At 74.6% G+C, this 56,397-nt stretch carries 48 protein-coding genes and 2 tRNA genes (2 of these 50 cut by a window edge); 21 read left to right on the top strand and 29 right to left on the bottom strand.

Annotation, left to right across the window (positions count from 1 at the left end; translation table 11 throughout):
* A protein-coding gene (locus ACFY0D_RS15175; protein WP_390798754.1) for an amidohydrolase family protein crosses the window boundary here: on the top strand, positions 1-78 show its end. Its footprint begins 1,113 nt before the window's first position; the window shows 78 of its 1,191 coding nt (coding positions 1,114-1,191); the start codon falls outside the window, past its left edge; its stop codon occupies positions 76-78.
* A gap of 50 nt (positions 79-128) precedes the next feature.
* Here ACFY0D_RS15175 and ACFY0D_RS15180 read toward each other — a convergent pair whose 3' ends face one another.
* Together ACFY0D_RS15180 and zapE are read right to left on the bottom strand one after the other, a co-directional pair.
* Positions 129-554 carry an OsmC family protein gene (locus ACFY0D_RS15180; RefSeq protein ID WP_328788243.1) on the bottom strand — a complete coding sequence of 142 codons (426 nt, stop codon included), beginning with the start codon at positions 552-554 and terminating at the stop codon, positions 129-131.
* Between the two features lie 62 nt (positions 555-616).
* Positions 617-1,672 (bottom strand): cell division protein ZapE, encoded by a 1,056-nt coding sequence (zapE, locus tag ACFY0D_RS15185; protein WP_390798824.1) that lies wholly within the window; start codon positions 1,670-1,672, stop codon positions 617-619.
* A gap of 84 nt (positions 1,673-1,756) precedes the next feature.
* On the opposite strand from zapE, the gene ACFY0D_RS15190 reads away from it, so the two are divergent.
* The 4 genes from ACFY0D_RS15190 (at position 1,757) to msrB (ending at position 5,051) form a co-directional block, all read left to right on the top strand.
* Positions 1,757-2,539, top strand: a complete 783-nt coding sequence (locus ACFY0D_RS15190; RefSeq protein ID WP_390798755.1) for a pyrimidine reductase family protein — start codon at positions 1,757-1,759, stop codon at positions 2,537-2,539.
* Positions 2,540-2,687: 148 nt separating this feature from the next.
* Positions 2,688-3,155 carry an indole-3-glycerol phosphate synthase gene (locus tag ACFY0D_RS15195; protein WP_390798756.1) on the top strand — a complete coding sequence of 156 codons (468 nt, stop codon included), beginning with the start codon at positions 2,688-2,690 and terminating at the stop codon, positions 3,153-3,155.
* A 61-nt stretch (positions 3,156-3,216) separates the two neighbouring features.
* The gene (murC, locus tag ACFY0D_RS15200) at positions 3,217-4,614 is read left to right on the top strand and encodes a UDP-N-acetylmuramate--L-alanine ligase (protein WP_390798757.1); all 1,398 of its coding nucleotides are present in this window, start codon (positions 3,217-3,219) and stop codon (positions 4,612-4,614) included.
* A 23-nt stretch (positions 4,615-4,637) separates the two neighbouring features.
* Positions 4,638-5,051, top strand: a complete 414-nt coding sequence (msrB, locus tag ACFY0D_RS15205; RefSeq protein WP_373038704.1) for a peptide-methionine (R)-S-oxide reductase MsrB — start codon at positions 4,638-4,640, stop codon at positions 5,049-5,051.
* A 113-nt stretch (positions 5,052-5,164) separates the two neighbouring features.
* On the opposite strand, the gene ACFY0D_RS15210 is transcribed toward msrB, so the two are convergent.
* The 4 genes from ACFY0D_RS15210 to ACFY0D_RS15225 all read right to left on the bottom strand — a co-directional run bounded on the left by ACFY0D_RS15210 (position 5,165) and on the right by ACFY0D_RS15225 (position 9,091).
* Positions 5,165-6,454 carry an MFS transporter gene (locus ACFY0D_RS15210; RefSeq protein ID WP_390798758.1) on the bottom strand — a complete coding sequence of 430 codons (1,290 nt, stop codon included), beginning with the start codon at positions 6,452-6,454 and terminating at the stop codon, positions 5,165-5,167.
* A gap of 3 nt (positions 6,455-6,457) precedes the next feature.
* Complete coding sequence (locus ACFY0D_RS15215) at positions 6,458-6,985, bottom strand: DUF5825 family protein (RefSeq protein WP_390798759.1); 528 nt, start codon at positions 6,983-6,985, stop codon at positions 6,458-6,460.
* The gene (locus tag ACFY0D_RS15220; RefSeq protein ID WP_390798760.1) at positions 6,982-8,883 is read right to left on the bottom strand and encodes a RiPP maturation radical SAM C-methyltransferase; all 1,902 of its coding nucleotides are present in this window, start codon (positions 8,881-8,883) and stop codon (positions 6,982-6,984) included. Before ACFY0D_RS15220 ends, ACFY0D_RS15215 begins: the two co-directional genes overlap by 4 nt.
* Before the next feature lie 85 nt (positions 8,884-8,968).
* Positions 8,969-9,091 carry a hypothetical protein gene (locus tag ACFY0D_RS15225; protein WP_390798761.1) on the bottom strand — a complete coding sequence of 41 codons (123 nt, stop codon included), beginning with the start codon at positions 9,089-9,091 and terminating at the stop codon, positions 8,969-8,971.
* Positions 9,092-9,341: 250 nt separating this feature from the next.
* Between ACFY0D_RS15225 and ACFY0D_RS15230 the strand changes: the two genes are divergently transcribed.
* Together ACFY0D_RS15230 and ACFY0D_RS15235 are read left to right on the top strand one after the other, a co-directional pair.
* On the top strand, positions 9,342-13,841 hold the full coding sequence (locus tag ACFY0D_RS15230; RefSeq protein WP_390798762.1) for an Hsp70 family protein: 4,500 nt from the start codon (positions 9,342-9,344) through the stop codon (positions 13,839-13,841).
* Positions 13,838-15,211 (top strand): serine/threonine-protein kinase, encoded by a 1,374-nt coding sequence (locus ACFY0D_RS15235; protein ID WP_390798763.1) that lies wholly within the window; start codon positions 13,838-13,840, stop codon positions 15,209-15,211. Before ACFY0D_RS15230 ends, ACFY0D_RS15235 begins: the two co-directional genes overlap by 4 nt.
* Here the strand turns inward: ACFY0D_RS15235 and ACFY0D_RS15240 are convergent.
* The 4 genes from ACFY0D_RS15240 to ACFY0D_RS15255 all read right to left on the bottom strand — a co-directional run bounded on the left by ACFY0D_RS15240 (position 15,169) and on the right by ACFY0D_RS15255 (position 18,226).
* A complete protein-coding gene (locus ACFY0D_RS15240) occupies positions 15,169-15,951 on the bottom strand; it encodes a hypothetical protein (RefSeq protein ID WP_390798764.1) in 783 nt (260 codons plus the stop codon). The genes ACFY0D_RS15235 and ACFY0D_RS15240 overlap by 43 nt on opposite strands.
* A gap of 56 nt (positions 15,952-16,007) precedes the next feature.
* Positions 16,008-16,475, bottom strand: coding sequence for a hypothetical protein (locus ACFY0D_RS15245; RefSeq protein ID WP_390798765.1), 468 nt, complete (start codon positions 16,473-16,475; stop codon positions 16,008-16,010).
* A gap of 244 nt (positions 16,476-16,719) precedes the next feature.
* A tRNA-Ser gene (locus tag ACFY0D_RS15250) sits at positions 16,720-16,792 on the bottom strand.
* Positions 16,793-16,852: 60 nt separating this feature from the next.
* Positions 16,853-18,226, bottom strand: coding sequence for a hypothetical protein (locus ACFY0D_RS15255; protein WP_390798766.1), 1,374 nt, complete (start codon positions 18,224-18,226; stop codon positions 16,853-16,855).
* Between the two features lie 228 nt (positions 18,227-18,454).
* On the opposite strand from ACFY0D_RS15255, the gene ACFY0D_RS15260 reads away from it, so the two are divergent.
* Genes ACFY0D_RS15260 through ACFY0D_RS15275 form a run of 4 tightly spaced genes read left to right on the top strand, consistent with a single transcriptional unit; the run spans position 18,455 to position 22,176 of the window.
* Positions 18,455-20,797: a nitrate- and nitrite sensing domain-containing protein gene (locus tag ACFY0D_RS15260; protein ID WP_390798767.1), complete on the top strand. Its 2,343-nt coding sequence runs from the start codon at positions 18,455-18,457 to the stop codon at positions 20,795-20,797.
* A complete protein-coding gene (locus ACFY0D_RS15265; RefSeq protein WP_030012808.1) occupies positions 20,794-21,210 on the top strand; it encodes a roadblock/LC7 domain-containing protein in 417 nt (138 codons plus the stop codon). The genes ACFY0D_RS15260 and ACFY0D_RS15265 overlap by 4 nt, the downstream gene beginning before the upstream one ends.
* Positions 21,210-21,584, top strand: coding sequence for a DUF742 domain-containing protein (locus tag ACFY0D_RS15270; RefSeq protein WP_301365456.1), 375 nt, complete (start codon positions 21,210-21,212; stop codon positions 21,582-21,584). Before ACFY0D_RS15265 ends, ACFY0D_RS15270 begins: the two co-directional genes overlap by 1 nt.
* Positions 21,571-22,176: an ATP/GTP-binding protein gene (locus tag ACFY0D_RS15275; RefSeq protein ID WP_390798768.1), complete on the top strand. Its 606-nt coding sequence runs from the start codon at positions 21,571-21,573 to the stop codon at positions 22,174-22,176. Before ACFY0D_RS15270 ends, ACFY0D_RS15275 begins: the two co-directional genes overlap by 14 nt.
* Here the strand turns inward: ACFY0D_RS15275 and ACFY0D_RS15280 are convergent.
* From ACFY0D_RS15280 to ACFY0D_RS15300, 5 genes are all read right to left on the bottom strand, one after another.
* Positions 22,166-23,086 carry an NAD-dependent epimerase/dehydratase family protein gene (locus ACFY0D_RS15280; protein ID WP_390798769.1) on the bottom strand — a complete coding sequence of 307 codons (921 nt, stop codon included), beginning with the start codon at positions 23,084-23,086 and terminating at the stop codon, positions 22,166-22,168. The genes ACFY0D_RS15275 and ACFY0D_RS15280 overlap by 11 nt on opposite strands.
* Positions 23,083-24,204 (bottom strand): cytochrome P450, encoded by a 1,122-nt coding sequence (locus ACFY0D_RS15285; protein ID WP_390798770.1) that lies wholly within the window; start codon positions 24,202-24,204, stop codon positions 23,083-23,085. Before ACFY0D_RS15285 ends, ACFY0D_RS15280 begins: the two co-directional genes overlap by 4 nt.
* Before the next feature lie 154 nt (positions 24,205-24,358).
* On the bottom strand, positions 24,359-25,852 hold the full coding sequence (locus ACFY0D_RS15290; RefSeq protein ID WP_390798771.1) for an AMP-binding protein: 1,494 nt from the start codon (positions 25,850-25,852) through the stop codon (positions 24,359-24,361).
* Positions 25,852-26,607, bottom strand: a complete 756-nt coding sequence (locus tag ACFY0D_RS15295; protein ID WP_390798772.1) for a glycosyltransferase family A protein — start codon at positions 26,605-26,607, stop codon at positions 25,852-25,854. The genes ACFY0D_RS15290 and ACFY0D_RS15295 overlap by 1 nt, the downstream gene beginning before the upstream one ends.
* Positions 26,604-27,626 carry a 3-oxoacyl-ACP synthase III family protein gene (locus ACFY0D_RS15300; RefSeq protein WP_390798773.1) on the bottom strand — a complete coding sequence of 341 codons (1,023 nt, stop codon included), beginning with the start codon at positions 27,624-27,626 and terminating at the stop codon, positions 26,604-26,606. The genes ACFY0D_RS15295 and ACFY0D_RS15300 overlap by 4 nt, the downstream gene beginning before the upstream one ends.
* A 180-nt stretch (positions 27,627-27,806) precedes the next feature.
* Here ACFY0D_RS15300 and ACFY0D_RS15305 point away from each other — a divergent pair, with 180 nt between their 5' ends.
* Together ACFY0D_RS15305 and ACFY0D_RS15310 are read left to right on the top strand one after the other, a co-directional pair.
* A complete protein-coding gene (locus tag ACFY0D_RS15305; protein ID WP_390798774.1) occupies positions 27,807-29,288 on the top strand; it encodes a hypothetical protein in 1,482 nt (493 codons plus the stop codon).
* A gap of 19 nt (positions 29,289-29,307) precedes the next feature.
* Positions 29,308-29,634, top strand: coding sequence for a hypothetical protein (locus ACFY0D_RS15310; RefSeq protein WP_390798775.1), 327 nt, complete (start codon positions 29,308-29,310; stop codon positions 29,632-29,634).
* 9 nt (positions 29,635-29,643) lie between these two features.
* On the opposite strand, the gene ACFY0D_RS15315 is transcribed toward ACFY0D_RS15310, so the two are convergent.
* Genes ACFY0D_RS15315 through ACFY0D_RS15350 form a run of 8 tightly spaced genes read right to left on the bottom strand, consistent with a single transcriptional unit; the run spans position 29,644 to position 40,477 of the window.
* Positions 29,644-30,975, bottom strand: coding sequence for a protein kinase (locus tag ACFY0D_RS15315; RefSeq protein ID WP_390798776.1), 1,332 nt, complete (start codon positions 30,973-30,975; stop codon positions 29,644-29,646).
* The gene (locus ACFY0D_RS15320) at positions 30,972-31,913 is read right to left on the bottom strand and encodes a PP2C family serine/threonine-protein phosphatase (protein ID WP_390798777.1); all 942 of its coding nucleotides are present in this window, start codon (positions 31,911-31,913) and stop codon (positions 30,972-30,974) included. The genes ACFY0D_RS15315 and ACFY0D_RS15320 overlap by 4 nt, the downstream gene beginning before the upstream one ends.
* Positions 31,910-32,572 (bottom strand): VWA domain-containing protein, encoded by a 663-nt coding sequence (locus ACFY0D_RS15325; RefSeq protein ID WP_351155411.1) that lies wholly within the window; start codon positions 32,570-32,572, stop codon positions 31,910-31,912. Before ACFY0D_RS15325 ends, ACFY0D_RS15320 begins: the two co-directional genes overlap by 4 nt.
* A gap of 36 nt (positions 32,573-32,608) precedes the next feature.
* Complete coding sequence (locus tag ACFY0D_RS15330) at positions 32,609-32,737, bottom strand: hypothetical protein (RefSeq protein ID WP_390798778.1); 129 nt, start codon at positions 32,735-32,737, stop codon at positions 32,609-32,611.
* On the bottom strand, positions 32,734-34,410 hold the full coding sequence (locus ACFY0D_RS15335; RefSeq protein ID WP_390798779.1) for a hypothetical protein: 1,677 nt from the start codon (positions 34,408-34,410) through the stop codon (positions 32,734-32,736). Before ACFY0D_RS15335 ends, ACFY0D_RS15330 begins: the two co-directional genes overlap by 4 nt.
* A 1-nt stretch (position 34,411) precedes the next feature.
* Positions 34,412-36,835 carry a GTPase-associated protein 1-related protein gene (locus ACFY0D_RS15340; protein WP_390798780.1) on the bottom strand — a complete coding sequence of 808 codons (2,424 nt, stop codon included), beginning with the start codon at positions 36,833-36,835 and terminating at the stop codon, positions 34,412-34,414.
* Positions 36,832-38,106 (bottom strand): hypothetical protein, encoded by a 1,275-nt coding sequence (locus ACFY0D_RS15345; RefSeq protein ID WP_390798781.1) that lies wholly within the window; start codon positions 38,104-38,106, stop codon positions 36,832-36,834. The genes ACFY0D_RS15340 and ACFY0D_RS15345 overlap by 4 nt, the downstream gene beginning before the upstream one ends.
* A gap of 1 nt (position 38,107) precedes the next feature.
* Positions 38,108-40,477, bottom strand: coding sequence for a hypothetical protein (locus ACFY0D_RS15350; RefSeq protein ID WP_390798782.1), 2,370 nt, complete (start codon positions 40,475-40,477; stop codon positions 38,108-38,110).
* A gap of 185 nt (positions 40,478-40,662) precedes the next feature.
* Here ACFY0D_RS15350 and ACFY0D_RS15355 point away from each other — a divergent pair, with 185 nt between their 5' ends.
* Positions 40,663-42,723, top strand: a complete 2,061-nt coding sequence (locus ACFY0D_RS15355; protein ID WP_390798783.1) for a phosphocholine-specific phospholipase C — start codon at positions 40,663-40,665, stop codon at positions 42,721-42,723.
* A 158-nt stretch (positions 42,724-42,881) separates the two neighbouring features.
* Positions 42,882-43,637, top strand: coding sequence for an alpha/beta fold hydrolase (locus ACFY0D_RS15360; RefSeq protein WP_390798784.1), 756 nt, complete (start codon positions 42,882-42,884; stop codon positions 43,635-43,637).
* Positions 43,638-43,771: 134 nt separating this feature from the next.
* On the opposite strand, the gene ACFY0D_RS15365 is transcribed toward ACFY0D_RS15360, so the two are convergent.
* Together ACFY0D_RS15365 and ACFY0D_RS15370 are read right to left on the bottom strand one after the other, a co-directional pair.
* A tRNA-His gene (locus ACFY0D_RS15365) sits at positions 43,772-43,844 on the bottom strand.
* Positions 43,845-43,918: 74 nt separating this feature from the next.
* On the bottom strand, positions 43,919-44,692 hold the full coding sequence (locus tag ACFY0D_RS15370; RefSeq protein WP_390798785.1) for a hypothetical protein: 774 nt from the start codon (positions 44,690-44,692) through the stop codon (positions 43,919-43,921).
* An 88-nt stretch (positions 44,693-44,780) separates the two neighbouring features.
* On the opposite strand from ACFY0D_RS15370, the gene ACFY0D_RS15375 reads away from it, so the two are divergent.
* Both ACFY0D_RS15375 and ACFY0D_RS15380 read left to right on the top strand, forming a co-directional pair.
* On the top strand, positions 44,781-45,626 hold the full coding sequence (locus ACFY0D_RS15375; protein ID WP_390798786.1) for a LysR family transcriptional regulator: 846 nt from the start codon (positions 44,781-44,783) through the stop codon (positions 45,624-45,626).
* The gene (locus ACFY0D_RS15380) at positions 45,623-46,747 is read left to right on the top strand and encodes a M24 family metallopeptidase (protein ID WP_390798787.1); all 1,125 of its coding nucleotides are present in this window, start codon (positions 45,623-45,625) and stop codon (positions 46,745-46,747) included. Before ACFY0D_RS15375 ends, ACFY0D_RS15380 begins: the two co-directional genes overlap by 4 nt.
* Positions 46,748-46,750: 3 nt before the next feature.
* Here the strand turns inward: ACFY0D_RS15380 and treZ are convergent, their stop codons facing one another.
* Positions 46,751-48,496 carry a malto-oligosyltrehalose trehalohydrolase gene (gene treZ, locus ACFY0D_RS15385; protein ID WP_390798825.1) on the bottom strand — a complete coding sequence of 582 codons (1,746 nt, stop codon included), beginning with the start codon at positions 48,494-48,496 and terminating at the stop codon, positions 46,751-46,753.
* 109 nt (positions 48,497-48,605) lie between these two features.
* Between treZ and ACFY0D_RS15390 the strand changes: the two genes are divergently transcribed.
* The 3 genes from ACFY0D_RS15390 (at position 48,606) to ACFY0D_RS15400 (ending at position 50,738) form a co-directional block, all read left to right on the top strand.
* Positions 48,606-49,169, top strand: a complete 564-nt coding sequence (locus ACFY0D_RS15390; protein ID WP_390798788.1) for an FHA domain-containing protein — start codon at positions 48,606-48,608, stop codon at positions 49,167-49,169.
* 89 nt (positions 49,170-49,258) lie between these two features.
* The gene (locus ACFY0D_RS15395) at positions 49,259-49,789 is read left to right on the top strand and encodes a GNAT family N-acetyltransferase (RefSeq protein WP_390798789.1); all 531 of its coding nucleotides are present in this window, start codon (positions 49,259-49,261) and stop codon (positions 49,787-49,789) included.
* Positions 49,790-49,892: 103 nt separating this feature from the next.
* Positions 49,893-50,738, top strand: coding sequence for a 2OG-Fe(II) oxygenase (locus ACFY0D_RS15400; protein ID WP_390798790.1), 846 nt, complete (start codon positions 49,893-49,895; stop codon positions 50,736-50,738).
* Between the two features lie 33 nt (positions 50,739-50,771).
* Here the strand turns inward: ACFY0D_RS15400 and ACFY0D_RS15405 are convergent, their stop codons facing one another.
* Together ACFY0D_RS15405 and lpdA are read right to left on the bottom strand one after the other, a co-directional pair.
* Positions 50,772-52,091 carry a M14 family zinc carboxypeptidase gene (locus ACFY0D_RS15405; RefSeq protein WP_390798826.1) on the bottom strand — a complete coding sequence of 440 codons (1,320 nt, stop codon included), beginning with the start codon at positions 52,089-52,091 and terminating at the stop codon, positions 50,772-50,774.
* 144 nt (positions 52,092-52,235) lie between these two features.
* Entirely contained in the window at positions 52,236-53,648 is a 1,413-nt protein-coding gene (gene lpdA, locus ACFY0D_RS15410; RefSeq protein ID WP_390798791.1) for a dihydrolipoyl dehydrogenase, read from the bottom strand.
* Positions 53,649-53,731: 83 nt separating this feature from the next.
* Here lpdA and ACFY0D_RS15415 point away from each other — a divergent pair, with 83 nt between their 5' ends.
* Complete coding sequence (locus ACFY0D_RS15415) at positions 53,732-54,661, top strand: LysR family transcriptional regulator (RefSeq protein ID WP_390798792.1); 930 nt, start codon at positions 53,732-53,734, stop codon at positions 54,659-54,661.
* Positions 54,662-54,689: 28 nt separating this feature from the next.
* Here ACFY0D_RS15415 and treY read toward each other — a convergent pair whose 3' ends face one another.
* A protein-coding gene (gene treY, locus ACFY0D_RS15420; protein ID WP_390798793.1) for a malto-oligosyltrehalose synthase crosses the window boundary here: on the bottom strand, positions 54,690-56,397 show its 3' portion. Its footprint extends 563 nt past the window's final position; the window shows 1,708 of its 2,271 coding nt (coding positions 564-2,271); the start codon falls outside the window, past its right edge — the gene reads right to left on this strand; it ends in the stop codon at positions 54,690-54,692.

Below are 56,397 nucleotides of genomic sequence, written 5' to 3' on the forward strand. Positions count from 1 at the left end.
GCCTTCACCCCGGAGCAGCTGCGGGGGATCTACCACGACAACGCGATGCGCCTGATCCCGCAACTGGCGACCGCCTGACGGGGTGCGGGCCGCGATGTGCGGTCCGCACCCCGCCAGAGCGGGAGCGATCAGAGGAGCTCGGCGCTCAGGGTGATCGTCGTACCGGTCAGGGCCTGGCTGACCGGGCAGTTCTTCTTGGCGTCCTCGGCCGCGGCGGCGAAGCCCTCCGCGTCCAGGCCGGGGACCTCCGCGCGGACCGTCAGGTGGATGCCCGTGATGCCCTCGCCCGGCTGGAAGGTCACATCGGCCTTGGTCTCCAGGCGGGTGGGCGGGGTGCCGGCGCCGTCCAGGCCGTGCGAGAGGGCCATCGAGTAGCAGCTGGAGTGCGCGGCGGCGATCAGCTCTTCCGGGCTGGTCTTGCCGTTCGCGGCCTCGGCGCGCGAGGGCCAGGAGACCTCGAACGAGCCCCGGCCCGAGGAGTCGAGGCTGACCGTGCCGGCGCCCTTGAGCAGGTTGCCTTCCCAGACGGTGTGCGCGGTACGCGTGGTGGCCATGGTGATCCCTTCGAAGATGTGGGAAACGGCCGGGCTCCCGAAGGACCCCGGCGTCCCCAAACCTACTGGGAGACCAGGGGCTTCGCGTCGCGCGCCAGCGCGGTGAGCCGCGATATGGCGCGGAAGTACTTCTTCCGATAGCCGCCGTTCAGCATGTCCTCACTGAACAGCCGGTCGAAGGGGACCCCGGAGGCCAGCACCGGGATCTCGCGGTCGTACAGCCGGTCGGCCAGTACCACCAGGCGCAGCGCCGTCGACTGGTCCGGCACCGGGCCGACGTCGGTCAGGCAGACCGCCGTGAGGCCGTCGGTCAGCGCGCCGTAGCGGCTGGGGTGCACCCGGGCCAGGTGTTCGAGCAGGCCCGGGAAGTCGTCCAGGCTCGCGCCCCCGGTCGCGTACGCGGCCTTGGTGACCTGCTCCTCCGAGAACGGCGCCGGGGCCTCCGGGAGACCGCGGTGGCGGTAGTCCTGGCCGTCGATCCGCAGCGGCCGGAAGTGCGCCGACAGCCCCTGGATCTCGCGCAGGAAGTCGGCGGCGGCGAAGCGGCCCTCGCCGAGCTTGCCGGGAAGCGTGTTGGAGGTGGCGGCCAGTGCCACACCCTGCTCGACGAGGCGGCTGAGCAGCGAGGACACCAGGACGGTGTCGCCCGGGTCGTCCAGCTCGAACTCGTCGATGCACAGCAGCCGGTGTCCGCCGAGGGTCTGCACCGTCTGCTGGAAGCCGAGCGCGCCGACCAGGTTGGTCAGCTCCACGAAGGTGCCGAAGGCCTTGAGCGCGGGTTCGGCCGGGGTGGCGTGCCACAGGGAGGCCAGCAGGTGGGTCTTGCCGACGCCGTAGCCGCCGTCGAGGTAGACCCCGCGCGGGGCGGCGGGAGCGGCCGGCTTCTTCGAGAACCAGCGCTTCCTGCCGGCGCCGCTGGCGTGCGCGCCGCCCAGGCCGGCGGCGAAGCCGCTCAGCACGGTGACGGCCTCGGACTGGCTGGGCTGGGTCGGGTCCGGGTCGTACGTGTCGAAGCGCACCGAGTCGAACCGCGGCGGCGGCACCATCTCGGCCACCAGCCGTTCGGCGGGCACCCGCGGCTCGCGCGCGCAGAGGGCCTGGGGGCCCGCGTCGGCTATGGGGGGCCGGCCGGAGGTGTAACCGGAGGTGGAGAGAGATGTCGACACAGCTCTCAACTCTACGGGGCGTGGCACACTGCACCGATGCGACGCCTGTTCCCTGTGACCGATCAGACATCAGCCTCGCCCCAGGACCGGGCCGACCGGGAGTGGTCGCTCGACGAACTGGCGGAGGCCTACGCGTACCCCGCGCTGAAGGCGGACGGCCACTGGCTCCGGGCCAACATGGTCTCCACCCTGGACGGGGGCGCCCAGCACGAAGGCCGCTCGCAGCCCATCTCCGGCGAGACGGACATGCGGATCTTCGGCACCCTGCGGGCACTGGCCGATGTGGTGGTCGTCGGCGCGGAAACGGTTCGCCAGGAGGGCTACCGCCCGGCCCGTGCCCGGGAGGCCTTCGCCGCCCGCCGGGCCGCCTCCGGGCAGGGCCCGGCGCCGGCCATCGCCGTGGTCACCGCCAGCATGGACCTGGACTTCTCGCTGCCCCTGTTCACCTCCCCGCTGGTGCCGACCCTGGTGGTCACCGGGGCGGCCGCGCCCGCCGCCCGGGTGGCCGCGGCCGTGGCGGCCGGGGCCGAGGTGGTGGTGGCCGGTGACGGCGCGGGCGCGGACGCCGCCCGGGCGGTACGGGAGCTCGCCGCGCGCGGGCTGCGCCGCCAGCTCACCGAGGGCGGGCCCCGGCTCCTGGGCCAGTTCGTGGCCGCCGACGCCCTGGACGAGCTGTGCCTGACGATCTCCCCGATGCTCGTGGCGGGAGGCGCCCAGCGGATCGCCGGCGGCCCCTCCGTCACGGTTCCGCACCGGCTCGCGCCCGCCTGCGTACTGGAAGAGGCCGGGTTCCTCTTCACGAGCTACCGTCGGATCTGACAAGGTGCGGAATTTGTCGTTCCGCTTTGCTTCCGCTGGGCACATAACTGGGCAGGTATGTCTGCGCAGGGCCCCGTGCGACAGCGGGGCAGGATGGTTTCCGCAGGGGTCGGCCGGCCGGCCTCGGCCCATGAAGGAGAGGGCGTCCGTGTTCACGAGCGTATTGATGATCGAGCAGCCCCTGACCGCGGTGGACGTGGACTTCGTCACCAACCTCCACGGGGACGACGCGGTCTCCTTCATCGTGCTCATGCAACCCCGGGGCGACCAGGACCGGCTGCTGCGCGCCATCGACGACGTCGCGCTCGGTGAGCTCCCCGAGGCCATCCGCGAGGGTGACGAACCCGAGGGCGAGGACGCCCTCGGCCCCGCCGCGCACGCCCTCGCGCACTCCCTGAACGCGCTGCGCGCCAAGGGCGCCAAGGCCGTCGGGCAGATCATCGAGGACCACCCGCTCGACAAGCTGAAGTCCGTCGTGGACGAGCACGGCGCCGACGAGGTGATCGTCCTGACCGCCCCGCACTTCGTGGAGGAGTTCTTCCACCGGGACTGGGCCTCGCGCGCCCGCCACAAGGTCGGCGTTCCCGTGCTCAAGCTCTTCGCCCACAACGAATAGGCTTGGGGCCAGTCAGAGCCTCACGCGCACCCGCAAGAAACACGATCCTGGAGCGACCTGAATGAAGCCCGGCCTGCCGACCGCCATGGAACGGCCCCACTTCATCGGCATCGGCGGCGCCGGCATGTCCGGCATCGCGAAGATCCTGGCCCAGCGCGGCGCGCAGGTGGCCGGCAGCGACAGCCGCGGTGACTCCGAGACCGCCGAGGCGCTGCGCGCCCACGGCGCCACGGTCCACGGCGGACACGCGGCCGGGAACCTCGCCGCCGACTCCACCTGCGTGGTCGTCTCCAGCGCGATCCGCGCCGACAACCCCGAGCTGGCCCGCGCCGCCGAGCTCGGCATCCCCGTCGTGCACCGCTCCGACGCGCTGGCCGCCCTGATGGACGGGCTGCGGCCGATCGCCGTCGCCGGCACGCACGGCAAGACCACCACCACCTCGATGCTGGCGGTGTCCCTCTCGGCCCTGGGCCTGGACCCCTCGTACGCCATCGGCGGCGACCTGGACGCCCCCGGCTCCAACGCCCACCACGGCGAGGGCGACATCTTCGTCGCCGAGGCGGACGAGAGCGACCGCACCTTCCACAAGTACACCCCGCAGGTCGCGATCATCCTCAACGCGGAGCTCGACCACCACGCGAACTACGCCTCCATCGACGAGATCTACGAGTCCTTCGAGACCTTCGTCGGCAAGGTCGTGCCCGGCGGCACCCTCGTCGTCGCCCACGGCCAGGAGGGCGCCGCCGAGATCGCCCGCCGGGTCGCCGGCCAGGAGGGCCTCACCGTCGTCACGTACGGCGAGGAGGAGGGCGCCGACGTCCGGATCACCAAGATCACCCCGCGCGGTCTGACCAGCGAGGTCACCGTGATCCTGGACGGCCGGATGCTCACCTTCACCGTCTCGGTCCCCGGCCGCCACTACGCGCACAACGCCGTCGCGGCCCTCGCCGCGGGCGTGGCGCTCGGCATCCCGGCGCACAACCTGGCGAGCGCGCTCGGCAAGTACACCGGCGTCAAGCGCCGCCTGCAGCTCAAGGGCGAGGCCGCGGGCGTCCAGGTGATCGACTCCTACGCGCACCACCCCACCGAGATGACCGCCGACCTGGAGGCCATCCGCGGAGCCGCCGGGGACGCCCGGATCCTGGTCGTCTTCCAGCCGCACCTCTTCTCCCGCACCCAGGAGCTCGGCAAGGAGATGGGCCAGTCGCTGGCCCTCGCCGACGCCTCCCTGGTCCTGGACATCTACCCGGCCCGCGAGGACCCGATCCCCGGCGTCACCAGCGAGCTGATCATCGCGGCGGCGCGGGCGGCGGGCGCCGATGTCACCCCCGAGCACGACAAGGCGGCCGTCGCCGACGCCATCGCGGGAATGGCCAAGCCCGGTGATCTCGTTCTCACCATGGGCGCGGGCGACGTCACGGACCTCGGTCCGGCCATCCTCGCCCGGCTGTCGAGCTGAAGGTACGAGGGAGCGGGAGAGTCATGTCCTACGAGGTCGAGAAGACGGACGAGCAGTGGCAGGCGGAGCTGACCCCGTCCGAGTACCAGGTCCTGCGCCTGGCGGGCACCGAGCCGGCCTTCCGCGGTGAATACACGGACACCAAGACGGAGGGCGTCTACTCCTGCCGCGGCTGCGGGTCCGAGCTGTTCCGCTCGTCGGAGAAGTTCGAGTCGCACTGCGGCTGGCCGTCCTTCTTCGACCCGAAGGACACCGACGCGGTCGAACTGATCGCGGACACCTCGCACGGGATGGTCCGCACGGAGGTCCGCTGCGCCAAGTGCGGCTCCCACCTGGGCCACGTCTTCGAGGGCGAGGGCTACCCGACCCCGACGGACCAGCGGTACTGCATCAACAGCATCTCCCTGCGCCTGACCCCGGGCGGCCAGGGGAGCTGAACCCTTCCGGTTCCCTTCGGGCCCGCGTCCCGCAGGGAACCGGTCGGCATCGCCTGCCTGCCGCACCCGCTGCTGCGGGTGTCCGTGCCGGGTGGACTCCGACGAGTCCTCCGTCACGGGGCGGGCGGCAGTGCGGCAGTGCCGGTGCGGTGCGGCAGCCAGAAGCAGGACGCGGCCAGGAGCGCCGCCGCCGCGGCGCCGGTCAGCACGGGGACGTTCCCCAGCCAGGCCGCCAGCGCGCCCGCGGACAGGGCCCCGACCGGGACGGTGGTCAGGAGTGCCGCCTGGGCGAAGCCGGCGACGCGGCCCTGGAGGTGGGGCGGGGCGATCAGTTGCTGGGTGGTCGTCATGGAGATCGCCCAAACGGTCGCCGCGATGCCGAAGACCAGTTGGTAGGTCAGCAGCGCGGGGAAGGCGAGGCCCAGCGACGCCGCCGGCACGAGGAAGATCGCGAGGGCTGCCACCACCGCGCAGATCCGTGTCGCCCGGTACAGCTCGACAGAGGTCGCGAACCGGCCCGCGAGCAGGACTCCGGCTACGGTGGCCACGCTGAACGCGGCGTACACCATCCCCAACTGCCATGCAGGGAGGGCGAGTTCGCGGTTCGCGTACACCACGAAGAGTGCGTCCGCGGCCCCGCTGCCGAGGTTGAACCCGGCGCCCGCGAGCACCTGCCGGCGCAGCACCGGTTCCGCCCGGACCACCGCCAGCCCCTCGCGGAGCGCGGCAAGCCGGGGGCCCTGGCGTCCGGTGGGCTCGGCCGGTCTGTTCAGGGACGCGGGCAGGGCGAACAGCAGCACGGCCTCGACCGCATAGGCGGCGCTGCCGGCCAGCAGGGCGGAGGACGCCCCGGCGAGACCGACGAGGACGCCTCCCAGGGCGGGGCCGCCGATCATGCCCGTCGTACGGGCGCCGGTCAGGGCCGAGTTGCCGGCCAGGAGCTGCTCGGGCCCGACCACTCGGGGCAGCGCCGCCTGCAGCGCCACCGAGAGGGTCCAGGTCAGCGCGCCCGACAGGGCGGCCACCACGTACAGGTGCGGCAGGCCGAGGCTCCCGAGTGCACCGGCGAGCGGCACCGAAGCGACGACCACCACCTGCAGCGAGGTGAGCGTGACGGTCAGGGTGCGCAGCCGGGCCCGGTCGGCGAGCACACCGGCGAGGGGGCTGAGCACGGCGCCGGGGAGATAGGTCAGGGCCAGCAGCGCCGACGCCCCGAACGGGCCCGCGTCCAGTCGGGTCACGGCCAGCATCGCCAGTGCCAGCGCGGTGATCTGCCGTCCGACGGAGCTGGCCGCCTGTTCGCCGCAGAGCAGCAGGAACGGGCGGTGCCGCCGCAGCGCACCCCACGGCGTGGCGCCGCCGTCGGCGGCCGTGGACGGGGGGCGGGTCGGCGACGAGGTCACAGGTCAGACGCTCGTGCAGGGGACGGGCCAGCGGCGCAGGCGCGGCGGCAGTGCCACCGCCCACCCCTGCGTGACCAGGACGAGACGTTCGTCCGCCAGCAGGGACACGGCCTCGCGCCGTGCCGCGTCGAGCTCGTCGAGGGCCGTGGGTTCCTGCACGGTGAGGAAGGTGGCGAGCAGCGAAGGCCGGTCGATGGTGAACCGGGCCGAGGCCGAGGGATCCCTGCGGTCCATGACCGTCACGAAATCCGGCCCGCGGCGGTGGTAGAGCAGGCCGTACGCGTACCGCGACCGCCACACGGCCGTCTCGTCGGACCTGCCGGACCCGCCCGGGGCGACGGGCCGGGGAGCCGGTGGCGGGAGGTGGTGCAGCAGCCCGGTGTCGAAGGGCAGGGCGTCGCTGTCCGGTACCCAGCGCACCGTGAGCGCCCGACTCTGGCAGTCGCGCAGGAAACGCACGGCCTCCGCCGCGCCGCGTCCGCCCGTGCCCAGCGGCAGCGGCTCGTCCACCACCACCTGCCCGCCGGTCATATGGCCGCCACCTCGGTGTCGGCCCCGGCCCCGGTCCCGTCCCCGGCCTCGTCCGTGACGGCGACCGTGCGGACCGGAGCGTTCCGCAGAGGCAGCGACACGTACGACCGTCCGTCGAAGAACAGCAGTCCCAGGGACACGCCCTCACCGAGCCACTCCGTGAGCCGTTCCGGGGTGACCGGATGCCCCTCCCTGGTGAGGAGCCGGTGCAGGGCGGGTCCGGAGCGGCCGTGTTCCAGGTGCCGGAACGCGGCGGCCTCCCAGCCGCCGAGCCGATGCGTCCGGGCCGGCCATCCGCGCCGCCGGTCGTGCACCAGCAGGTCGCCGTCCGCGCCGGATTCCATCAGCAGCGTCGAACCGGCGTGCCCGGCCCGCCAGTCCTCGACGGCCCGTGCGAGCCGCTCCTGCGTCCTGCCGCCGATCCCGCGGGGCGGGGTGTCGAAGAGGTACACCAGATCGGCCAGTTCCTCCTCGGGGAGGTCGTACACATGGCCGTACATCTCGGCAGGGGTCCGCTCGGCGAAGCCGAGGGCGGGGTCGGCGAAGTGCGGGCTGAACCGTTCCAGCTGGATGCGGAACGCGCCGCCCGGTGGCTGCAGGTGGACGAGCGCGGGCATCTGGTCGACGACCGGGTCGTAGTCGTCCGCCGTCTCGCCCGGGAACCCGTACAGGTAGTTCCACGTGCACGTGAGCGACCGGTCGGCGCATTCCCGGAGCGTGCGGACGTTGCGGGAGCCGGTGACGCCCTTGTCCATGAGGCCGAGGACGCGGTTGTTGAGGCTCTCGATCCCCGGCTGGATGTGCACCGCTCCCGAGCGGGCCAGGAGCGCCAGCTGGTCCGTGTTGAGGTTGGACTTGACCTCGTAGTGCATCAGGAGGTCCCAGCCGCTGTCGGCGGCGAGCGGCAGGAAGTCCGTGAAGTACGCCATGTCGATGATGTTGTCGACCGTGACGATGTCGAGGATCCGGTGCCGCCGGACGAGCCGGTCGACTTCGGCCCACAACTGCGCGCCGGGCTTGGCGCGGAACGCCATCGCCGAGCCGTTGAGACCGCAGAACGTGCAATGGTGCTTCTCGCCCCACCAGCAGCCGCGTGCGCCTTCCACGACCAGTTTCGGACGGACGTACTCGGCCACCGGGGAGGCGTCGAGCTCCGCCTGCCAGATGTCGTAGTCGGGCGAGGCGATGTCACGCGGCGCCACCGTACGGCGGGTCTCCTCGTTCGCCCGCGAGGTCCCGCCGTCCCACCAGCACAGGCCCGGTACGTCGACGGGCGGGGTCCCGGCGTCCAGATGGGCCAGCAGGGCGGGGAACGCGTACTCCCCCTCCCCGCGCACCACATGGTCGACGAAGGGATGGTTGCGGTGCAGGGCGTGGCCCATCGGCCCGTCGCAGTTGCTGCCGCCGAAGACCACGGTGAGGCCGGGACGGCGCCGCTTGAGCTCGGCGGCGAGCGCGAGCGAGGACACGTTCTGCATGAACGTGCTGGTGAACCCGACGACGTCCGGGTCCTCGTCGAGGATCTCCGCAGCGCTGCGGGAGATGAAATCCGCCGCGTGGACCCGCATGGCATGTGCCTTGTCCACCGGGATCCCGCGCCGCTTCGCGTACGCGCCGAGCCGTGCGACGCCCCAGTCCGGGTCCTCGTAGAGCACACCCGAGAAGACCCAGTCGCCGAGCCCGTCGAAGATCGAGTCGCTGCCCACCTCGGCGTGGTCGGCCGGGCGCAGCAGTCCGTCCGTCCGCTCCAGCAGGAAGCGCGCCCAGCGCAGCGAACCGTGGAACTCGTGGATCTCGTCGGAGGGCCGGGTGCGGGTCAGGAGGGAGTGCAGCAGGCCGATCTGGAGCGAGGGCAGGTCGATCGGCTGCCAGGGCATGGTCACCAGATGAACGCGCATGCGCTCCTCCCCGCCCGGCCCCGCTCCGTCCGCCGGGCCGGCGGATCGGCAGCCCGGCACGGGGCCTTTGGGGGTGTCTTGCCGGTCAGGACGACGGCCGCTTGTCGATGGTGAGCCGGTCGCGCTTCCTGGCCTCGTCGCGGACGGCCACCTTCTTGATCTCCGGCTTGGTCCGGGTGTCGTCCTCTGGTGCCCTGTCGTTCTCCATGGTGCCTCCCGTTCCTCAAGTCCGCCGACCCTAAAGGCCGTTACTCGTGGTACGCAAGGGATGGTTTCGGCCGACGGGGCCGTGTGCTCCCCCCGGGATGGCATCGATCCCGCCGAGGCGCCGGGCCGGATTCGAACCTGCGTGCCCCGGAGATCGCGAGCAGTCCCGCAGTCCCATCTCCCTTTGTCCCCAGGGTCGTTAGCATGTGAGATCAGGGCCCGGCCTTGTGATCGCAGGGGGATGAGGACAGGTGTGGCTCAACAGGTCTTCGGACGGCAGACCCCGCAGCCTGCGCAAGGCGCTGAAGGTGGTGGAGCAGACCTTCCGGCCCGCGCTGCTGACCGGAAGAGACCTGGACCAGGCCGCCGAGGCCTTCGGCCGGGCGCTCGTGGAGGCGCTCGACCACGACCCGGCGCTGGCGGCCGACCTGCTGGAGCGGCCGGGCCGTCGGCTGCCCGCCGAGGGGTACGCGGCGGCCCTGGGGCCGGCCCGGAAGGCGGCGCTGCACGAAGCCGTCGGGCACGGCGACCCTGCCGTCCTCACCGTGATCGCCGAGGCGGCGGCCCGCGCCGGAGACCTCGCGCTGGAGCATGAGGCCGGGAGCCGGCTGGCGCTGCTGGCGGGCGAGCGGGACAGCGCCGACAGCCTCGTCTCCTTGCTGCGGCGCCGCCAGGACGCCGGTCTCCTCGACATCGGCACGACGACGCAAGCCTTACGGGCGTACACCGCGAGGGCCGCGCTGGCCCACGACGCCGCGCTGTGGAGTGCCTTCTTCGACCACCTCGCCGACCCCCTGGTGCCGGACCTGTACCCGGTGAAGCTCTTCCTCGGCCGCGGTGGCGATGCCGTGCGGCTCGCGGACAACCCCGTACGCAAGCGCGAGGCGCTGGACTGCTGTGCGACCTCGCAGCGCCTCGACGACGTCCTGGCCGCACTGGAACTGGCCCGGACCGAAGGCTGGTCCGAGCGGGCCCGGGACTTCCACGAGCGGGCCGGCGAACTCCTCCTCGCCGCAGGCCGGCCCGCCGAGGCGCTGGCGCACTGCGAGCAGGCCGGCCGGCGCGATCTGGTGAGCCGCTGCCACGAGCAACTCGGCGATCACCGGGCCGCGCTCGCGACCTGCCCCGCGGAGGAGCCCGACCGGCTGGCCTCCCTGGCCGCCGCCTGCCGCCCGGACATCGACGAGCAGGTGCAACGGGGCGACCGGATCGCCGCCCTCGGGCTCGTCTCGGACATCCTCGGCCAACTGGAACGGGCCGCGAGTGCGACGGAGCGGATCGCCGACCGGAAGGCCGAGCTGCAGGGGTTGCGCGCGGCCGTCGTCGCGGTCGAGCGGCGACGTCTGGACGATCTGCTGCGGCAGGCCCCCGCGGCGGACCGCCCGGCCGTGCACCTGGAGTGGAGCCGGTTCGAGGAGGCGGCCGGCCAGCCCGCGGAGGCGGCCGGGCACGCCGAGGACGCCGGTGATCTCTACCGTGCGCACACCCTCTTCCGGAAGGCCGAGCGGTTCGGCGACGCCGACCGTGTCCTCAAGAGCGAGGACTCGGCCGAGGGCCGGGCGGCTCGCGCCGCGGCCCGCGAGGCCGGCGGCGACCTGCTCGGCGCGGCCCGCCTGCACGAGCAGGACGGGCGGTACGAGGAGGCCGTCGCCCTCTACAGCCGGGCGGACGACGCCTCGGCGGCGGCCCGCTGTCTGATCCGCTGGCAGGGCGAGGAGGCGATCGAGGACCCGCGGCTGGCCCCGTTCCTGCGCAGGACGGGCGACATCGCCGAGCTCGTCGAGCGCTGCCTGGACGCCCTGGAGCGCAGGGGACGCGACTCGGCGGCCGCCGGGATCCTGAAGTCACTGGCCGAGCAGGACGACGCGGCCGTCCCCGAGCTGCAGCGCGAACGGGTGAGCCAGGCCCTGCAGGCGATCGGCGCCGTCGGCCGCAAGGTGTTCGAGGAGCGGGCCGCCGAGTGGGCGCAGCGGGCCCGCGCCGAGACGGACGCCCGCTTCGCCACCGTCTGGGGCCTCGACCTCGGGACCCACTCGTGCGTCGCCGCCCTCTACGACGCGCACAGCGGACAGCCGGTGATCTGTCCGGACGGAGTGAACTCCCAGTTCGCCTCCACCTTGACGGTGACGAAGGGGGGCGAGGAACGCGTCGGACTGACCGGCGACCAGATCCTCGCCTCCTGGGTGGTCGGCCACATCAGCGCGTCCAAGCGGCGGATGGGCGACGGCATGTCCTACACCATCCTCGACCGCTCCTACCGGCCGGAAGAGATCGCCGCCCGCCTGATCGCGCACGCCCGGACGCTGGTGGAGAAACACCTCGCCGGGCAGGTACGGGAACGGCTCGGCGAGCTGGCCCGCGAAGCGCTCGGGCAGGTCCGCGACGAGTGGCTGGACTGGGCGGCCGAGCACCACGACCTCACACTGAAACGGGACGAGGCGATCCTCACCATCCCCGCGTACTTCCTCAACAACGCCAAGCACGCCACCCGCAGCGCGTGCGAGATCGCCGGGGTGAAGGCCAGGCGCCTGATCCACGAGCCGACCGCGGCCTGCCTGGCGGCCGCCGCCCAGCGGCGGCTGAGCGGCGAGGTCACCGTCGTGGACCTCGGCGCGGGCACCCTCGACGTGAGCGCCATGGAGGTCCAGGGCAACCGCTACCAGGTCCGGAACATCCTCGGCGACAACGAGTACGGCGGGTACGACTTCGACCGCATCGTGGCCGACGAGCTCGCGCGGCGGCTCCGCACCCGCGGACTTGAGGTCCCGGCGACCGGCCGGGCGCGCCGACGGCTCGAACTGGCCGCCGAGCACCTCAAGATCGCCCTCTCCTCCCAGCGCGAGGCCGAATACACCCTCAACGCCTACCTCGGGCAGCCGGAAGTGCGCCTGGAACTGACCCGAGACGAGCTCGCCGCCCTGCTCGCCGACTCGCTGCGCACCCTGCGCGACGTCTGCGAGCGGATGATGGACGAGCGCGGCCTCCCGCCCGACCACCTCGTCCTGGTCGGTGGCCCCATGCTCTCGCCGCTGATCAGCGGGACCGTGGAGGAGGTCTTCGAGGCCGACCGCACCGTCCTGTCGGATGCCCGGACGGCTGTGGCCTGCGGTGCCGCACTGGAAGGGGCGGTGCTCTCCGGCCTCCTGGAGGACATCCAACTGCAGGACGTGACCCCCTTCGACCTCGGGATCGCGGTCGCCGAGGCCGACGGCACCACGGGCTTCTCCGTCCTCATCGAGCGGAACACGGCCATTCCGACCCAGAAGTCGAAGACCTACACCACGACCCGGGATCTTCAGACGGAGGTGGACGTCAAGGTCTACATCGGCCGGATCGAGCCCCGTTCCCTGGTGGGGCTCCTGCGGCTGACGAACATCCCGCCGGTCGCGCGCGGAGTACCGCAGATCGAAGTGACCTTCGGCTTCGACAGGAGCTGCGTCCTGACGGTCACGGCGCGCGACACCGTGACCGGGAACGGCAGCTCGGCCGAGTTCACCGAGACGACCCTGCTCGCACCGAGCGAGATCGAGACGATGTCGCGGCGGCACACCGCCCAGCGCGAACTGGAGGAACTCCGGCGCGCCCTGCGCCGGCTGGTCGAGGAGGCGGCCGAGCTCGGCGACTGCGAGCCGCTCTGCCACGAGTTCCGCGAGCGCCTGAGCGCCCACCGGCCGTCCCGCCGGGCCCTGGACCCGGCCACGCAGGCCATGCTCGCCGAGATGTACGGCCCGCAGTCGGCCGAGCTGGAGGGCGAACTCCTGTCCCTGCGGGCCCCGTTGCGGGACCTGCTGACCACCGCGCGGGACCACCTCTCCCAGCCGGTCCTGGCGGAACGGACAGCCGCGGGACAGCACCTCGCCCACCAGCTCGGGGTGCACCTCGACGCCATGCGGCAGGGCATGGCCCGGCTGACGCGCTGGAACGGCGTGCTCGCGGCCCTCGCCGCCGTGGACAGCGACCCGCTGACGCGCTTCCGCGCCCTGCACGACGCCGGTGACCACGGCCGGGCGCTCCACGCGCTGGAGGAACTGGAGGAACTGGACGAGCCGCTCACCGACCCCGACGACCTCCGGCGACGGCTGCACTGCCTCGCCGGCGCCGGGGACGTGGAGGGCTACCGGCGGACGCTGCTGGCCGACGCGGCCCGGCTGCGCGCGGTCGTGCTCGACCCCGAAGATCCCGGGGCGTTCGTGGCATCGGCCAGGTCCGCCCTGGTGCGGGTGGCGGACGGCAGCGGACAGGAGGGCGGCGGCTTCCTGATCTCGGACCGCCACGTCCTGACCAGCCGCCGATGGTCGGCGCAGGGCCCCGAGGGGATGACGGTGCGGCTGGTCGAAGGGGAGCGGGCCGTGCGCCGGGTCTTCCTCGCCGACTCCTCCGCCATCGCCACGGCCGTGCTGCTCCTGGCCGAGCCGGTGCAGGCGGCGCCGCTGCGCCTGGGCTTCCCCCGGCTCGTCCACATCGGCGACCTCGTCTGGGCCCCGGCCCCGGACGACACACTGCTGCCCGGCATCGTCGAGAAGTTCGAGGTCTTCCCGGAGCAGCGACTCCAGTTGTTCAAGACCGATCTGGGACTGCCCCCCGAAGCGGCCGGCGGCCCCCTGCTCAACGAGCTCGGCGAGGTGATCGGCACGCTGGCCCTGCGCGCGGAGTCGGAGCCCGCCTTCGCCGTCACGACCGACTCGCTGGCCGGCCTGCTCGCGAGCGCGGGATTCGGTCTGACGGGCGCGGCGGGCGGAGACGGCGGGTGAGCCCGGTGACCGGCGCCACGGACGGCCGGCTGCTCGACGGGCGCTACCGGCTGCGCGTGCTGCTGGGGGCGGGCGGGATGGGCGAGGTGTGGCGCGCCCACGACGAACTGCTCGACCGGGAGGTCGCGCTCAAGCTGATCCACCCGGCCGCGGCGCAGGACACGCACTTCCGGGCCCGGTTCGAGCGCGAGGCCAGTTTCACGGCACGGCTGGCCGGAGACCCGCACATCGTCACGGTCTACGACTTCAGGAAGGACCCCTGCTACCACGTGGTGATGGAGCTGGTCGAGGGCAGCTCGCTGGACACCCTGGTCCGCGGCGGAGCGCCGCCGCCCCTGACCGACGTACTCGCATGGGCCCGCCAGATCTGCGCCGCGCTGCACACCGCGCACGCGAAGGAGATCGTCCACCGGGACCTCAAGCCGTCGAACGTCATCCTGACCCGGACCGGAACCGTCAAGGTCGTGGACTTCGGCATCGCCGCGCTGCTGCCCGGAGCCGCGCCGGGCCGCCGGGGCCTGACCAAACTGACGGTGAGCGGGCACTTCCTCGGGAGCCCGCCCTACGCCTCCCCGGAACAGATCCAGGGCGTGGCGGTGGACGCCCGCGCCGACCTCTACTCGCTCGGCTGCCTCCTGTACGAACTGGTCACAGGGGTACCGCCGTTCGGAACCGGAGCGGTCCACTCCGTCCTCGCCCGGCACCTCCACGAACCTCCGCCCCCACCGACCGGGCTCCGCCCCGACCTGCCCGCCGGCCTGGAACGGCTCATCCTCGATCTGCTGGCCAAGGACCGCGAGGCCCGGCCGCCGGACGCCGCGGCCGTCAGCGGACGGCTCCGGCAGCTGGAGGCGCCTCGCGGCTACACGCCCACGCTGGCCGACCCGTTCGCCGACCCGTTCGCCGACCCGGACGCCCCGCGACCGCCCGACCCCGGGACGTCCCCGGCCACCGCACTGCACCTCGCGCGGGTCTTCGACTTCCGGGGGCCCGACGGAGCGCCCGCCATCGCGCCCGACCGTGAGCACGTGACCTCCGCCGAGGAGTGCGCGGCCCTGCTCAGGTCACTCAGGGAGGCTCCCGTGGCCCTGCACGGCCTCGTCCCGGAACCGGACCGCCTCGATCCGGCCCGGAGCAGGGTGGTGCCCGCCGGTTTCCGCACCGACGGCCTGTGGGTCTGGTCCGACCAGATCGCCTACTACCTCGAACGCTACCGGTGCGCCCCGGACCCGGCCCTGCGCCACCACCTCGCGCAGCGCGCCCGGCAGCGGCCGGACGTTCCGGCACGGCTTCTGAGCGCTGCCGGAAAGCTCGTACGGGGCGAGCCTCAGGGGTCGCTGACCGGCCGTCCGGCCACCGATGCCGGGTAGTCCGCCACCTCGTGCACCCGGCTGCCGAGGGCGGTGGCCAGAGCCTGGGACTGGTCCGGCGTGATGCCGAGGGCGAGCGGTACCCGGCGGGGGCTGTACGGGGAGGGGCAGACGGCGATCGGGTTGTCGCCGGCCGAGGTCCACCGGGGCCTGCCGGCCAGGTCCTGCTCCCCGAGCAGCATCGCGGCCAGCCCGCCGGCCGCCTCCGCGCGGATCCCGCAGTGGGACAGCGCGCGAGCCACGGTGTCGTACGCCTCGCCGGGCATGTCGGCGTCGCCGAGCATGGGCAGCAGGAGGAGGAGGCGCTCGGACGGATCGGTCAGGCCCTCACCGCCTTCCTGCGTGCTCGTGGCGAGCGTGAGGAGCTCCGTCCAGGACAGGCCGGGGCCGGCCTCGTCGGCGCCGCACTGGCCGAGGTGGCCGAGGCGTCCCCACGCGGGATGGCGGACGAAGAACTCGACGTTGTTCTGGTCCTCCCAGTTCGCATAGACGGCATGGACCGTGTGCCCGCCGTCGAAGCGGACCCTCAGGACGGGCCAGGGCTGTTCGGGGTCACCGAGACGATCCACCATCGCGTCGTAGGCCGACGCGTCCACCCCGTACGGTTCGGCCGGTTCACCGGGATCGCCCATCGTCAACAGGACATGGGCCAGCCAGAACGCGGGGTCGCTCGCGAGGCTCTCGCTCGCGACCAGCTCGCAGTCCTCCGTGTACTCCGGGATGTGTATGCCGATGCTCATGGCAGGAGGTTAGGTGGTGTCCTGCCGACGCCGCCTCCGACGCGTTCGCGCGGGGGCTACACCTGCTCCCGGTACACCCTGATCTCCGCCGGTCTGAGGGCGCTCAGCACGGTCCAGGCGGGCCGGTCGGTCAGGCCGCGGGCCCAGGTGTCGAGATCGTCCCCGGTGTCGTGGAAGAACCAGGACTCGAAGCTTCCCAGGGCATCCAGGGCGGCTGCGGGCGCGTAGCGGAGCTCGCAGTGGACCTGTACGTAGTGGTCGTGATCGCCGTCGTCGTCGCAGACCTCGAACTGCCGGGTGAGGTCCAGCGCGAACGTCGCGGGGCCGTCGAACGCGTGGGTCCCGTACTGGAACAGCAGGCCGTCGGCGTCGGGGACGTCCGGGACGTCGAACGGGCGGCGGCCGAAGCGGAGGAAGGCGAGCCAGGCGTCCTCCGTGCCGAGGCCGGCGCCTGCCGCCCGCCCGGAGCACAGCTCGCCCTCCAGCAGCCCGACGGCCTCGTCGATCGCCGCTCCCGCCCTCATGCCCGCACTCCTCGTCACCGCAGTCGGTTGACGGTAGCGAACCGGCGGGCGGACCCGTACGGGCGGGTCAGGCGGGTCAGGCGACGGCCCGGACGGCATACGGCTCGGGGAAGGGCATCCTCGACCGGCCCGCGGGCCGGCCCCCGTCGCAGGGGTCCCCGGGTTCGGGCCAGAGTGGTCCGGCACCGGATGTCGTGGTCGAGCGTCCCGTCCGTGCGTCCGAAGCCGGTGAGGGCGGTGAGGGCGGCGAGGACAGGATTCGAACCTGCGTCCACCCGGAGATCGAGCCGGGCGCTCCTCCACAGAGCTTCCTCGCCGCCGCCCCGATCATCCGCAGGCCGCGTCCCCCGGGTCAACGGGATTTCACGGCCGGGGCGTCACAGCCATTCCTCGGCCGCCGCGCGCTTGCCGCGGCCCGAGAACACGCCCGCCGACCGCAGCGCGCTCGCCATCAGCGGGTCGGCGACGGTCACTCCGTGCACCAGTTCCGGTGTGCGCCGGAAGGGGACGGCCTCCGCCGTCGGACGGGGCGCGGTCCAGCCGCCCGCCACCGGGTCCACGCCGTGCCGGGCGCAGGCCGCCTCCACCAGCGGGCGCGTGCATTCCTTCTCGCCCCGCAGGACCTCCCAGGGCCGCGGCAGGTCCGCCCACACGTACGTGTCGGGGTGCAGCCCGCCGCCGCGCCTGCGGTGCCACGAGGCCACGTCGGCCGCCATCAGCCGCGGGACCTTGCCCGGGCACACGCGCTCCAGGACCTCCTCCTGGCCCAGCTCGGCCATCAGGGCGAACCAGTGCGCGCGGGCCGTGCCCCAGGCCTGCGCGGCCTGGTTCCACGTCGAGGAGTCGTCGCCCCGCCGCACCACCATGCTCGTGGCCTCGAAGCCGGAGCGGTTCCACGCGTCCTCCAGCAGCTCGGCCACCTCGCGCAGGAAGCGGTTCCACCGCACCAGCAGCCGGATCAGCTCCTGGTCGGACAGGTGCCCCAGCACCTCGCGGGTCGGGTGGACGTGCGCCACGGCGTACCAGTCGGTCCGTTCGGGCGCCGCGCGCAGGCGCCTCAGGAGCGCGTCGGCGACCTCGTCGTACGGCCGGCGCTGCCGGCCGCTGGTGAAGACGCTGCGCATGTTCGCGCGGGCGGTGAGGTACGCGATGAACGCGGCGGTGTCGGGGTCCGCGCCGAACACCTCGTACGGCAGCGTGTGCGCGAGCGCTCCCTTGCCGGTCATGGTGACCTCGCGGCGGCGCTGCTCGTGCAGCAGCCGGGCCAGCTTGGCCTCCATCCGCCGCAGCAGCCGGAACCGCTTGTTGTACTGACGCTTGGACAGCTCGCCGATGCCCGCTTCGGCCCGCTCCGTCCGGTTCAGCCGGTCCAGGCCGAAGTCGTTCGCTCCGTACTGCCGGTGAATCTCCTCGCCGGCCCGGCGGATGACCGCCTCGATCTCGGCGGGATCGTCCCCGGCCCCTTCGGGGAGTTCGGGAACGGACGCGAACAGCGCCGTGGCGCGGGCGAGCTGGCGCTGCGCGCCGACGGGCGCGGCGAACTCCTCCAGCATGGAGGTGTATCCGTGCCAGATCCTGCGCAGGGAGTGCTGCGAGGCCCTTTCCAGGGCCTCGGCGGTGGCGGGATCGGGAGCGACCTGACGGGCGGCGAACAAATCCTGGATCAGCTGGGCGATGTCCTCGGGGCGTCTGCGGAGCCCCAGCGAGGCGTGCAACTCGCGGACCGGCTGCTCGGCGTGGTGCGACGGCATGGGTCTCACCCTGCCACCCGGCACCCGTGACCTCCACCGGTTAACCGGCGGCCGGAACGTGACGGGGCGGCAATGGTGTCGAGTACGTCGCGGTTCGATTCCGATCCGATCTCTGGCCTGCGATGATTTACCGCAACTAGCACGCTTCGGGCTCGGAAGACACCTATCCGAATCTCCCCCATGTCTGGTTATGATCGGCCTCCCGCCGTCCCCCGCTCGCGAGGACCGATGTCTCCCATAGAACCCGAAGGCATACGACGGCAGTCGACGACCCGTCGGCGGCGCACCGTGCGTCTGCGCACCCTGCTGATCTGGCTGGCGGTGGTCCCCACCGTCGCGATGGGCACCCAAGTGGCGGTGACGGCGGAACGGTTGCTGGCCCAGTCGCAGAAGCTGCGGTCCGACGTGGCGGCCGCCGAGCAGGTCGGCGCCCCGCTCTACACGCTCATGGTCGACATGCAGGCCGAGCGGACGGCGACCGCCGCCCGGTGGACGGGCACCGACGGGTCCGAGGGCGAACTACGCGTCCGCCGGGAGGCCACGGACCTGGCCGCGGCCGAGTTCCGCCGACTGGCGGACGATCCCTCGCGGTCCTTCGTGGAAGTGACGCGGCAACTGGAGAAACTGGCCGAGTACCGCCAGCGCGCGGACACCCGCAGCGGCGCCGCCGACAGCACGCTGGCCTACTACTCCGAGGTGATCGGCAAGGTCATCCAGGTGTACCAGCAGGAGTTCAGCCACGCCGAGGACGCCGAACTCGCCCAGGCGAGCCGTCCCGTGGTGTCGATGCTCCAGGCCACCGAGATGGTGGCGCGCGAGGACACCGTCCTGGCCCTGGCCGGGCCGTCCGGGGAACTTACCTTCGCCGGCTACGACCAGTTCGTCAGCGCCCTGGGCGCCCAGCGCTACCTGCACGAGGCGCTGATCGTGCCGCACCTGACGGCCCGGGACCAGCGGTTCTACGAGCGGGTCGTCGGCTCCTCGGACTGGCAGACCAAGACGCGCATCGAGAGCGCGGTCCTCTCCGGGCACAAGGACATCGTCTCGGGCATCAGGCTGCCCGCCGACGTCGGCGGCTGGTCCTCCGCGCACGCCAACTTCTCGGTACAGATGACCACGCTCAACATCGACCTGGCACGCTCGGTGCTCGCCCGCGGCGAGGCGAAGGCCGCGGAGTTGCAGACCGAGGTCGCCTGGCTGATCGGGGGCAGCGCCGGCGGGCTGCTGGCCGTCGTGGTCGTGGTGGTCTTCACCACCCGGTCGGTGCTCCGCCGCCTGCACGACCTGCACGTACGCACGGTGACGGTCGCCGAGGAGACCCTTCCCGACGTCGTCGCCCGGCTCCGGCGCGGCCAGACCGTGGACCCCGAGGCCCTGCCGGCCGTGAGCGGCGACCGGGACGAGGTCGGACGCATCAGCGACGCCTTCGCCCGGGCCGTCGCGGTGTCCGTCGACGGACACCGCGAGCTCGCCGCCGAGCGCCACGGATTCGGCCTGTTCGCCTCGGGCATCGCCTCGCGCACCGGAAACCTGGTCAGCCGCCAGCTGAGCCTCACCGAGGACCTCCAGGACACCTTCGGCCACGACGAGGCGCTGCTCGCCGAGCTGATGCGGGCCGACCAGCTGACGGTCGGCATGCGGCGGCAGATCGAGAACCTCCTCATCCTGGCGGGCGGCGAGGTCCCCGACCCGCACACCGAGCCCATGCGCGTCGCCGACCTGCTGCGCGAAGCGGCCGCGGAGGTCGAGGACTTCCGGCGCATCGAGCGGCAGGCCCTGGACGAGACCAGCGTGGAACCGGCCGCGATCAGCCAGATCAGCCACCTGCTCGCGGAGCTGCTGGACAACGCCACCCGGTTCTCCCCGCCGAAGTCCAAGGTGGTCATCCGCGCTGAACTGGTGACGGACGGGCTGTCCGTCGAGATCGAGGACCGAGGGCCGCGGGTGAGCCCGGAGCGCTACGAGGAGATGAACGGGCGCCTGCACGAGGCCCCGCCGTACTCCGTGCTGGCGCAGAACGCCCACCGGCTCGGCCTCTTCGTGGTCGGGCACCTCGCCGACCAGCTCCGCGCGACGGTCACCCTGCGCCGCTCGGTGTACGGGGGCACCTCGGCGGTGGTGATCCTGCCCAGGCAACTGCTGGTGGCGACCGACGCGCACGCGCCGCGCGAGATCGAGCCGCAGGCCCGGGTCCTGGAGCTGCTCCCGGCCCCGTCCCGGGTCACCGCCCCGGCCGCCGCCCCGGTGCCGAGCCTGCCCGCGGTACGCGAGCCCGAGCCCGCCCCGGAGCCCGAGCCGGTCGTGCACACGAGCGCCGGGCTACCGAGCCGCCGTACGAAGGCACCCGCGGCCGTGCCCGCTCCCGCAGCCGTGCCCGCACTTGCGGTCCGCCCGGCCCTCCCGGAGCGCGTCCCGCAGACCCACATCGCCGAACAGCTGCGCGAGCCCCGCGCGCAGGAAACCGTCGTCCGGCCCGACACCGCGACACCCGAAGAGGTGGCCGATGCCTGGGCGGACTACGAACAGGGGACCCAGACAGTGGAAGAAGAGCTCCGACGGGATCAGCCATGACCACCTCACCGAACACCGCGGCATCCAACGACGCGATCTACAGCGTCCTCGACAACAACCTGAGCAGGATCGCCGGCGTCCAGGGGGCCGTGCTGCTCTCCAACGACGGCATCAAGCTCAGCGCCTACCTGCTGGACGAGCCCCAGGCCGAGCGCATGGCGGCCGCGGCCTCCGGCATCGCGTCCACGATGAAGGCGATATCCCGGGAGATCGACGGCGGCCGCGTCATCCGCCAGCTCGTCGAGATGGACGACCGGTACCTCTGCATCGTCGGATGCGGCGAGGGCAGCACCCTCATCGTGGTGACCTCCCGCAAGGCGCGGCTCGGGGAGCTGGGCGGCGAGGCCGTACGGACCGCCCAGGCGCTCGGCGAGTGGCTGGGCACCCCCGAGCGCGGCCAGCCGTCCGCCTAATGCCGCAGGACGAGCCACAGCCGCAGCCGGCGGGCCGCCGCCGGACGCGGCTGTACGCCCTGACCGATGGGCGTACGGCCGCCGCGCACTCCGTCCTCACCATGGACACCACGATCACCGCGGCGGCCGACGGCGAGGTGGACGGGACCCTGCCCACCGAGTGGCAGGAGATCCTCGCCATGTGCGCGCCGCCGGGCGGGCGGGCGGTCGCCGAGATAGCGGCGCGGATGCACATCCGCCTCACCCCCATGACGCTGCTCCTCGGCGAACTCGCCGACCGCGGGCTGATCCACCACCGGCCGCCCCTGGCGGTCGCCGAGACCACCGACGTCCACCTGCTCATGAGAATCAGGGACAGCCTTGCCCGGATATGACACGACCGCGACCGCCCACCGGGAACCGGCCCCGGTCAAGATCCTCGTCGCCGGCGGGTTCGGGGTCGGGAAGACGACCCTGGTGGAGACGATCTCCGAGATCGAGCCGCTGCGTACGGAGGAGCGGCTGACGTCCGCCGGTATCGGCGTCGACGATCTCGACGGCATCGAGTCCAAGACGGTGACCACCGTGGCCATGGACTTCGGCCGGCTCACCCTCACCGACGCCGGTGTGGTCCTCTACCTGTTCGGCACGCCCGGCCAGGAACGCTTCTGGTTCATGTGGGACGACCTGCTGAACGGGGCGCTCGGAGCGATCGTGCTGGTCGACACCCGGCGCCTCGACCGCAGCTTCCCGGCCGTGGACTTCTTCGAGAGCCGGGGACTGCCCTTCGTGGTCGGCGCGAACTGCTTCCACGGCGAACAGCCCTACACCGCCGAGGAGATCGGAGGGGCGCTGCACCTGCGCGATCCGAACACCCCCGTCCTCATGCTCGACGCCCGCTCCCGTACGGACGTCCGCGGCTCCCTGCTCGCGCTGCTCGACCTGCTCATCGCCAAGGCGCAGGCCCCGGCGGCCGTCAGCCCCTGAGCTCCGGCCGGGTCCCGGTCACCGAGGCCAGGTGGTCCGCAAGGTTCCGGTACGGGGCCCAGCCCTGGGCCCGCGCCCGGGTGAGGTCCAGGACCACCGGGTGCGCCAGCTGGTCCACCGCGTACCGGCTGAGGGCCGGCTCGGCCCCGGCCACCGTCGCCACGGCCTCCGCGACCCGGGCCGCCGCGGCGGCCACCGGCAGCGGGAGGTGCCGGATCCGGGCCCGGACGCCATGGGCGCGCAGGACCGCGCGGACCGCCGCGTCGCGGCAGTACGGCTCCCCGTCGGCGATGTTGTACGCGCCCGGCGCCCAGACCGCCGCCGTCAGGCAGGCCCGCGTCAGGTTCTCCACCGCGGTGAGGCTGAGCGTCACGTCCGGTCCGGGCAGCAGCAGGGTGCCCGCCCGGACCCGGGAGAGCAGCCGGGGCAGCAGCGTGGTGTCGCCCGGCCCGTAGACGGCCCGGGGCCGCAGCACCACCGCCCCGGCGGCCAGCGCCAGTGCCTCGCCCTCCGCCTTCGTCCGGCCGTAGGCGTTCAACTGCCCGGCGCGCGGGTGCCCCTCGCCGACCAGGCGGCGGCCCGGCCTCGGATCGTAGACGCTGGCGCTGCTCACCCACACCACGGGCCGCCCGCCCGCCGCTGCGAGCAGCCGCTCCGTGCCGTCCACGTTGACCGCGCGCATCAGCGCCGCGGCCCGCGAGCCGGGGGCCGGATCGCCGACGGCCGCCGCACAGTGCACCACCAGGTCCACGCCCGCCAGGTCCGGCGGTTCCGCGGCGGCGTCCCAGAAGCGGTGCGTGCCCACCGGGCCCGGCCTGCGGCCCAGGCACACCACCTCGGCCCCGGCCGCCGCGGCGGCGCGGGCCACGTGCCCGCCGCAGAAGCCGCTCGCGCCCGTGACCGCGATCACGACCCGGCCCCGGAGACCCCGGCCCGTACGGTCAGTTCGCGCCAGCCGGGCAGCGCCGCTCCCCGGTCCACCCGGGCCCGCGTCACCACCGGCCGGTACGGGGCCAGCGCGCCCAGGACGTCGGCCAGTTGGGCCCGGGCCAGCCGGGCCCCGGGACACGCGTGCGGTCCGGCGCCGAACACCAGCCGGTCCACCGCCGGGCCGGCGGGCCGCACGGCGTCCGGGTCGCGCCGGTGCGCCCCGGCCGCGTGCCGGGCGACCAGCAGCAGCCGGTCGCCGCCGCGCACCGGGCAGCCGCCCACGACCCCGTCCGCCGCGGCCACCCGGGGCAGCAGCGGCGAGGCCGAGGTGACCCGCAGCAGCTCGTCGGCGAGCACCGGCCGCAGGGCCTCGTCCGCCGCCTGCTCCCACAGCCCCGCGTCGGCGCACCAGGCCACCGCCCGGGGCAGCGCGGCGACGGTGGTGTTGACGGCGGCCACCGCCACCATCGCCGGCAGGGCCTCGCCGGCGGGCCCCAGGAGCCGGCGGAGCCGGTCGGCGGCGCGGGCCGCGGCGGCCTCGGCGCGCGGGCGGCGAGGCCCCGGCAGGTGGCTGCGTACGGAGGCGGCCGCCGCCTCGGCCGCGGCCCCGGCGACCGCCCGCGGTTCGGCGCCGGACCCGAGCAGGGCGCACACCACCGACCCGGAGAGCTCCCGCGCGAGGTCGGCGAGGTCCACCTCGCCGCCCCGGTCCAGCGGCGCGAGACGGCGTACGAGCAACGGCCGCCAGAGCGACCGGAGATCCTCGACCCCGGCACCGCCCAGGGATCCCGCGAGGCCCCGCCGGTCCGCCCGGTGCCCGCCGCCCTCCTGGTCGAAGAGCACACCCCCGGCCCCGCCCCCGCCGGCGCGCAGGGCCGTCCGCGCGGCGGCGCCCGTCGTACCGGCCGCCGTCCGGTCGAGCGGCAGCCGGGTCAGGGCCTCCCGGTAGGCCTCCGGGCCGTGCACCAGAACGGTCCGGCCGAGCCGGCGCACCGGACGGCCGCGGGTGGCGGCGAGCAGCCCGAACAGCAGGGGATGGCTGCGCAGATAGACGCGGCGGTCGCGGCGACGCGCCCTGGCGTGGGACGTGGTGCTCATCGGGGGTGTACCTCCGTGGAATCGGCGGGCCGGGCGAAGGCCCGGGGAAGGCTCCGGGGGCGCGACCCCGGACCCGGCCCGGGACCGGGACCCGGCCCGGGACCCGGCCCCGGACCGTGCCGGTACCGCGGCTGCGGACCGGCGGCACGGGCCGTCATCGCGCCGGGCCCAGGCGTCGCGCCGCCAGCGCGGCCGTCGCCGCCCGGTCCGGTTTGCGCGAGCGCCCCGACAGCGGGATCCGCGCGAGCAGCAGGGCGTCGGGCCGGGCCGTGCCCATCCGCCGGACCGGCTCCGACAGGGCCTCGCGCAGGGCCCGTTCGTCCGCGCCGCGCCGCGGCTGCACGACGGCGACGAGCCGTTCGTCGCCGTCACCGTCCGGTATCCCGACGAGCACGGCCAGCTCCACCCCCGGCACGTGCAGGGCGGGCTCGTACAGCCCCGGGTAGATGTTCTCGGCCCGGCGCAGCACCATGTCCTTGCTCCTGCCTTCGAGCACGATGCGGCCCGCGCCGTCCAGCCGTGCCCGGTCGCCCGTACGCACCCACGCGTCGGGCTCCTCCCCGAGGTAGCGGTGGCGGGCCGCCGGGCCGGACAGCAGCAACTGCCCGTCCTCGTCCGGCTTGGCGAGCACGCCCGGCAGCGGCGCCCCGACCAGGTCCCCGGGCTCCCCGGCCTCCTCGAACGCGGACTTCTCCCGCGACTCGACCGCGGCCGCCGGAAACAGCTCGGTCAGGGCGTACACCCCCCAGGCCTCGGCCGCGCCCGCCGCGCGTACGCGTTCCAGCAGCCCGGCGCCCGCCGGGGCCGAGCCCGTCCACACCCGGCCGTGGAACCGGGCGCCCGCGCCCAGCGCGTCCCGCAGCCGGGGCGGGGTCAGATAGGTGTCCTCGGGCCGAAGCCGGTGCAACTGCCGGGCCAGCACCCGGGAGCTGCCCGCCGGAAGGGCGACGGCGGCGCCGCGCGCCAGCGAGGGGACGAGGACGAAGAAGGTGCCGCCGAGCACCGGCCGGTCCCCGCGCGCGTCGAAGAGGGCGGAGACCGTGGTCATGCCGGCGGCCAGGCTCGCCCGGGTGTGGACGACGGCCCGCGGCAGGGAGGTGGTCCCCGAGGTGAACACGATCACCGCGTCGGCGTCCCCGTCCAGACCGTCCCCGGGCGCCGGCACACCCTGGCGGGGCGCGCCCAGGTCCAGCGCGGGCGCGCAGCCCGGCAGCCGGGGCCCGACCGTGGCCACCGGCCCCAGCGCGGCCAGGTCCGGCAGCGCGAGCCGGGCCCGGCGGGCCAGCGGCCGCGCCCAGCCCGCCACCGCCTGCGCGGCCGCGTCGGCCAGCACCAGCGAGGGCCGGGCCAGCGCGAGGCGGGCGCGCAGCACGTCGGGCCCGGCGCCCGGATCCAGTACGGCCCCGCGCAGTCCGAGCCGCCACAGTGCGAGCAGGACGGCGAGCGCGCGCGGCCCGGGGCGTACGGCCACGCCGACGGTGTCCCCGGCGCGCAGCCCGCGCGCGTGCAGGGCCGCGGCGAAGGCATCGGCCAGCTCGGCGAGTTCGCCGCGGGTGGCCCGTACCCGGGGCGCGCCGGTGCGGGTGGCGGTGAGCACGGCGGGCCGCTCCGGGCGGCTGCGCAGTGCGTGGTCGAGGTGGTCCAGCATCAGCGGGGGTCGTCCGTTCCGTGCGTGCCGCTGCCCTGGTCGAGGTACCAGCGGGCGGTGCCGGCGAGCCCGTAGGCCCGCAGGCGCCGCGTGGAGTTCTCCACGACCATCTCCCGGCAGTGCGTGATCCGGTCGGTGTGGCGGCGCACGGCGTTGAGGAAGAGCCGGTCGGTCGGCGAGGGGCGCCGGGGCATCCCGCCGACGCCCAGGTACAGCTCGGCGGTGATGGCCATGTTGTTCCCGGCGTGCATGCGGTACGGCGCCCGGTAGCCGCGCCGCCGGGCGTGCTCGGGCCGCAGCCGGCCGAAGAGCGCGGCGAGGGCCACCAGCGCGCCGAACCCGGCCCGGCCCAGCGGTCCGTGCTCGTCGCGGCGGGCCACGATCCGCCCGCACACCAGGCCGGGGCTGCGGGTCAGCGCGGCACGGGCGGCCCCGGTCCAGCCGGGCCGGGGCAGGCAGTCGGCGTCCGTACGGGCGAGCAGGGCCGCCCCGCGGCCGATCGCGTACCGGAAGCCGGTGTCCACCGCGGAGCCGACCCCCTTCTCCGGCTCCTCGATCACCTCCACCGGGAAGGGCGCCCCGGCCGCGAACGCCCGGGCGACGGCGCCCGTACCGTCCGTCGAGGCGTTGTCGACGACCAGCAGGGTGAAGTCCCGGTCCCGCTGCGCGGCGAGCGCCCGCAGGGTGGCGGCCAGCCGGGCCTCCTCCTCGTGCGCGGGCACGACCACCCACATCGGTGCGGCCGCGGCCTTCACGACTTCTCCCAGACCATCGTCATGATGCTGATGCCGCCGCCGAGACCCACGAACAACACCCTTTCTCCGGGGGTGAGTTCACCGAACACCCGGTCCAGCTGGAGCCCGATGCTCGCGCTCGCGACATTGCCGAGCTCGGGCACCGTCACCACCAGCTTCCCGGCGGGTACCCCGGTCAGTTCCGCGAACCGCTCCAGGTACGGCACCGTCACCTGGTGCACCAGCACCTTGGCGAAGCCGTCCCACTCCATGCCCGTGCGGTGCAGCGTCCGGTCGATGACGGCGGTGCCCACCTTCTCGAAGACGCCCCGCAGTTCGTGCCCGTCGCCGCGGAAGTACGTGTACGCGTCCCCGCGCGGGTGCCGAGACCCGCCGCCCGGGATGCCCCCGACCTCCCAGTGCTCCGAATGGGTCTCGGTGTCCACGTCGATGATCCCGCCGCGCTCCACGGCCTCCACGACCACCGCCGCGCCCGCGTCGCCGAAGGTGTACCCGGCGAAGCCGTCACGGAGTTCGGCGAGATCGGCCGGGTCCCTGCGCACCGCCCGGCTCGGCGTCTCACCGGTGACCACCAGGGCCCGCCGCGCCCGCCCGGCGAGGATCATGGAGCGGGCGAGGTCGATCCCGTTGACGAAGCTGTTGCAGGCGTTGGTGACGTCCAGGGCGTGGGCCCGGGAGCCCAGTTCCGCCTGAACGATGTGCGCGGTGGCCGGCTCGACCAGGTCGCGGGAGGCGGACGCGAACAGCAGCAGGTCGACGTCGAGCGGACCGAGTCCGGCGGCGGCCAGGGCCCGGCGGGCGGCGCCCACCGCGAGGGTGGAGGCGTACACGCCCTCGCCCGCGACACGGCGGGAGACGATCCCGGTGGCCTGGGTCAGCAGCCTCGGCGGCAGCGTCAGCCCACTGCGGAGCGCGACCTCCCGCTGCAGGGCGTCGGAGGACAGCACCTCGTCGGGCAGCAGGCTGCCGACGGCGGTTATCCCGGCGCGCGGCAGTGGATCACATGGCTGAAGGAACATGCACACACGATGACAAGCCGGTCGCGCCGGAGCCTGAGTACGGATGCTCAGTTCGGCGCCACCGGCCGCACAGGACGCCTGAGTACGCGCACCCCCCGAGGGACGTCGTCCTGCCCAACTCCGGGACAGCCAGGGGCCGTTTGCATAGGGTGGCACGACACGGCCACGGGGGAGGACGCGATGGCGGCACGCCGGTTACCGGTGCTGGCGCAGTACCGGGACGACGCGGTGACCCGGCTGCTGTGCGCGGGAGCCCACCTCGACGAGGGCTTCGCCCGCGAGGTGGACGTGGAACTCACCGAGGACCGGCTGACCGCCACCGGGCTCTCGCTCGGCATCGACCTGGTGGCCCTGGCCCGCCACGCGCGGGCCAGCGTACGGCGGATCGACCGGCGCGACCGGCGCCTCGCCGGGCTCTGCGCGGCCGGCGTGTGGGCGGCGGTACCGGCCGCGCTGTACGGGCTGGTCGCGGACCTGCCCGTGCTCGCCCTCGGGGCAGCCGCCGCGCTCGTCCTCGCGTACGCGACCGCCTGGGCCCTGGTCCGCCAGGCCGAGAACGGGGCCCGTACGGCGGCCCTCGGCGTCGAGCACGGCGCCGGGCGGCCCAAGGACCTCGCCCCGGAGGTCGGGGCGGAGGTGGAGGGCCGGCTGCTGGAGCAGAAGCGGGCCAACGTGGTCCCGTACACGGCGGGGGCCGCGCGCACCAACCCGTTCGTCGGCAGCGGCTCGAAGATCAAGGAGATGGTCTGGCAGCCCATCGACGTCAGCCGGCCCGCCGACGATCCGGCGGGCAGCGGCAAGCTGGTCATCAAGCCCTTCGACGCCGTCGACCTCCACAGCTTCGTCGCCCGCGAGATGGAGCACATCGCCGGGCTGAAGGGCCTGCGGGCCCGCAACCGGCTCTACGTGATGGGCGATCACGTCTCCTACGTCGGGCCCGACCTGCTCCCCGACCGGCTGCGCCGCCCGCGCGCCCAGATACCCAGACAGCTGGTGCAGGCCGGAGTGGTGCAGCCCGGCGCAGGCATGCGCACCCATCTCAGCCTGGAGCGGACCGGCGAGGGCGGCCGCGTCATCGTCTCCATGCACCTGCGGGCCCGGCTCCAGCACCCCAGTCTCACCTGGGAGGTGGCGGCGTACGGCATCCCTCCGCTCCAGTCGCGCTTCTACCGGGTGCACGAGCTGCCCCTGGACGGCTGGGAACGCTGGTGGGACCTCTTCCGCACGGCCACCGCCGCCACCGGGCCGGCGCTGCTCGGCGCCCCCGGACGGCTGGTCCGGCGGGCTGCCGCCCGGGGCGAGCGGGCCCGGTCGCTGGAGAAGCTGCGCCGCGAGATCGGCCGGCGGCACCTGCGCTACGACTACGGAGCCGTGGACAGCCTCCGTGAGCGGGTCGCCGACTGGGATCAGCTGGGCTTCTCCGAGCGGACGGACTCCCAGGACTTCCTCCAGCGTCTCCAGCAGGGCGTGCTGATAGCGACCGAACGGTTCCTGAAGGACCACCACGTCGACACCAGCTCCTACGACCAGGCGCAACAGGTGATCAACACCCACACCTACACCTTCCAGGGCGACATCCACTCCAGCAACATCGGCGCGCACGGCACCGTCAACCAGGGCGGTCAGGCGCAGACCTCGGGGAAGCCGCCCGGGCAGCCCTGAGCGAGTACGAGGAGCACGCGTGAGCAGCTACCACTTCCACGGGAACATCTCCGGCCCCAACAACATCGGGGACAACGGCACCATCAACATCGGGCAGCAGGACACCGCCGCGCAGACCCTGCGCCTCGCCACCGAACTCGCCCAGTGGCTCCGGGCGCAGGGGGCGGCGCAGGAGCGGCTCGACGCGGCCCAGGCCCTGCGCGGCGAGCTGGACCGGGCCGGACAGGAGGGGCGCGCCGCCGAACCGGGCCTGATCCGGCGGTCGCTGGAAACCATCACCCTCGGGCTGGGCGCGGGCAGCACCGGCCTCACCCTCGCCCAGGAGATCAGCCGCCTGCTGGGCTGACGGGCCGGCTCACCTCGCCCGTACGACGGCCCGCGCGCCGCCGAAGTCCAGCTCCAGCCCCGAACGCAGCGGCACGGTCTGCCCCGGGGCGATCTCCTGCGTGCTGCCGTCCGCGCGGGTACCCGTCCACGCCGACCCCGAACGGTTGGCCAGCCCGAACTTCCCCGGCCGCTGCGGATGCTCGGTCAGCTGCGCCACCAGCGTGCCGTCGCCGTAGTCGTGCCGGGCCGGCTCCGGCGCCAGGTGGTGCGCCTGCACCCGCGAGGACCGGTGCAGCAGGATGTGGTGCTCGGTGCGCGGCGGGGGCGTGGTCAGCACCAGCCGGGGCGGCAGCACCAGCGCGTTCCCGCAGCTCCAGCAGGTGCCCGGGGTGGCCGACCGGGGCTCGGTCATGTTCTGCTTCCCGCAGTGGGCGCAGTCCACGACCGCGTCCAGGACCGCCCGGAGCGCGTCGCGCCACTGCGACTCCCGCACCCGGGCCGCCGGGTCGTGCAGGCCCCGGGTGAAGTTCCTGGTGAACAGGGCACGCAGGGAATCGGGCACCACCGCCCAGGTGGCCAGTACCGTGGCGTGCTCCACCGGGTCGGGGGCGTTGGAGCGGTCCTGCGGGTCGAACAGGAACAGCGGGTCCTTCCCGTACAGCTTGCGCTCGGCGGCCTCGTCGAAGCAGCGGATCGCCAACTCCCGTTGGCCCATCAGCGGATGATGGTTCATCAACAGCATGAACAGCAGCACGGACAGGGAGTGCAGATCGCTCTGGGTGCCGGGGGAGACCCCGGGCTCGCCGCGCACCAGCTCGGGCGCCATGAACGCCATGGTCCCCGAGATGCCCGTGCTGTCGCCCTCGACCACCGCGTTGTCGTTGTCGCAGACCAGCACCTCGCCGGTGGCCGGGTCGAAGAGCAGGTTCCCCCAGGAGATGTCCCGGTAGGCGATCCCGCGCGAGTGCAGCGCCTGGTACGCCTCGACCGTGTACAGGCAGGCGGTGAGCAGGGCGCGGACCGTCGTCCGCAGCTTGCGGCGGAAGAGCAGCGGCAGGCCCTTGAACCGGTCCGGGCGGATGTCCATCAGGTAGCCGAAGCCGCCGCGCCCGTCGCCCACGAAGTCCCGGGGCCACAGGAAGCGGTCGTCGTCGAAGCCGCGGTCCACCAGCTGGCGGACGATGTCCTCCTGCTCCGGTGTCGCGCACGCCGGGTAGTACCACTTGAGGGCCTGGTCGCCGGCCGGGGTGCGCACCCGGTAGACCTCCCCCTGGCCGCCGGCTCCGAGCAGGTCGAAGACCTCCACGCCCAGGCCGCTGTCGGCCGTCAGCCGGGTACCGCTGTCGAGCATGCCGCTCATTCGTCACTCCTGTACGGGTCTGTCATGTCGGCCGGGTCGGCGGCGCCGGCGCTGTCGGGCGGCACCCCGCCGGGTTCGGTCAGGGCTGTGGCGGCGTGCCAGGCCGCCACCAGGGTGGTGTCGTCCCCCGAATGCCGGGAGGCCTTGGCCAGCCACTCCGGCAGGACGGCCCGGACGCACTCCGGGCCCTCCGCCGACAGCCGGTCGTCCAGCCCGGCCATGAACTGCCGGAAGCCGGTGTCCGAGGCGAAGCTCTTGGACAGCCCGTCGGTCGAGAGCGACACCAGTCGCGGCGCCCGCGCGGGGTCGGTCACCGGCGCCCAGTGCGTACGGACCCGCAGCCAGGCCTGCGGGGAGCACAGCGACTCCGTCTCGTCGCCCAGATCCGCCTCGTCCGGCGCGAGCGGTACGGTCACCTGCCCGTCGTCGGTCACCACGGTCAGCTCGCCGTCGCCGAGCTGCCAGGCCGCGAAGACCCGGGGGGTCAGCACGGCGCCGACGAGCGTGCTCCCGTACAGCACCAGCTTGTCCGCCGGGGACGGCCCGGGCTCGCCGGGCGAGCTGCTGCGCTCCCAGTGCCCGAGCGCCTTCTCCTGCCAGGCGCTGACCAGTTGGCGGGGCAGCGTGTACTGGGCGTAGTTCATCAGCCAGGCCAGGCTGGGCGGCCGTGTCCCGCCCCGGGGCTCCGCGAGCGCGGCGAACAGCCGGGCCTGCTGGACGAACAGGTCCACGGCGAACCGGGACCCGAAATGACTGCGCGCGTGCGCCGCCGATCCGTGGCCGTCGGCCACCGCCATGATCAGGGGTCGTGCCGCGGTGCCGAGCCCCTCCGCGTCGTGGTGGTCCTGGTTGCGCGCCTTGTTCACGCCCTGGACGCTGCCCTGGATCGTGTCCCAGAGCGGCAGCGGTCCGTGGGTCATCCACACGGGCTCGCTCACCACACGTCGTCATCGTCGTCGTCGAGCACCGGCGGGGCGTACGGCGGCTGCTTCACGGTCGCGTCCCCGAAGCCCGCCACCGGCTGGGAGGCCGCCTTCACCGCGGCCGTCGAGGCCCAGCGGATCGCCGCCGCCAGCTGCTTGGGGCTGTTCGCGTCCAGCGGCTGGAGCTCGGGATTGCCCAGGAACTCCTGGAGCACGTTGCGGTCGGCGTCCGCGCCGATCGCGATGGCCACCCGGACCGCCTTGCGGCCCCAGGGCGTCGCGTCCACCGCCCGCAGTCCCGCCTTCCAGTCGTCCGTCGGCACCCCGTCGGAGACCAGCGCCAGCACCGGCTTCAGGGCCCGTTGCGGCATCGGCGGGGTGTCCAGTTCGCGCGCCGCGAGCTGGAGGGCCTCACCGAGATTGGTCATACCGTCCACCTGCACGTCCTGCCAGGTGAACTGCTCGACCGGCACCGGGTCCTTGTGGTGCCAGCGGGCCGTCGTGGAGAACGTCATCGTGCGCAGCAGCAGCTGGGCCGCCGGATTGTCCTGCGCCACGGAGAGCATCTCCGGAATCGCTTCTCTGATCGCGTAGTTGAGCTGGCCGATCTTCTCGCCCTGCATCGAGTACGAGCAGTCGATCAGCCAGATGAAATGGACGGGCCGGTTCGCCATCGGCCCGCCGGGGATGTCACTCACCGCGTGTCTCCTTCAACTTCCGGTCCATTGCGGGATGTACCGCACGAGCGCCGCCACCGCGGCGGCCGCCGTCATCACGACCGCCGACACGAACAGGACCGCCATCATCCGCCGGCCCCGCGTGATCTGCGGTGTCATCATGGGGTGTTGCTCCTTTCCGCGCCGGGCGCGACCTGCGGGTCCCGGGTGTCCTGACCGGCCTGCGTGCTGTCCGGCCGGGCTCGCCCGTCCGGCCGTTCCCGCCGGTCTTGTACGAGCCGTCCCACGCGCAGCCCGGTCCGTGACAGCAGCCACAGCACCGGCTCCGCCGCCCGCCGCCCTTCGGTGTCCAGGGCGCCCGCCCCGGTCGCGGCGCGGGCGCTGACCACCCAGTACCGGGCCGCCGCGAAGTCGTGCCCGAGGGCCCGGACCAGCTCGTCCAGCCCGATCCCGGCCAGCCACGCCTCGACCGGCTCCGACGGCCGCGGCAGTGAGTCCAGCCGGTCCAGTACGTCCCGCTTGGTCACCACCGTGGCCACGGGCAGGCGCCCGCGACGGCCGCCGAGCCCCTGCAGCTCGCCGGTGAACCCCGCGTACGTCTCCACCGGGCCGAGGTCGGCCGGCCGGGCGGCCTGCGCCCGTTCGGTGTCACCCGCCTGCAGGGCACGGCGTACGACGGGCGCGGCGAGCACGTCGGTCACCAGCAGGACCCCGTCGGCGTGCGCGAGATAGCCCTGGCCGCGGGTCGTGTCGGCGTCCCGGAGGGACTCGCCCATCGGGTCGTACAGGTACAGCAGACGGCGCCGGCGGCCGTGCCCGACCAGCAGCATCAGGGCGCGCGGCTGCCCGCCCTGGGTCTTGAGGGTCCACCCGGTCCGGTTCAGCTGCTGTCCCAGGGCGTTGGCCTCGCGGAGGTCGTCGGGGGAGGCGTACTCGACGGTCAGCCGGGACTCGTGCGACCAGGACCGCAGTCCGTCGAGCACGGCCGCCAGCAGCATCGTCTTCCCGGCCGAGGTGCCCCCGATCAGCGGCACGTGCACGACCCGGGTGGTGCCGACGGCCGGCGGCAGGCCCCGGTCGCAGTGCGGGCACCGGGCGGCGAGCCCCCGCCGCCCGGTCATGAGGGTGCTCGGCAGGGCCTTCCCGCAGCGGCAGACGTGCCGCAGGGCGCCGAAGGCGCCGGGCCTCAGCTCGCGGTGGGCGGCGCCGCAGCCCGGGCAGAGGTGCACGGCCAGCGGGAACGGCCGGTAGCAGCCGGGGTAGGGGCACTTCATCCGGATGCCCAGGACCAGCTTCCACAGCCGCTCCGCGACGCGCCCGGCCAAGGTGGCGGCCAGGGCGGCGAGCGCGACCAGGAGGAGCTCGGCCGCGAAGAACAGCGCGACGCCGGCCAGCAGGACGGAGGCGAGCAGCGCGGACAACAGCGCGGCCAGCGCCGTACCGGGAGCCAGCAGCCGCAGCAGCAGCCGGCCGAAGCCGTGGTCCGCGAGCTCGCCGGTCTGGCCGCCCCGGCCGCGCAGCAGGCGGCGGCGCACCACCTCGCCCAGCCAGTGCCGGGTCAGCAGGAACCAGACGGTCAGCGCCGCGGCCTGTCCGGCGAACCGGGCGTCCAGCCACATCTGTCCGGCCCAATACGCGGGCCGCGCCGGTTCGGGACCGGTGTACGGGGCGATCCGCGGGTCGGTGCCGCCCGGCGGATGGGTCCGGAAGGCGGCCCAGGCGGCCGACAGGGCCAGCGCCAGGAACCGCCACAGCCCGTACCCGAGGCACACGGCGACCCCGATCACCCCGGTGAGGGTGGCGAGGATCCGCGCGATCAGCTCCGGATCCGTCACGTCAGCCCCCGTTCCCGGCACCGCCGGAGCGGCGCCCTGCGAAGCGTTCGCGCAGGCGGCCGAAGGCACCCGGCCGCTGCCAGGTGCGGAACTCGTCCGCCCAGCGCCCGCCCAGCCGGGCCAGCGACTGCTCTAGCTCGGCCAGCTCCGCCGCCGCGAGGCCCCGTACGGCCGGCCGCAGCACCCCGTCGAGCAGGTCCGTGCGGGCCTCCTGCCAGGCCGGGCCGGCCTGCGGCTGGGAGGACCACACCGTGAAGCAGTCCGCGGCGAAGCCGGGATCCAGCCGCAGCCGGTCACGGACCGCCGGTGCGCGCGCCGCCGCCCGGTAGGCGGCCAGCAGCTCCGCGTCGTTGCTCTCGATCAGCGCCCGCAGCTCGCTGTCCGGCCGGTCCCCGGCCAGCAGCCGCGCGCACAGGGCCGCGTACGCGCTCTCCCGCGGGCCCGGATCCGGATCCAGCGACCCCAGGTCCAGCGCCTGGCGGACCCAGCCCCCGCCCGCCGAGCCCGACCGCAGGTTCAGGGCCAGCTCCAGCAGCAGCAGCGACGGCCGCAGCCGGGCCGGGATCTCCTCCTGGAACTGCCCGAGGAGCTCCGGAGCCAGCTCCGCGGCCTCGGTGTCCCCGGCCGGCGCCCGCACGGCCGCCTGGACGAGCAACTCCCAGGTCCCGGACTCCCGGTGGACCTGCGCCCCGGTCGCCATCAGCACCAGCCCGGCCTCGCCCGCCCCCGGCGGATCCCCGTCCCACACCAGCCGCATCGCGGTCCGCAGCACCAGCGGCTCCGCGTACAGCGAGACGCCCGAGTGGGCCAGCAGCGCGTTCAGGGTGCCGACCCGGTCCGGTGCGGGCGCGGCCGCCGCCGCGGCCTCGGCGCACATGCGCAGGTGCGGCCGCGCGTCGGCCGCGGACGGCCGCAGCGCGGTCCGCTCGAACAGCCGCCGCCCGGCGGCCGGATCGCCCGCCGCGAGCGAGTCCAGCCGGTCGAGTACGAGGGCGCGCAGCCCGGGCAGTTCGGCCAGCGCGGCCCGCACTCCCGCCCCGTACGCCCGCTCCGGATCGGTGAGCAGCGCGAGCGCCAGCTGCCGGGCCGTGCCGGGCAGCAGGTCGCTCACGTCCACCCCGAGCACCGAGGCCACCCGCAACAGCCCGGCGGGATGGCCCGGTTCGGCCGCGGGGCCGCCCAGCGCCGCCCGCAGGCCCGGTTCCAGCTCCGCCGCGAGGCGGCCGCGGACGGCCGCGCCCAGGGCGCCCGCGGTGGGCAGGGCCGCGGGCGGCGCGCCGGTCCGTACCGCCTCGGTCAGCGTCAGGGCCACCAGCGGCTCGCACACCGTGGGCGGGGCCCAGCCGTCCAGGGCCGCGAGCAGCCGCCCGGCCGCGGCGACCTCCGCCGGGTCCCGGTCCCCGGCCGGGCGGCCCAGCGCCCGGGCCAGCGCGTGCAGCCGTACGCCGTCCAGGGCGTCCCGGTGCCCGGCGGCCCAGTCGGCGGCCGCGGTCCGGCCGGGGGAGGGCAGGGCGATGTCCGCGGCCAGGGCGAGCGCGGCCAGCGGGCCCGCGTCGTAGGGCCCGGCGGCCAGCCGCCGCACCTCGGCGACCAGGTCCTGGCGCCGCGCCTGCCAGACGCGCGCGGCGGTGTCGGCCCACACGTCCGGCTCCCCGGCGGCGGCGGGGGCGGCGGCGCGCGTGGCGTCGTAGACCCGGTAGCGGTGTTCCTGCCCGGCGAGGCCCGGCCCGTCCTCGGGCATCACCCCGATGATCTGCTGCCGGGCCAGCTGCGGCCGCCGGGTGTAGGTGGTGAAGGTGAGCCACTGTCCCCGCTGGTGCGGCAGCACACTGCACGCGAGCATGATCCAGCGGGCGACGGCCTCGCTGTCCGCCTCCACGAGCACGATCTGCGGGGCGTCCGGGTCCTCGCCGAGCCGGCGCACATCGGCGAAGAAGGCGGCGAGCCACGGCGCGCGGGCCGCGACGAAGGCGGCCAGCGCGGCCCGGTCGAGGCGGCCCGGCGCGGGCACCGCGGCCAGCACGGGGGCGCCGGCCTCCGGGGTCGCGGCGGCCCACTGGGGCGAGCCCCAGGCGGTGATCGGCAGTTCGCCCACGGCCGGACCGGAACCGGCGGGCTGCGGCAGGTGCACCGCGTGGGCGTGGAAATTGCCCCAGCGGCCGCTGTAGTCGGCGCCCGTGTACACCGAGCGCGCCAGCAGCCGGCTGCCGTCGGCCAGCACGTTCAGGCTGAGCGCCTGCGGGAAGGCGGCCAGCTCCTTCGGCCCCGGGCGCGGCGGCGCGTCCCGGGGCGGCTCGTAGCCGATCAGCTGCTCCGCCTCGCGCAGCAGGGCGGCCGGCACCCCGGGGCTCACGGCCGTGAACCGGAAACCGGAGCCGTCGGGACCGGGCGGCGCCGAGGTGTAGTGCAGTTGGGCGAGATTCATGAGTTCCCCTCGGAGCCGGTACGGCCACCCGCGCCGACGGCGCCACCGGTGCGCGGCAGCAGCCCGCCCAGCCCCAGCAGCCACAGCAGCGGATCCTCCACGCGCAGCGGTCGCGGACCCGACTTCGGGGCGTCGGCCGGCGCGTGCGCGGGCGGCGACGAGCCGAGCGCCGACAGCCCGAACAGCGACAGCTGGGCGAAGTCCCGCTCCAACTGCCGCAGCAGCGCCCCCGAGTCCCAGCCGTCGAGGAGCGAGCGCATCTCCTCGTGCACCGCCCGCCGGTCCTCCTCGTCGAGCGCGCCGGCGCCGTGGTCGGCATTGCGCAGCAGCGGCGAATGCGGCTCCAGCAGCGGCGCCAGCGAGTCCGTCTTGGTCACGGCCACCGCCACCGGGGTGGTGACCCGGCCGCGGGAGGAACCCCGGCCGTGCGCCCGCAGCTGCGCCGCGAGATCGGCGGCGATCTGCTGCGGCGGGGTCTCGATGACCGGCAGCGGCGGCCCGTCGTCCACCGGCAGCCGGTCGCGCACCGCCCGCATCTGCAGCGGGTCCACGAGCAGGATGATCCCGTCGGCGGCGGCCAGGTAGTGGGTGTAGCGGTCCATGGCCTCGGCGCTGGCGAGGTCCTCGCCCGCCGCGTCGAAGAACACCAGCGCGGTGTGCCGGCTGCCGTCCCCCCGCAGCCGGCGCCGCAGGGGCAGGCTCAGCCGGTACAGCAGCGGGTCGTTGAAGCCGAGAGCCGCCGGCCGGGTGGCCTCCGGCAGCCGCAGCCGGTCGTAGAGGTCCTCCGCGAGCTCCCGGTCCCGGCGCTGGGTCTCGCCGCCCATCGCGGTCACCGAGGCTCCGTACGCCCGGCCCACCCTGCCGCGCAGTTCGCCCAGCAGCACCGAGACGTAGGTGCTCTTCCCGGAGGCCTTGGGGCCGAGCAGGGCGATGATCCGGGTGTCCTGGTCGCAGTAGTCGCTCGGGAAGTCGCTGTGGCAGCGCCGGCAGACCCGGACCGGGGTGGACCCGCCGCAGGCGGGGCAGTCCGCGCGCGATCCGCCCCCGCTCGGGGTCAGGCGCAGGCCGAGGCCGCGCGGGGCGGTGAAGACCGGGCCGCGCATCTTCAGCGCGGGAGGCACGCTCGGGCCCATGAAATCGGCCCATATGGTGTCGAGTTCGGCGCTGCAGGGCTTGGCGCCGCGCACCCCCGTGGCGGACATCTGGCAGCGGTAGGGCAGCCGGGCCGCCGGGGACCGGTCGAAGCAGTAGGGGCAGACGACGGAGGTCATGTCAGCGGACCACCAGGGAGAGGAGAGGAGGCTCTTCGAGCCGGACGGAGGCGGCGGCGCCGCCGAGGAGAAAACCGCGCAGGGCGTACGGGCGGCCGGGTGCGACGGCGGTGTCGATCGGGCGCTCCACCGTGCCGGTGCCCGTTCCGGCGCCCGCGGCCGCGGCCGCGAGCTCGGCCCCGGTCACCCGGCACACGGCCGTTCCGCCGGACGGGCCGCCCGGGCGCCGCGGGTTGCGGCCGCCGTCCCCGCGGGCCACGAGGACGAAGCCGGGGAGGTCCGGGCCGGGTGCGCCGCCCGGCGCCCGTACGGTCACCCGCAGGACGGCGGGCCCGCGGCGCAGGCCGCGCCGGGCGCCGGGCACCAGCTCGTAGGCGATGGCCACGTCGGCGGGCAGTTCGGCCCGCGCGTCGCCCCCGGCCGAGGCGAGCACGGAACGCGCGCTGCGCGGTGCGGCGTGGGCCTCGACGGACAACGCGGCCGGGGTGACCGGCAGTCGCAGGCCCTCGCGCAGGAACACGCTGCGGGCCACGGCGGACTCCGTGCGCCGGCCGTCCTGGGTGACGACGGCGGTGACGGTGCCGGCCGTGCCGGGCCAGTCGAAGCCGACCTCGACCAGGCCGGGCGCGGCCCGCCGCAGCGCGAGCCCGGTCACCGGCAGCGGGGCCTCGACCAGGACGCAGGGCCCGGCCAGGGCCCGCGCGCCCAGCACGGACACGGCGCAGACGCTGGTGAGCGATCCCGGGGGCGGGTGCCCGACACAGACCCGGCCGCTCCCGGCGGGACTGCTCCCGCCCGGACTGCTCCCGCCCGGACTGCTCCCGCCCGGACCGCTCCCGCCCGGGCGGGACCAGCCCGGACCGGCCCACTCCAGCGGCGGCGGCAGCTCGGCCGCCGTCAGTTCGGCCCGCTCGGCGGGCGCGGCGCCGGGCCACTCCACCAGCCGCACCTCGGCCCTGTCGCCGCCGGTCAGCCCGAACTCCATCCCGCCCGCCTCCCGGGCCCGGGCCGTCAGGGTGAGCACGGGCTCCGGCCAGGCGTGCACGGTGACCGGGACGGTAACGGCCGCGGACAGCGCGCCGCGGTGGGCGCGGTCGGCGCGGCCCGTCGGGGCGTACCGGGCCCGCACCGCCAGCTCGTACCTCCCGGGCGCCAGCCCCTCCGCGCGCAGGGTCTCCCGCAGACCCGCCCGTGCCGCCGCGGGCACCGGTACGCGTCCCTGCGGCCCGGTCAGCGTCACCTCGCAGTGGGACGCGCCCGACGGCGCGGTCCACGAGGCCCCGATCCACCCGTTGCCGTCGGCGGCGGCCGCCTCCGTCACCGCCGGGGCGACCGACAGCGGGGCCGCGATCAGCGGCGGCCCGTCGACGGCGCCGTCGGCCCGCAGCGGCAGCGCCACGTGGCGGACCTCCTGGCCGATCCCGGCGCCGCGGTCCACGAGCACGCCCCCGACCGGCCGCCCCGCCACCTCGGCGAGCGGCGCGCCGGCCGGCTCCCCGCGGGTGAGCCGCACCACCCGCCAGCGCGTGTCCCCGAAGTCCCCGACGGGCCAGCGCAGTTCGACACCTCCGGGAACGAGGGCGGACACCATCGGGCCGGGGTCCCCGGGATCGGGCCGGTAGGTGCGGACCAGCCCGCGCACCGCGCGCGGGCAGTCGCCCGCCAGCGCCGCGGCCTCCTCGTAGTGGACGCAGGCCCGCTCCGGATCCCCCTGCTCCTCGGCCCGCCGGGCGACCGCGAGCTCGGTGTCGGCGGCCGCCACCCGGGCGGCCAGCCCGGCGAGGAGGGCCGCCAGCGAGGTGTCCTCACCCGCGGGCGGCAGCATTGCGGCCCGGCGGGCCGCGGAGCGGATCCGGTGCTCCAGCACGTCGTCGAGCAGGGATTCGGCGGCGGCCCGCTGCCCCTCGTCCAGCCGGGCCCGCCGGGCGGCCGCGTGGACCAGGGCCGCGGCCTCGGCCGGGTCCACCCCGAAGCCGGCCGCGGTGGCCGGCAGCTGCCCCTCGGGATGGTCCTGGAGCAGGTGGGTCAGCTGGTAGAGCAGGATCCGGCGCAGGGCGGCGGGGTCCGCCTCCTGGATCGAGGCCAGCCGCTCCAGCAACCGGGCGGCTCCCGGCTCCGGCCGCTCTCGGCGCAGCGACCGCAGCACCCCGGCGCCCACGTGCCGGCGCCGGCCGGGCCCGGTGACGGCGAAGATCCCGTCGAGTACCCGTAAGCGTCCGCCGGACGGCACCAGTAACTCGCCCAAGTGGCGTAATCCGAGGGACTGTTGCGCGGAGAGGAGTTCCCCGTACCCTCCCACGAGCGGCGACAGCGGCAGGCCGGAGAGCGCGCGGGGCAGCCCGATGGCATGCCCGAACTCGGTCCCGGCCATCCGCTCTGCGCCCCCCGTGCAGTGTGTGGGAGGTCATTTCAGCAGATACGCGGGTCGTTCGGGAGCTCTTTTCGTTCTCCAGGTGTACGGCGCAGCGTCACGAAGCGATCTCCGCCCGGTACCCCGGGACCGCTGTCCTTGGGGCGCCCCTCGACTTCCCCCTCACCCCCAGAGGTCGTCACCCCATGGCAGAACTCAACCGTCGCAGGTTCCTGCAGATAGCCGGTGGCACCGCCGCCCTCACGATGCTGAACGACAGCATCGCGCGGGCCGCCGCCATCCCGGCACAGGGCACCACCGGCACGATCCAGGACATCGAGCACGTCGTCGTCCTGATGCAGGAGAACCGGTCCTTCGACCACTACTTCGGCGCGATGAAGGGGGTACGGGGCTTCGGCGACCCGCGGCCGGTCCTCCAGGACAACGGCAAGTCGGTCTTCCACCAGTCGAACGGGACGAAGGACATCCTGCCCTTCAACCCGCAGGTCCAGGACCTCGGCATGCAGTTCCTGGAAGGGCTCAACCACGACTGGGCCGGCGGCCACCAGGCGTACAACAACGGCAAGTACGACAAGTGGGTCCCGGCCAAGACGGCCACGACCATGTCGTACATGACCCGGAACGACATCCCGTTCCACTACGCCCTCGCCGACGCCTTCACGGTGTGCGACGCCTACCACTGCTCCTTCATCGGCGCCACGGACCCGAACCGCTACTACCTGTGGACGGGTCACACCGGCAACGACGGGACCGGCGGCGGCCCGGTCCTCGGCAACCAGGAGGCCGGCTACGGCTGGAAGACCTACCCCGAGCGGCTGGAGTCCGCCGGGGTCTCGTGGAAGGTCTACCAGGACATCGGCGACGGCCTGAACGCCGCCGGTTCCTGGGGCTGGATCAACGACGCCTTCCGCGGCAACTACGGCGACAACTCGCTGCTGTACTTCAACACCTACCGGGGTGCCCAGCCCGGCAGCGCCCTGTACGAGAAGGCCCGTACGGGCACGAACGTCAAGGCGGGCGACGGCTACTTCGACCGGCTGCGCGCGGACGTGGTGGGCGGCACGCTGCCCCAGGTCTCCTGGATCGCCGCCCCCGAGGCGTTCAGCGAGCACGCGAACTGGCCGACCAACTTCGGCGCCTGGTACATCTCGCAGGTCCTGGACGCGCTGACCGCGAACCCGGCGGTCTGGGCCAAGACCGCCCTGTTCATCACCTACGACGAGAACGACGGCTTCTTCGACCACGTGGTCCCGCCGTATCCGCCGGCCTCCTCCGCCTGGGGCCTGTCCACGGCCGACGTGTCGAAGGACCTCTACGCCGGTGGCGGCGGCTACGCGGCCGGACCGTACGGGCTCGGCCCGCGCGTCCCGATGATCGTGGTCTCCCCCTGGAGCAAGGGCGGCTACGTCTGCTCCGAGACCTTCGACCACACCTCGGTGATCCGCTTCATGGAGAAGCGGTTCGGGGTGCAGGAGCCCAACATCTCCCCGTGGCGCCGTGCCGTCTGCGGCGACCTGACCTCCGCCTTCGACTTCACCCGGGCCGATGCGGCGCCCGCCGCGCTGCCGTCCACGGCCGGGTACGTCCCGCCGGACAAGGACCGCCACCCCTCCTACCACCCGACCCCGCCGGCGACCGGCACCCTGCCCCGGCAGGAAGCCGGCTCCAAGCCGGCCCGCGCGCTCGGCTACAGCCCCTACGTGGACGGCGCCCGCACCACCTCCACCGGCAAGTTCACCCTCACCTTCGCCTCCGGGCCAACCCTGGGCGCCCACTTCCACAGCACCTCGGGCAACCGCACGGACGGCCCCTGGCCCTACACGGTCGAGGCGGGCAAGACGCTTGTCGACACCTGGTCCACCAGCAGCTCCACCGGCAACCAGATCAACCTCACGGTGTGGGGACCGAACGGCTTCCTGCGCAGCTGGAAGGGCCCGGCGAAGAAGGCCGGCCCCGAGGTCACGGCCCGCCACCTGGCGGCCACCGGCAACCTGGCCCTGACCCTGACCAACTCCGGGACGGCGGCCGTCAACCTCACGGTGACCAACACCTACGGCGGCGCCGCCCCGATCCTCCGGGTGGCGGCCGGCGCGACGGTCTCCCACACGGTGGACCTCGCCGCCTCGGGCCGTTGGTACGACGTGCAGGTCGTCTCCGACGCCGACGCCACCTTCCTGCGCCGCTTCGCCGGACACGTGGAGACCGGCGCCCCGGGCGTCTCGGACCCGGCGATCAAGACCGTCTGATCCGGTCCTCCGGTGCGCGCAGCAGCCGCCGTTCCACGACCGGGAGGTCTCCGGGGCGGTGGCTGCGGGCGTGGTGCCGGGATCACGGTGTGACGGTGGATCCGGTGGGCAGAACCTCCGGCGTCGGTTTTCTTCGCCACGTCACCGAGGGAGAACGCATGGCCATCGCCCACCGCAGGATCGGTACCGGACCCGTCCGCGTCATCGTGCTGCACGACTGGTTCGGCACCTCCGCGAACTGGGGCTCCGTACTGGACCACCTGGACCCCGAGGGCTTCAGTTACGTCTTCCTCGACTACCGCGGATACGGCGACCGCCGCGACGTCCCCGGCCGCCACACCCTGGCCGAGATCGCCGACGACGTCCTCGAACTCGCCGACCAGCTCGGCTGGGACACCTTCTCCCTCCTCGGCCACTCCATGGGCGGCAAGGCGGTCCAGCAGGTCCTCGTCCGCGCCCCCGAGCGGGTGGAGAAGCTGATCGGGCTCGCCCCGGTCCCGGCCGGCCCCTACGCGATGGACGACGCGACCCACGCCCTCTTCCACGGCGCCGCCACCGACCCCGAGAAGCGCCGTGTCATCCTCGACCTGGTCACGGGCAACCGCGTGAGCCGCCACTGGCTCGACGGGATGGTCGAGCACTCGCTGGCCGTCTCCCGCCCCGAGGCCTTCGCCGGCTACCTCGCGAGCTGGCAGCCGCTCGACCTGTCCGCCGCCGTGAAGGGCAACACCGTCCCGGTGCTCGTCCTCGTCGGCGAGTACGACCTCGCGATCACCGCGGATGTGATGAGGGACACCTGGCAGGCGTCCTACCCGGACTGCCGGGTCGTGACGGTCCCGGGCACCGGCCACTACCCGCCGCACGAGACCCCGGTGGCCTTCGTCACCGAGGTGGAGGCCTTCCTGCGGATCTAGGGCCTGTCTTTCGGATCATGCCGGGCCCGCCTGATCCGAAAGACAGGCCCTAGGGGGGTGTCCTGCCGATCGGGCCGGGCGCACGAAAAATCCCGTGGGGTACGAGGAGACCTCGTACCCCACGGGATCGACAGGGTGAGTGACGGGACTTGAACCCGCGGCCACCTGGACCACAACCAGGTGCTCTACCAACTGAGCTACACCCACCACGAAGGGCGGCGGACCGCCCGTTCGATGTGCAAGCACAGCATAGCCGATCAGAGGGGTGGTCCCGCGACGCCTTATCGGGCGGCGGACGTGCTTGCGGCCGGGCCGGAAGCACGTCCGGAGGGGCGGGCGACGGCGTGGGCGACGGCCGCCGCGGCGAGCGCCCGGACGATCGGGTGCGGCCTCGACCCGTCCCCGTGCAGCTCCGGCTGGAACAGCGTGGCCAGGAAGAAGGGGTGCCCGGGCAGCTCCGCGATGCGCACCTGGCCGTCCTCGTCGCGCCCCGACAGCCGCAGGCCGTGCGCGGTGAGCTCCGGCAGGTGCGTGGGCGCGGGCCCGTACGAGCAGTGGTAGCGCTCCATCGACCGCTCCGCACCGAGCGCGGCCTCGGCGAGCGAGCCCGGCTCGCACCGTACGAGGCCCTCGTGCCCGACGAGCGAACAGGCGAGCGGCGCGATCAGTGGGTCCGCCGCCCCGGGATCGTTCTCGGCGTGCGCGGCGCCGGCCAGCCCGCACACGTTCCGGGCGTACTCCAGCAGGGCGTGCTGGAAGCCCCCGCAGGTCCCGAGGAACGGGATGCGCCCCTCGCGGGCCACCCGGATCGCGGCCAGCGCCCCGGGCTCGCTGGCGTAGGGGCTTCCGGGCAGCACCCACACGGCGTCGAAACGGGCCAGGGTCCCGGCGGCCGCCTCGGCCTCCGCCTCGCCGGTGGGGATCCAGTAGGCGTCGAGGACGAGCCCGTCGCGGGAGGCGAGGGAGTCGAGGAGGAGCGGGATCCGGGTGTGGGACTTCACGTGCGGGGAACGGTCGCCGACGAGGGCGATCCGCGCGATCGGGGCGGTGGTCATACCCGTCATCGTGCGACCCGGACCCGGTTCAGCGCCAACGATGGTTCCTGCATCCCCGATCAGTGATCCTGATGGGATCCTGCGGGTCATGGATCCGCACCTGCTCCGCACCTTCATCGCCGTGGCCCGGCTCTCCTCCTTCTCCGCGGCCGCCCGCGAGCTGGGCTACACCCAGTCGGCCGTCTCCCAGCACATCGCCGCGCTCGAAGGGGACCTGCGGGCCGAGCTGCTCACCCGCCGGCCCGTCGCGCCGACCCCGGCCGGGGTGCGGCTGCTGGAGCACGCGGGACCGCTGCTGCTGCGGCTCGACGCCGCCCGCGCCGATGTGCTGCGGCTGGCCGCCGCCCCGCCCGGGCGCGTCACCCTCGCCGCCTCCCCGCTCGCCGTCGGCCCCCGGCTGCTCGCGGCGCTGCCCGCCACCGGGGTCACCCTGCGGGTGCTGCCCCCGGCCGAGGTGCCCGCCGCCGTCGCCACCGGAGGCTGCGACCTCGGCCTGGTCGACGGCCTCGCCGCGCCGAGCGACCCGCTGCGGCTGCCCGACGTGGCCCCGCTCACCGTGACGGGCGCGGGTGAGGAGGAGCTGGCCGTGCTGCTGCCTGCCGGGCATCCGCTCGCCGGGCGGGCCGCCGTCCGGCTCGACGACCTCGCCGACGCACGCTGGCTCGACGCACCCGGCGTGGGGCTGCCGCTCACCGCCGCCCGCGCCTCCGTGCGCTACGAAGGCACCGACCTGCTCGCGCTGTGCGCCCTCGCAGCCGCCGGGCACGGCCTCGCGCTGCTGCCGCGCCGCGTGGCGGAGGCCGCCGGCGCCGGGGTCGCCGTACCTCTGTCGGCCCCGCGCCTGGTGCACCGTACGGAGCTCCTCTCCCCGGGCCGCCCGACCGGCGTGGCCGCTGCCGTCGCCGCGCGACTCACGGGAGGATCACCCGTATGACACGTGAACCCGCACCCTTCACGGCCGATGACTACGCCGCCCGGATGGCCGCAGCCGCGCAGACCGCCGCCGACGCGGGACTCGCCGGACTGCTGATCGCCCCCGGGCCCGACCTCACGCACCTCACGGGCTACCGGCCCACCGCCGAGACCGAGCGGCTGACCCTGCTCGTCCTGGCCGCCGGGCAGGACCCGGTGCTCATCGTGCCCGCGCTGGAGGCACCCGACGCGGAACAGGCCCCGGGCGCCACCGCGCTGACCCTGCGGGACTGGGCCGACGGGAAGGACCCGTACGCCGTCACCGCCCCGCTGCTGGACTTCCGCGGGCGCTTCGGGGTGAGCGACAACACCTGGGCGCTGCATCTCCTCGGCCTGCAGCGGGAACTGCCGAACAGCTCCTACGCGCCGCTCACCGACTGCCTGCCCATGCTCCGCGCGGTCAAGGACGAGCGGGAGCTGGAGCGCCTCGCCGCGGCGGGGGCCGCCGCCGACGCCGCCTACGCGCAGCTCCTCCACCTCCCCTTCGCCGACCGGCGGGAGACCGACGTGGCCGAGGACCTGGCGGCCCTGCTGCGCGCGCACGGCCACTCCCAGGTCGACTTCACGGTCGTCGGCTCCGGCCCCAACGGGGCCAATCCGCACCACGAGGCCGGGGACCGGGTCATCCGCCACGGCGACATGGTGGTCCTCGACTTCGGCGGCCTGCGCTTCGGCTACGGCTCCGACATCTCCCGCACCGTGCACGTCGGCGAGCCCACCGCCGAGGAGCAGCGGGTCCACGACATCGTCCGCGAGGCCCAGCAGGCCGGCGTGGCCGCGGTCCGGCCGGGGGTCTCCTGCCAGGAGATCGACCGGGCCGCCCGTGCCGTGATCACCGAGTTCGGCTACGGGGACCGCTTCATCCACCGCACCGGCCACGGCATCGGGGTCACCACCCACGAGCCCCCGTACATGGTCGAGGGCGAGGAGCAGCCGCTGGTCCCGGGCATGTGCTTCTCCGTGGAGCCGGGCGTCTACCTGCCGGGCCGGTTCGGCGTCCGCATCGAGGACATCGTGACCGTCACCGAGGAGGGCGGGCTCCGCCTCAACAACGCCCCGCGCGAGCTGGCCGTCGTGGAGTGAGACTCACGGGGCCAGGACGACCGCCGTTTCGCCGGGTACGTGGATCCGCCCGTCGGGACCCGGGTGGCCGACCGGCTCCCAGGAGGCCAGCACCCGTACCCCGTTGCGGCCCAGCGCGATCGTCACCGGGTCCGGGGAGAGGTTCACGGCCACCCGGACGTCGCCCCGCCGGAAGGTGAGCCAGCGACGCTCCTCGTCGTGCGCGACCCGGACCGCCCCCAGGTCCGGGTCGCGCAGGTCGTGATGGGTGCGGCGGAGCGCGACCATCGTGCGGTACCAGTCCAGCAGGCGGGCGTGGACGGCCTGTTCGGGCTCCGCCCAGTCCAGGCAGGAGCGGTCCCGGGTGGCCGGGTCCTGCGGGTCCGGGATCTCCTCGGCCTTCCAGCCGTGCGCCGCGAACTCCCGGCGCCGGCCGGACCGTACCGCCTCGGCGAGGCCCGGGTCCGGATGGTCGGTGAAGTACTGCCAGGGGGTCTTCGCCCCCCACTCCTCGCCCATGAACAGCATCGGCACGAACGGCCCGGTGAGGGCCACGGTCGCGGCGCACGCCAGCAGCCCGGGGGAGAGCGAGGCGGAGAGCCGGTCGCCGAGCGCCCGGTTGCCGATCTGGTCGTGGGTCTGGGTGTAGCCGAGGAAGCGGTGGGCCGGGGTCCGGCGGTGGTCCACCGGGCGGCCGTGGGTACGGCCGCGGAAGGAGGACCAGGTCCCGTCGTGGAAGAAGACCCGGGTCATGGTCTTGGCGAGGGCGGCGAGCGGGGCCGTGGCGAAGTCGGCGTAGTACGCCTGGGACTCGCCCGTCAGCGCGCAGTGCAGGGCGTGGTGGAAGTCGTCGTTCCACTGGGCGTGCAGGCCCAGGCCCCCGGTGGCGCGCGGGGTGGTGGTGCGGGGGTCGCAGCGGTCGGACTCGGCGATCAGGAACAGGGGGCGGCCGGTGTCCGCGGCCAGTTCGTCGACGGCCGCGGACAGTTCCTCCAGGAAGGTCAGCGCCCGGTCGTCGGCCAGCGCGTGCACGGCGTCGAGCCGCAGGCCGTCGATCCCGTAGTCGCGCAGCCAGGCCAGCGCGCTGCCGAGCAGGTAGGCGCGTACCTCGTCGGAGCCGGCCGCGTCCAGGTTGACCGCGGAGCCCCACGGGGTGTGGTGGGTGTCGGTGAAGTACGGGCCGAAGGCGGGCAGGTGGTTGCCGGACGGGCCGAGGTGGTTGTGGACCACGTCCAGCACCACGCCCAGCCCCGCCTCGTGCGCGGCGGCCGTGAAGCGGGCCAGGCCGGCCGGGCCGCCGTACGGCTCGTGAACGGCCCAGGGCGCGACCCCGTCGTACCCCCAGCCGTGCCGGCCGGAGAAGGAGCAGACCGGCATCAGCTCCACGTGCGTGACGCCGAGGGCGGTGAGGTGCCCGAGCCGGGCGGCGGCCGCGTCGAAGGTGCCCTCGGGGGTGAAGGTGCCGATGTGCAGCTCGTACAGGACCGCGTCCTGGAGCCGGGTGCGCGGTGGTTGCGCGGGCTGCGGGGCGAGGGTCTCCGGATCGACCACCGCCGACAGGCCGTCGGGCCCGTCGGGCAGCCGGCGCCCGCGCGGGTCCGGCCGCGGGCCGTCGCCGTCGAGCAGGAATCCGTAGCGGCTCCCGTCGGCGGCCGGGGCCTCGGCGGTCCACCAGCCGTCCCGGTCCGGATCGCGTGCCATGTCGTACGTCGTCCCGTCGAGCAGCATGGCGACGTGACCTGTCAGTGGTGCCCACACCTCGAACTGCACGGCGGTCCCCTCGTCGGCGGCGGTGTCCAGCATGCGTATCGTGCCCATCATTCCGGGCGTGGCGGGGGAGTTCTGGACACTCCGGCCCCGACGGGCCGACAATCACCCTGTGACGTCCAGTTTCGAGATTCCCGCCTTCCCCGCGCCGCGGCTGTCCGACGCCGAGCGCGACCGGGCGCTGGGCCAGCTCAGGGAGGGCGCGGCCCTCGGCAAGCTGTCCCACGACACCTTCCTGCGCCGGATGGAACTCGCCCTGGTCGCCCGCCGCTCCGAGGAGCTCGCCGTCCTCACGGCCGACCTCCAGTCCCGGCAGGCGGCCGAAAGCCCCTGGACCCGTCGGCTGTTCGGCTGGGTCGGCCGGGCCTCGGCCGTGTCCCTCGGGGTCCGGCGCGCCTGGAACGCCGAGCGGCTGCCCAAGCTGCTGCTGCCGCATCCGAGCGCGACGGCCCTGCGGATCGGCCGCGACCCCGGCAACGGGCTGCGGCTCAGCCACGAGACGGTCTCCCGGGCGCACGCGGAGCTCAGGTTGCAGGGCGGGGTGTGGGTGCTCAGGGACCTCGGATCCACCAACGGGACCACGGTCAACGGGCACCGGGTGACCGGCTCCGCGGTGGTCCGCGACGGGGACCAGGTCAGCTTCGGGAACATGACCTTCCGGCTCTCGTCGAGCTGAGGGCGTCCCCGGAGGGGGATCCCTTGAAGGTGTCCCGTGGGGGCGCCCCGCCGGTACGGCGCCGGGGGTCGGCGCGCAGGATGGTGGCCATGGAACACACCTCCGTCATCCGCCGCGCACGCGTCGGGGACCTGCCCCGCCTGGCCGAACTCGTCCACGAGCACGTGGCGTACGAGAAGTCGGCGCCGCGCCCGCCGGACCTCGCCGAGCGGCTCGGCCCGCAGCTGTTCGCCGAGGACGCCCGGCTGTGGGTGCTGCTCGCCGAGACCCCGGACGGCACGGTCGCCGGATACGCCGCCTGCTCCGCCGAGTTCGCCTTCTGGGACGCCCGGTACTACCTGCACATGGACTGCCTCTACCTGGCGGAGGAGGCCCGCGGCCACGGCCTCGGCGGCGCCCTGATGGACGGCGTGACGGGTCTGGCCCGCGAGCTCGGCCTCGACCAGGTCCAGTGGCAGACCCCGGACTGGAACGCGGGCGCGATCCGCTTCTACGACCGGCTCGGCGCCACCGGACGGCCGAAGCACCGCTACTCCCTCGCGGTGGAGCCCTCCCTGGGTCAGGACCAGGCACTCCCCGGGCCCGCGCCTGAGCCCGGGTCCGGTTCCGCTTCCCGCTGACCGTGCCGCTCCGGATGCACGGGTGCGGGCGTGCGCCGCGCACTTCCGTGCGCCCCCCTGTGCTCCTTCGGCGCGGACGGCCGCCGCCGTACGGTTCCGGGCTATGAGCGGATACACGATGGAACCGGCCACGCCGATGGAAATCAGCCCGCGAGTCCTGCCTCCCTCCGACCGGTGGTCCCCCGCGCTCGCGGTACCGGCACCGGTCTGCCGTTTCGAGAACTTCCTGGGGGCGGAGCGCGCCGCCGCCCTGCTGGAGTACGCGATATCGCGGGAGGAGGACTTCACGGCGGGGACCGTCCTGGACCCCCTGACCGGACAGGTGTCCCGCAAGGGGCGGGACTCGCTGGTCCTTCCCGTGACCAGCGAGGTGTTCAGCGCACACCTGGCCGACTGTCTGCCGCTCGTTCAGGAGGTCCTCGGTCACCGGGCCGCACTCGCACAGTCGTTGACCGTCCTGACGGCGCACGGCGAAGGCGGCCACTTCGGCATCCACACGGACGCCTCACGTGTCCGGGACGTGAGCACGGCACTGTCCGCCGTGTACTACCTGCACCGCACGCCGCGCGGCTTCGGCGGCGGCCAACTCCGGCTGTACGACACCGTGGTGGACGAGGGCCGGGCGCGGCCGGGGGAGTCCTACCGCACGATCGAGCCCGAGCACGACACCATCGCCTTCTTTCCCTCCGGGGCCTTCCACGAGGTCGTGCCGTCCACCTGCCCGAGCGGGCGCTTCTCGGACCACCGGTTCACCCTCACGACCTGGATCTCCGGCGGGGAGCCCCCCGTGGCCCCGGACGCCCGCCGGCCGCACGTCTGGCAGTGGCTGGCGGCCGCGGCCGAAGGCACCCGCCCCCTCCACGACGCCGGGGAGGACCACGACGGAGCCAGGCCGGTGGCCCTGCCGCCGCCCGGCCCCGACACCCGCCTGGGGCCGCCCAGGACCTGACCGCAGCTCAGCCCGCCCGCCGACCCGGCCCGCTCAGCCGGCCCGCTCGTCCTCGTCCCGGCCGGCCGCGACGAGGCGGTCGTAGGCGGCCAGGACGGTCCGGGACTGGTGTTCCACCTGGGTGGCCACCGGGACCCAGCGGGCCCCGAAACGGGCCGCGAAGTCCTCGCACCACCCGGTGACCAGCCGGTCCAGCCCGGGCGCCGCCGGATGCCGCTGGGCGCGCAGCACCCGTAGCAGCATCGCGGCGGCGCGCAGCGACAGCCGCCGCCCGAAGGCGTCGATGCTGGCGATGTACGCCGCCGTGGCCTCTTCGGGAGCCCCGGCCGTCCACTCGGCGGCGATCCGGGGGATCAGCGCGAGCGTCCAGTCCACCGCGCGCAGCAGGGGCGCCGCGGCCGGACCCTCGTCCTCGTCCTCGTACGGCGGACCCGGCCGTACGTCGGCGCCGGCGCGGACCGAGGCGACGAGCGCGGCGTCCGTGGTGAGCCGCTCGGCCAGCATCCGCAGGGCGCCGCGCGGGTCGGGGTGCGGGGCCGGATCGTCCACCAGGTCGGAGGCCCACATGGGGACTTCGACGATGGCGGTCGTGCCGGAGTAGCGGTGGGCGTGGTACCAGGTGCTCAGCCGGGTGTCCTCCGGGTGGAAGGCCCCGGCGGCCTCGCTGCCCGGCTGCGGGATCACGAAGATCCCGGGCCCGGGGGAGGGCCAGCCGGCCGCGTCCGAGGCGCCGTTCTCCACCGGGATGCGCAGCTCGGCGGCCGATTTGGCGAACGGCTCGGCGAGGCCGGGTACGTCCCGGGTGAGCTGCACCCAGGAGCCGCCGAGGTCGGTGGCGTGCAGGGAGACCTGCAGGACGGGCCGCAGTTCGTCGATGAGCGCCATCAGGGCCAGGGTCTCGGGCGGCAGCCGGTCCGGGGGCAGTAAGGACGGCGCCCACTCGGGCTGTTCGGGGCCGGGCGGCCGGAAGAAGTTCCGGTGGTAGTCCAGCAGCGAGTAGGGGTGGGGGGTGCGGTGCAGGTCCGCGCCGTCCGGGTCGGCACAGAGCAGGAAGTGCCAGCCGCAGCCGGCCCGCGGCGCCGGGTCGTCGAGGACGCGCCGGGCGAGCGAGAGGGCGGTGGCGCCGCCGACGGGCTCGTTGGCGTGCGCCCCGGCGACGACGAGGACGTTGCGGTCGGCCCCGCGCGGGGCGCCGCCGGTCGCGGCGACGGACAGCACCCAGAGCGGCTGTCCGGCCCGGGAGGTGCCGGCCTGGCGGAGCCGGGCCTCGCCGGGGTGTTCGTCCGCCAGAGCGCGGGCGGCGAGCCCGAGTTCCCGCGGTGTGGGGTAGCGCATGTCACGGAGGAGAGTCACAAGGGATGCCATGCCCGCAGGGCCCGCCGCCTACTGCTCCGCGGGCCCCGCAGTTCCCCGAATCGAGGGTGAAACCCCTGGCCAAGGCCCAGGGGCCCGACACCGGCGGGCCCGGCCCCGGGGCCGCTGCCCGGGGCCGCCGGGCTACTGCTGGTGCAGTCCGCGGCCCGCCAGGCTGAGGAATGCCTCCCCGACCGCCTCCGACAGCGTCGGGTGGGCGTGGACGTGCCGTGCCACATCGCCCGGTTCCGCGTCCCAGCCCACGATCAGCTGGCTCTCCGCGATCATCTCCGACACGTGCGGCCCCACCAGGTGCACGCCGAGCACCCGCCCGTCCCGCTCGGCGACCACCTTCACCGTGCCGCCCTGCCCGTGCACCATGCCCTTGGCCACGGCGGTCAGCGGCATCGTGTTCACCACCACGTCGTACGCCGCCTCGCGCGCCTGGGCCTCCGTCAGCCCGACGGCGGCGGTCTGCGGGGCCGAGTAGGTCACCCGCGGCACCGCCGCGTAGTCCACCGGCGCGCCGGCCACCCCGGCCAGGGTTTCCGCGACCAGCAGGCCCTCCGCGAAGGAGGCGTGCGCCAGCCCGAGCGAGGGCGGCGGCAGCAGGTCGCCCACCACGTGGATCCCCGGGACGGCGGTCTCCAGCCGGGACCAGTCGGCCGGGGCCACGAACCCCCGTCCGTCGGTGGCCAGTCCGGCCGCCGCGAGGTCCAGGCCGTCGGTCACCGGGACCCGCCCGACGGCCACCAGCAGGCGCTCCGCCCCGATCTCCCGCAGCTCCCCGCGCGCGGTGCGCACGGTGGCCCGGACGCCGCCGGAGGCGAGCCGCCCGGCCTCCTCCAGCCGGGCCCCGGTCTGCACGTCGATCCCGCGCTTCTTCAGGCCCCGCGCCAGGTGCCGGGACACATCCGCGTCCTCCAGCGGGACCAGCCGGTCCGCGGCCTCGACCAGGGTCACCTCGGCGCCCATGGATCGGTGGAAGGACGCGTACTCCACCCCGATCGCCCCGCCGCCCAGCACCAGCACCGAAGCGGGCAGGCCGGGCGCGAACAGCGCGTCGTCACTGGTCACCACCGTGTGGCCGTCGGGTTCCAGGCCGGGCAGGGTACGCGGCCGGGACCCGGTGGCCAGCACGATCCCCCGGGTGGCGGTGAACTCCCGCCCGTCCGCGGTCCGTACCGAGCGCGGCCCCGTCAACCGGACGCCGCTGCGCACCACCCGCACCCCCGCGTGCTCCAAGTGCCCCTCCACCCCCTTGTGGTTGCGGGAGACGATGTCGTCGCGGGTGGCGGTCAGGGCCGACCAGTCGACCGACTCCACGCTCGCCCGGACCCCCCAGCGCTCGCGCGCCTCGGCTATGCCGTCGACGAGTTCCGCCGCGTGCAGCATGGCCTTGCTGGGGATGCAGCCCCGGTGCAGGCAGGTCCCGCCGACCTTGTCGCGTTCCGCGAGCAGGACGCTCAGGCCCAGGGCCGAGGCGCGCAGGGCGGTGCTGTAGCCGCCCGTACCGCCACCGATCACGATCACATCCACTGCGCTGTCGTTGGTCATGTCGCCAGCCTCCACCGCCCGTTGGGTCAAGTCCAAGGAAATGATCTTCTGAAGTTCATGCAGGATCTTTATGCTTCGAGGTCATGAGCCTGCGCCAGATGGAGTACTTCCTGGCCGTCGTGGAGGAGTCCTCCTTCACGCGCGCCGCGGACGGTCTGCACGTCACGCAGCCCGCCCTGTCCCACCAGGTCAAGGCCCTGGAGCGGTCCGTGGGCGGCGCGCTGCTGGAGCGGATGCCGCGCGGGGTCCGGCTCACCCCGATGGGCCGGGCCTTCCTCCCGCACGCGCAGCTCGCCGTCCGCAGCGCCCGTCAGGCCGAGCGGGCCGCCCGCGCCGCAGCGGGGGTGGCCGGCGGCGAACTGCACATCGCCACCGTGCACGCGCTGGCCGTCGGCCTGCTCCCGGGCGTCGCCGCCCGCTGGCGGTCCCGGCATCCAGGGGTGTCCCTGGTGCTGCGGGAGTACGGCAGCACCGAGGCACTGGAGGAGCAGCTGGAACGGGGCGTCGCCGACCTCGCGGTGGGCCCGGAGCCCGCGGGCTGGCCGGGGCCGCTGCTGCGGATCGGCCGGGAGGAGCTGGTCATCGTCGTCCCCTTCGACGATCCGCTGGCCGGCCGCACGGCCGTAGCCCTCGCCGAACTCGCCCACCGCGACTGGGTCCGCTGCGCGATGGAACCCCTGGTCGACGGCGTCCTCGTGCTCGACCGGGCGTGCGGGGCGCTCGGTTTCACCCCGCACACGGTGCTGCGTACGGAGCACACCTCGACGGCGGTACGGATGGCGGCCGCCGGGGTGGGCGTCGTCATGGCCCCGGCCCACATGGTCCGCGGCGCCGTCGGCGAGGACTGCGTCCTGCTCTCCCTCGACCCGCCGTGGCACCGGCCCCTGGCGGTCTTCTCCCGGGTCCCGCTGACCGGAGCCGCGGCGGCCTTCGCGGAGCTGATCGGTGCCGGTGCCGGTGCCGGTGCTCAGGTCACGCCGGATCCGGGCTGCCCCGGCCGTCCGCCGCACTGAGTGGCGGACGGCCCCCGGCTCCGCCGGATCACCGGCGCAGCCAGACACCCACCGGGTGGCCGTCCAGCAGGGCGGCCACCTCGGCCGGGCCGCTGTGCGACACGGGGGAGTCCGCGCGGGGGGAGAAGGGGGCGAAGCGGGTCCAGGTGCCGGGAGGCAGGTGCAGGCGGGTGTCCCGCCAGCCGCCCGACGCGGTCAGCCGGTGGGAGAGCCGGGTGGCCGCCACCAGCAGTCCGGGGGCCCGGGTGAAGGCCAGCAGATGGTCGGCGGCCGGGCCCCGTGCGAGGACCGGTGCGTAGCCACGGAAGAGCTCCGGCCGGTCCCGGCGCAGCCGCAGCAGGGTGGCCGTGAGCCCCAGCTTCTCCTCGGCCGGGTCCCCGGGGGCGGCCCCCGTGTCCAGCCGGGCCAGTGCCCGGCGGGGGAAGTGGGCCGGACGCCGGTTGTCGGGGTCCACCAGGGCCCGGTACTCCGTCTCCGCGCCCTGGTAGACCTCCGGGACCCCCGGCATCGCCAGGTGCAGCAGGGTCATGCCGAGGAGGTTCGCGCGGGCCGCCCCGGCCAGTTCCGCCGGGAGGTCGAGCGGGGCGCGGACGTATCCGGCCACGCCCGCCTCGTACTCCTCGTCCCGTTCGGTCCAGCTGGTGTGCAGGGCCGCCTCGCGGACCGCCTTGAGCAGTGCGTCGGCCAGCCGCGGCCCGGCCTCGGGGACCCGGCCGAGCCCCAGCGCGGTCTGCCGGGCCACCCAGGCCAGCTGGGGGTCGGGCCCTTCGGGGCGCCCCATCAGCTCCGGCGCCTGGGACAGCGCCGCGATCCGGGCGCGGACGTCCGCGCTGCGCTTGGTGTCGTGCGTGGACAGGACCGTCCCGGCCGCGGGCCACTCCTGGGCCAGGGCGGCGCAGTACGCGTGGAACTCCGCCGCCGACACCGCCGGCCTCCCCGGCTCCCCGCCGACCTCGGTGGCCGACAACAGCGGCGCGTACCGGTAGAAGGCCCGGTCCTCCAGGGACTTGGCGCGCAGGGCCGCCGAGGTCTGGGCGAAGCGGGCGGCGAAGGCCGGATCCCGCAGCAGCAGCTCCCGTACGGCGGCCACCGCGTCCGTACCGGCCGCCGCGGCCGCCTGCTCCAGGGCCCGCGGGGGCAGCTCCGGCTCCCCGGGGTAGGGCCGGTAGACGGGGAAGGCGATCAGCAACTCCCGTACGGCCGAGGCGAGTTCCGGTCCGGCCTGCCGTTCCAGCGCCCCCAGTTCGGCGGCCAGGTCACTGGTCAGCACCTCCCGGGCGGCGGACCGTGCCGCCTCCGGCCAGCGGGGCAGCCCGGTGGTCTCCCCGTACCGGGCCGCCAGCTCGGCGGCGCCCTCGGGGTCGGTGAACACCCCGTCCACCCGGTGCAGGGCGTCGTAGCCGGTGGTCCCCGCCACCGGCCAGGCGGACGGCAGCCGCTCCTCGCGGGCCAGGATCTTCTCGACCACCACCCAGCAGCCGTCGCCCGCCGCCGCCCGCAGCCGCCGCAGGTACTGCTCCGGGTCCGCCAAGCCGTCGACGTGGTCGATCCGCAGCCCGTCCGCCACCCCGTCCCGGACCAGCTCCAGCACCTTCGCATGGGTGGCCGTGAACACCTCCGGGTCCTCCACCCGGACCCCGATGAGCTCCGAAATGGTGAAGAAACGCCGGTAGTTGAGCGAGGTACGGGCTTCGCGCCACCAGGCCGGCCGGTACCACTGCGCGGCGAGCAGCTCG

This window comes from Streptomyces sp. NPDC001502 (assembly GCF_042894785.1).
Classification (GTDB): Bacteria; Actinomycetota; Actinomycetes; order Streptomycetales; family Streptomycetaceae; genus Streptomyces; species Streptomyces kutzneri.

Bases quoted from the DNA above. Each gene is read 5' to 3' on its own strand.
- ACFY0D_RS15220 (WP_390798760.1), bottom strand. From the start codon at position 8,883: ATGCGCGTTCATCTGGTGACCATGCCCTGGCAGCCGATCGACCTGCCC.
- ACFY0D_RS15255 (WP_390798766.1), bottom strand. From the start codon at position 18,226: ATGCCGTCGCACCACGCCGAGCAGCCGGTCCGCGAGTTGCACGCCTCG.
- msrB (WP_373038704.1), top strand. From the start codon at position 4,638: ATGTCCTACGAGGTCGAGAAGACGGACGAGCAGTGGCAGGCGGAGCTG.
- ACFY0D_RS15395 (WP_390798789.1), top strand. From the start codon at position 49,259: ATGGAACACACCTCCGTCATCCGCCGCGCACGCGTCGGGGACCTGCCC.
- ACFY0D_RS15380 (WP_390798787.1), top strand. From the start codon at position 45,623: ATGACACGTGAACCCGCACCCTTCACGGCCGATGACTACGCCGCCCGG.
- ACFY0D_RS15355 (WP_390798783.1), top strand. From the start codon at position 40,663: ATGGCAGAACTCAACCGTCGCAGGTTCCTGCAGATAGCCGGTGGCACC.
- ACFY0D_RS15340 (WP_390798780.1), bottom strand. From the start codon at position 36,835: ATGAATCTCGCCCAACTGCACTACACCTCGGCGCCGCCCGGTCCCGAC.
- ACFY0D_RS15270 (WP_301365456.1), top strand. From the start codon at position 21,210: ATGCCGCAGGACGAGCCACAGCCGCAGCCGGCGGGCCGCCGCCGGACG.
- ACFY0D_RS15225 (WP_390798761.1), bottom strand. From the start codon at position 9,091: ATGGAGAACGACAGGGCACCAGAGGACGACACCCGGACCAAGCCGGAG.
- ACFY0D_RS15350 (WP_390798782.1), bottom strand. From the start codon at position 40,477: ATGGCCGGGACCGAGTTCGGGCATGCCATCGGGCTGCCCCGCGCGCTC.
- ACFY0D_RS15190 (WP_390798755.1), top strand. From the start codon at position 1,757: ATGCGACGCCTGTTCCCTGTGACCGATCAGACATCAGCCTCGCCCCAG.
- ACFY0D_RS15400 (WP_390798790.1), top strand. From the start codon at position 49,893: ATGAGCGGATACACGATGGAACCGGCCACGCCGATGGAAATCAGCCCG.
- lpdA (WP_390798791.1), bottom strand. From the start codon at position 53,648: ATGACCAACGACAGCGCAGTGGATGTGATCGTGATCGGTGGCGGTACG.
- ACFY0D_RS15305 (WP_390798774.1), top strand. From the start codon at position 27,807: ATGGCGGCACGCCGGTTACCGGTGCTGGCGCAGTACCGGGACGACGCG.
- murC (WP_390798757.1), top strand. From the start codon at position 3,217: ATGAAGCCCGGCCTGCCGACCGCCATGGAACGGCCCCACTTCATCGGC.
- ACFY0D_RS15345 (WP_390798781.1), bottom strand. From the start codon at position 38,106: ATGACCTCCGTCGTCTGCCCCTACTGCTTCGACCGGTCCCCGGCGGCC.
- ACFY0D_RS15265 (WP_030012808.1), top strand. From the start codon at position 20,794: ATGACCACCTCACCGAACACCGCGGCATCCAACGACGCGATCTACAGC.
- ACFY0D_RS15260 (WP_390798767.1), top strand. From the start codon at position 18,455: ATGTCTCCCATAGAACCCGAAGGCATACGACGGCAGTCGACGACCCGT.
- ACFY0D_RS15360 (WP_390798784.1), top strand. From the start codon at position 42,882: ATGGCCATCGCCCACCGCAGGATCGGTACCGGACCCGTCCGCGTCATC.
- ACFY0D_RS15300 (WP_390798773.1), bottom strand. From the start codon at position 27,626: ATGTTCCTTCAGCCATGTGATCCACTGCCGCGCGCCGGGATAACCGCC.
- ACFY0D_RS15180 (WP_328788243.1), bottom strand. From the start codon at position 554: ATGGCCACCACGCGTACCGCGCACACCGTCTGGGAAGGCAACCTGCTC.
- ACFY0D_RS15290 (WP_390798771.1), bottom strand. From the start codon at position 25,852: ATGCTGGACCACCTCGACCACGCACTGCGCAGCCGCCCGGAGCGGCCC.
- ACFY0D_RS15375 (WP_390798786.1), top strand. From the start codon at position 44,781: ATGGATCCGCACCTGCTCCGCACCTTCATCGCCGTGGCCCGGCTCTCC.
- ACFY0D_RS15245 (WP_390798765.1), bottom strand. From the start codon at position 16,475: ATGAGGGCGGGAGCGGCGATCGACGAGGCCGTCGGGCTGCTGGAGGGC.
- ACFY0D_RS15415 (WP_390798792.1), top strand. From the start codon at position 53,732: ATGAGCCTGCGCCAGATGGAGTACTTCCTGGCCGTCGTGGAGGAGTCC.
- ACFY0D_RS15370 (WP_390798785.1), bottom strand. From the start codon at position 44,692: ATGACCACCGCCCCGATCGCGCGGATCGCCCTCGTCGGCGACCGTTCC.
- ACFY0D_RS15240 (WP_390798764.1), bottom strand. From the start codon at position 15,951: ATGAGCATCGGCATACACATCCCGGAGTACACGGAGGACTGCGAGCTG.
- ACFY0D_RS15330 (WP_390798778.1), bottom strand. From the start codon at position 32,737: ATGATGACACCGCAGATCACGCGGGGCCGGCGGATGATGGCGGTCCTG.
- ACFY0D_RS15285 (WP_390798770.1), bottom strand. From the start codon at position 24,204: ATGAGCACCACGTCCCACGCCAGGGCGCGTCGCCGCGACCGCCGCGTC.
- ACFY0D_RS15325 (WP_351155411.1), bottom strand. From the start codon at position 32,572: ATGGCGAACCGGCCCGTCCATTTCATCTGGCTGATCGACTGCTCGTAC.
- ACFY0D_RS15315 (WP_390798776.1), bottom strand. From the start codon at position 30,975: ATGAGCGGCATGCTCGACAGCGGTACCCGGCTGACGGCCGACAGCGGC.
- ACFY0D_RS15215 (WP_390798759.1), bottom strand. From the start codon at position 6,985: ATGACCGGCGGGCAGGTGGTGGTGGACGAGCCGCTGCCGCTGGGCACG.